Below are 57,671 nucleotides of genomic sequence, written 5' to 3'. Positions count from 1 at the left end.
GGCGCGGCGCCGACGTCGCGGTCACGCGGCTGGAGCAGGAGGCGTTTTGCCTGTCCTGCCATGAGCCGAATGTCGCCAGCGGCGAACAGGCACGCCTTGCGCATCTCAGCAACCGGCCCGGCCTGCGCGTGCAATGTCCCGACTGCCACGTCGGTTCCACCTGGACCGACCGCCTGCGCTTCGTCGCCGCACATGCGCACGACATCGGCGGCTTCCTTGCCCATCTCGACGACACCGCCGAGCGACAGGACGCGCACCGCCTGGATGTCGCCAGCCGGGTATGGACGCAACTGGAAGCCGATGGCTCGGCGCCCTGCCGGCGCTGCCACGATCCGGCGGCGATGGACCGGCGGCGGTTCAGCGCCGAGGCCACGCGGGAAATGCGCAACCCGGCCGAACCGGGCCGTTCCTGCATCACCTGCCACAAAGGCGTGCTGCATCCGGTGCCCATCGTGACCGCGGGCTGGTTTGCCGGATCGCTCACGACCCTGGCGCGTGCCAGCCACCCGGCGGCCGGCAGCCGGGTCATGGCCGTGACGACACGCCGGCTGTTCCTGCAGCGCGAAGCGGCGGAGGCCGGACAGCGCCAGGGCAGCGTGGTCCCGGGCGCCAGCCTCGAGGTTCTGGAGGTCGCCGGTTCCTGGCTGCGGATTCGCCTCGCCGGCTGGCAGCAGGAAGGCGCGGCCCGGGCGATCTATGGCGCCATGGGCCAGCGCATGCTGGCGGCGGCACTGGCCCCGGCGGCGCTCGAGGCGGTGAGCCCCGGCCCGGACGTGACCGACCCGGCCACCGGGCAGGTCTGGCGCCCGGTGACGCTGACCGGCTGGATCGAATCCGATGGCCTGGTCACCTCGCCGGATGCGGTCTGGTCGGTGATGGGGCTGACCTATGCGGCGCTGTGCGCGTCCTGCCACGCCCTGCCACGGCCATCGGTGCATACCCCCAACCAATGGATCGGCACGATGAGCGCGAAGCGCAAGCTGCTGCCGCTCGATGACGATGGCAACCGGTTGTTGTTGCACTTCCTGCAGATGCAGTCCGGCACGCGCGCGCATGATGACCCGCCGCCACCCGGATGACCCCCCGCAACGTTCAAGGAGACACCGAGGATGCGGCAACCGGATGGTGCCGTTGCACACGGCCCTGGCCTGACACGACGTGACCTGTTGGCCGGCACGGCGGCAAGCGAAGCGATCGCGTGGCTGGGCGCGGGGCTCGCCCCCATGACGGCGACGGCAGCGCCGGCGGATGGCGAGGTGCTCACCGGCTCGCACTGGGGCGCCTTCTACGGCAAGGTCGAGAATGGCCGCTTCGTCTCGGCCCGCCCGTGGGAGGGCGACCCCGCGCCGTCCCATCAACTTCCCGGCGTCCAGGACGTGGTCTATTCGCCCAGCCGCATCCGTCACCCGGTGGTGCGGCGGGCGTGGCTGGAGAAAGGTCCGGGCGCCGCGCCGGACTCGCGCGGCACCAACGATTTCGTGCGGATCACCTGGGACCGGGCGCTCGACCTGGTGGCGGGAGAGCTGCGCCGCGTCCAGGAGGAACACGGGCCCTGGGCCGTCTATGGCGGCTCGCTCGGCTGGAAGAGCAGCGGCAAGGCCCATGATTGCGTCGCCTGGCTGCAACGGCTGCTGAACCTCAGCGGCGGCTTCGTCGGTCGCAGCGGATCCTATTCCACCGGCGCCCTGACGGTGATCATGCCGCACGTCGTCGGCTCGCAGGACTACACCGAGCAGCAGACCCCCTACCCGGTGATCCTGCAGCACAGCGACCTGGTGGTCTTCTGGGGCTGCGACCTGCTGAACAACGACCAGATCACGGGCGGCGTCGCCAACCACTCGACCGCCGACTTCATCGCGGCGCTGAAGCAATCCGGCAAGCAGGTGATTTTCCTCGACCCGGTGCGCAACGAGACGAACCGGGCGCTCGGCGGCGAATGGATCGCGGTGCGGCCGCAGACCGACGTGGCGCTGATCCTTGGCATCGCCCATACGCTGCAGGCCGAGGGATTGCATGATCGCCGTTTCCTGCACGACTACACGGTCGGGTCGGAGACGTTCCTGTCGTACCTGACCGGCCGATCCGACGGGGTTGCGAAGACCGCCGCCTGGGCCGCGGCGATCAGCGGCGTGCCCGAACCCGTCATCAAGGATCTGGCCCGCCGCTTCGCGCGCCAGCGGACCTTCCTGATCGGCGGCTGGGCGATCCAGCGGCAGCACCATGGGGAACAGTCGCTGTGGGCCCTGGTGACGCTGGCTGCCATGCTGGGACAGATCGGGCTTCCCGGCGGCGGTTTCAGCCTCGGCTACCATCTGGGCGGCAACGGCGCACCGATGGCAAACGGCGTCACCCTGGGCGGCATCCCGGTCGGAGAGCGCCCGGCCGGCGGCAAGCCGTGGCCGGCCTCGCGCGGCGTCACCACCATTCCCTGCGCCCGCATCGTCGACATGCTGCTGCACCCGAACGAGGAATTCGAGTTCAACGGCCGGCGCGGCATCTACCCCGACATCCGCCTGGCCTACTGGGCGGGCGGCAATCCGTTCGGCCACCACCAGGATCGCAACCGCCAGGTCCGGGCCTGGCGCAAGCTGGAGACCTTCATCGTCCAGGACTTCCAGTGGACCGCCAGCGCCCGCATGGCCGATATCGTGCTGCCGGCCACCACCACGGCGGAGCGCAATGACATCGATGTGCTCGGCGGCAGTCCGGGCACTGCCATCATCGCCCTCAAACAGGTGATCGCGCCGGTCGCGGAAGCGCGCAACGACGTCGACATCCTGCGTGGCGTGGCGGCGCGCCTGGGCCTGGAAGCCGTCTTCACCAACGGCAAGACCGAAATCGAGTGGATCCGCACGCTCTATGGCACCGCCCAGGCGCGGGGCAAGGCGGCGGGCGTGACATTGCCTGATTTCGACACCTTCTGGCGCGACGGCATCGCCACCTTCGGCGTGCCGGAAACATCGCGGCGCTTCGTCCGCTACGCCGCCTTCCGCGAGGATCCGGTGCTGAATCCGCTGGGCACGCCGTCGGGCCTGATCGAAATCACCTCGGCGACGATCGCGAAGATGAACTACGCGGATTGCCCGCCGCATCCCACCTGGCTGGAACCCTACGAACGGGCGGGCGCACCCGGCACGAAATACCCGCTGCACGTCAACACCAAGCATTCCCCCTGGCGGCTGCATTCGCAACTCAACGGCACCTTGCTGCGCCGGTCCTATACCGTCCAGGGCCGGGAGCCGATCCTGATTCACCCAGAGGACGCCGCGCCCCGTGGCATCGCCGAGGGCGATGTCGTGCGCGTGTTCAACGATCGCGGCCAGATCCTGGCCGGCGCGCGCCTGACCGGGGATGTCAGCCGCGGTGTCGTGGTGATCGCCGAAGGCGGCTGGTACGATCCGCTCACGCCGGGTGAACCAGGCACGCTGTGCCGATACGGTGATGTCAACGTGCTGGCGGCGGATATCGCCACCTCGCGACTGGCACAGGCCACCACCGGCCAGTCCATCGTCGCCGAGGTAGAGAAATTCACCGGGAAATTGCCCGACCTGAAAGTGTTCACCGCGCCGGAGACATAGCGCACCACCCGGCGGCGACCTGCCGCCGGGACACGCACCCCACAATGGCCAAAATATGATTTTCAATCGTGGATTTTATTGAATTACGTAAATTCTTGTGCAAAATGCCGGTCACGGACAGCCCCATCCGCATGCGCAGCTTCGGGCCTGTCATCGTGCATGAGGGAAGGTCGATCGCCATGAAGCGCCTCGCATGCCGTCCCCCGCGTACCGCCCTCCCCTCGCCGGCTGCGCCCCCCGGGCGCCGGGCCGCACTGCTGGGGGCCGGTGCCTTCGCCACCGCTGCCTTGCTGGCGGGCCGCGTTGCCGCAGCCCCGTCCCCCGCGATCGGCACGCCCCGCAAGCTGACGCTGTCCTGGTCACCGAGTTCGCTCTGCCACATTGCTGTTCCGGTCGCGGTGAAGGAAGGGTTCTTCATCCGGCACGGCCTTGATGTCGATCTGATCAGCTGGGGCTCGACCACCGATGCGCTGCTGGCATCGCTGTCCACCGGCAAGGCCGATATCGCGGTGGGCATGGTGCTGCGATGGATCAAGCCACTGGAGCAGGGCTTCGACGTCCGGCTGACCGGGGGCACGCATGCCGGCTGCATGCGGATCATGGCGGCACCGTCCGCGCACATCGCCAACCTGGGACATCTGCGGGGCAAGCGCATCGGCATCGGCGACGTCGCCGGCGTGGACAAGAACTTCTTTGCCATTGCCTTGAAGAAGGCCGGGGTGAATCCGGTGACCGACGTGGACTGGCGCACCTTCCCGCCGGACATGCTTGGCGTGGCCATCAGCAAGGGCGAGGTCGATGCGATCAGCACCGGTGACCCGCTGGCCTACAACCTGCGTCGCAGCGCCGGCCTGATCGAGATCGCCTCCAACATGGACGCCGAATACGCCAACCGCGCCTGCTGCGTCATCGCCGCCGGCGGCGCCCTGCTGCGCAACGACCGGCCGGCCGCGGCGGCAGCCACGCTGGCGCTGGTCGAGGCGGCCGACTGGGCCCACCACCATCCGGCCGAGGCCGCCGCCATCTTCGCGCCGTACGCGCCGACGCGGAATCTGGAGGAACTGACCGATACCCTGCGCAGCTACGGCAATCACCGCCATCCGACCGGGCGCGATTTCCGCGGCGACATCATCGCCTACGTCAACGAGCTGAAGGACATCGAGGTGATCAAGCCCAGCGTGAACGCCGAGAGATTCGCCGACCGGATCTGCGTGGACGTGCTCGCGTCCTGAGCTGCCGTGCGGCGCGTCACATCGCTGAACAAACGGCTGCGATCCGACGCGGCAGCCACGGAGGACCAACATGGCGATCAACCTCAAGCCCCCTTCGGTCGCGGCGCGGGAACACCGGCTCGGCACGATCATCGGCTGGGACGGCCGGGCGAGCGATCTTGCCGGCCAGTCACTTGCAGGCCAGTCACTTGCCGGCCAGTCACAACCGGCCCGCGCCGATTGCGCCGCCGGCTGCACCGGCCGCCGGGGCAAGGAAGGGGCCGGGCCAGGACAGCGGCTTTGTGAGCTGGCCGGCCCCTTCACCCAGGCGGCCGGCTGCGGCGAACAGGTGGTCGAGTACCAGGCAACCCATGTGCGCGACGCCGTGCTGATCCACCACGCGCCGATCGGCTGCAGCGCCGGCCACGCCGGCAGCAACGCCTCGTACCGGACCTGCCTGGTCAGGCGCGGCCATCCGCCGACGGATGCGATCAGCCTGTCGACCAACCTGGTCGAACAGGACATGGTCTATGGCGGCGTGGACAAGCTGCGCACCGCCATCCACATGGCCTGGGAACGGCACCGCCCGAACGCGATCTTCGTCGCCACCTCCTGCGCCACCGGCATCATCGGCGACGATGTCGAGAGCGTGACACGCGAATGCGAGGACGCGCTGGGCATCCCCGTCGTCGGGGTGTTCTGCGAAGGCTTCAAGTCCAAGCACTGGAGCTCCGGCTTCGACGCGATCCAGCATGCCATCCTGCGTCAACTGGTACGCCGGAACCCGCCACGCCGGCAGGACGACCTGATCAACGTCTTCGTGCTGTCGGGGGCCGATGTCTACACGCCCATGCTGAAGGCCCTGGACCTGCGCGTGAACCTGGTGGTCAACGTCGCCACCGTGGAGGACCTCGCCCGGCTGTCCGAGGCGGCGGCATCCACCAGCTTCTGCTATTCGCTCGCCAGCTATCTCGGCGCCGCGCTGGAACAGGAATTCGGCGTGCCGGAGATCAAGGCCCCTCCGCCCTACGGCTTCGCCGGCACCGATGCCTGGCTGCGTGCCATCGCCCGGGTGACGCATCGCGAGGAACAGGCCGAACGCTTCATCGCCCGGGAACATGCCCGGGTGCGGCCGCAGGTGGACGCCCTGCGGCGGCGCCTCGCCGGGCTCAAGGGATACGTGGCCATGGGAGAAGGCTTCGCGCACGGCGTCATCGCCGTCCTGCGCGAGCTTGGCGTGGAGGTGGACGGCTCGCTGGTCTACCATCACGACCCGGTCTATGATGCCCCGGACAAGCAGGGCGCGGCCTTCGGGCACCTGCTCGACACCTATGGCGACATCACCCATTTCAGCGTCGCCAACGGCCAGCCCTTCCAGTTGTTCAACCTGCTGCGGCGCGTCTCGCCGGATTTCGTGATCATCCGCCATGGCGGCCTGGCCCCGCTGGCGGCGCGCCTCGGCGTTCCCACCATGCCGCTGGAAGGCGATTCCAGCCTGCCGATCGGCTACCAGGGCATCGTCAATCTCGGCGAGGAGATCCTCTCGGTGCTGGCACAGCGGCGTTTCCACGAGGATCTCGCCGCCCATACGACCCTGCCCTACAAAAGCGCCTGGCTGGCCGAACCGGACCCGTTCGCCCTGGCGCGGCCGGGGGTGGCCGAAGCGGCCCTGCCATGACCCTCCGTCCCCTCCGGCCGCAGGCCACGACCGGGCAGGACGTCATGGAGCATTCCGTTCCGATCGAGCAGGCACGCTATGCCTGCGCGATCGGCGCCATGCAGACCGCGGCGGCGATCCGGCGGGTGATCCCGATCACCCATTGCGGCCCCGGTTGTGCGAACAAGCAGTACCGGGGCCTTGCCTGGACCAATGGCTACCAGGGGGGCGGCTGGGGCGGCGGCGGGGTTGCCCCCAGCACCAACGCGAGTCAGCGCGAGGTGATCTTCGGCGGCGGCGACCGGCTGCAGGAGCTGATCGAAGCAACGCTGGGCGTGCTGGAGGCAGACCTGTTCGTCGTCGTCACCGGCTGCATCCCCGATCTGGTGGGTGACGACGTCGGCTCGGTCGTGCGGGCCTTTCAGAAGCGCAACGTGCCGATCGTCTATGCCGAGACCGGCGGCTTCCGCGGCAACAACTTCATTGGCCACGAGGTGGTGACCCGCGCCATCATCGACCAGTTTGTCGGCGCAACCGGCGTCACGCAGGAACCGGATCTCGTCAATGTCTGGTCGCTGCTGCCGTATCAGAATACGTTCTGGCGCGGCGATCTGACCGAGATCAAGCGCCTGCTTGAAGGTATCGGGCTGCGGGCCAATGTCCTGTTCGGGCCGCCCTCGCGCGGGATCGCCGAATGGCGGTCGATCCCGCGGGCCCGGTTCAACCTGGTGCTTTCGCCCTGGCTGGGCCTTGCCACCGCGCGCCATCTCGAAGCGAAATTCGGCCAGCCCTTCCTGCACATCCCGACGATTCCGATCGGTGCGCGGCAAAGCGGCGCGTTCCTGCGCGAGGTCGGTGCCTTTGCAGGCGTGCCGAGGGAAGATATCGAAGCCTTCATCGCCGCCGAGGAGGAAATCTATTACGAGTACTTGCAGGGATTCGCCGATTTCTATGCGCAGAGCCGCTCGGCCCTGCCATCGAAGGCCGCCGTGGTCGGCGATTCCGCCTATGTGCTGGCACTGACGACCTTCCTGGTCCGCCAGCTTGGGCTGATCCCGGCGCGCCAGATCATCACGGACGCGCCCCCGCAGGAACACCGCGACGCCATTCTCGCGGCATTCCGCGACATCGATCCCGACATCGCCGTGGAAGTCGACTTCGCCGAGGATGGCTATCTCGTGCACCGGCTTCTGCGCGACACCAGCTTTGGCCACAAGCCGCCTCTGCTGTTCGCCACCAGTTGGGAACGGACGATTGCCAGGGAGCTGCGCGGTGCCCTGGTCGAGGTGGGGCTTCCGGCGACCGGCGAAGTGGTGCTGTCGCGGAGCAATGTCGGGTATCGCGGTGCCCTGGCACTGATTGAGCGAACCTACAGCACGATCATGACGGCGGCATCCTGACAGCGTGTTCGGGCGGATCCCTGGAAGGCACGACCGCCCGCAACGCCACCCGGGCCCTCAGCGACGGTACGTTCGCCATCGCCTGCCCCCCGCATCAGTCAACCCGGGAAGCAATGACCGGTGGATTGCAAAACGGGAGCAATCTACGAATATTATTGGCATTATAATTAGATCTCGCCTGAAATCTGATGAGGGGGAATTTCGCCATTTGAAACAGGTCATCAACGAATTTATCCCTTTGACGACGTTTGTATAATTTATGTGTCGAATCATCCAGCTCCACTGCACAAACAAGCGATAGATCCTCTGATTTACACACGATGAAATCGATACTTTTTGATGCAACTTTATTCAAATCCTTATATTCTTTAACAGGATTAAGAATATCCGCTAATCTGACCTGCGCAAAAATCGTGAACTCTGGACCGCACGCTTTATTGAATTCCTTCAAGAAAGCACGTTCATTGTCAGTAAGAAAATTCTCTCTGACTGAATATGGATTTCTTTTATTTTGTGGCAAAGATACTTTCAGGGAACCTAAAATTATAGCCAAAATAAAACATATTACAATAATTACAATTGATAGAATAATATTTCCAAGTATTACATTTGATAATAAATCGCGCATGTGAGCACCTCCCCATGACATGAACTGATCATTCATTTCACCTGCCCCTGAAATGGCGCCGCGTCAGACATCCGCTTTCCCCGGTGCAAGGCGGTGCCGTTCGAGGATCCACAGGACGCCGAGCCCGCCTGCCAGTGCGACGTAACCAAGCAATGCCTCCAGACTCAGGTTGATCCCGGCCATGGGCATCGTCGGCATGCCGCCAAGCTGCGATGACGGCAACCCGCCGCTGACCTGCAGCGAGGTCACGCCCTGGGCGACAAACGAGAACGCCAGCACAAGCAGCAACAGCGCCATGCCGGCGAACAGCCGTCCAACCGGCAGCTTCAGCGACAGCCGCGTCATCGCCACATAAAGCAGGCCGATGCCGATACATCCGGCCATCGCCCCGGCCGCGACGGCGGACCAGTCTTCGGTGCCGCGGCTCAGCGCCGCCACGAACAGCACCGTCTCCGCGCCTTCGCGGAACACGGCCAGGAAGGCGGCGGCGCTGATTCCCAACAGGCTTCCCGTCGAGGCCGCGGCATCCACCTGGGCGGTCAGATAGCCTTGCCACCGCGCGGCATCGCGCCGTGCGAACAGCCAGCAGCTCACATAGGCCAGTACCGCCGCGGCGCTGAGAACCGTCAGCCCCTCCAGGGTCTCGCGTGGGATCCCCAGGACGTTGCGCCCCATCCCGAGCAACGCCGCCACCCCCAGGCTCGCCAGCAGCGCCAGCATCACGCCGCCCCACACCGCGGGCACCTTATCCGCATTGCCGCCACGACGCAGGACCGTGACCAGCGCCGTGATCACCAGCAATGCCTCGATCCCCTCGCGCAGCAGGATCAACCCGGTCTGCCCGGCGATGGCGAGCGGACTGGCCGTGGCATTCCGCGCCGCCACCCGCTGTCCCGCCGCCAGCAATTGCGGCCGCAACGCCAGCCAGGCCTGCCGCACATCCTCGGGCCTGGCCTCGCGGGCCGCCAGGCTGATCAACCGGCCGAAGCCTGCCTCGATCTCCAGCAGGGCCCGCCGGTCAAGGGCGCCAAACTGGTATTCCAGCCCCTTTCGTTCGAAGCCATCGAGATACAGATCGGAAAATCCCTGGCTGGCGGCAAGGCCATCCGATGGGACGTAGCGTGACGTCAGTGCGTCGCCCCGGGCGGCCAATTGCTCGCCCAGAGCCTGGAAATCGAGACGCTGCGCCTGTGCCGGCAGGGCAGCCAGCAGCCCCAGCAGCAGCAGCAGCGCCGGCCAGCGCGGGCACGAAAGCGGACGAGGCAGCAGGGACGCAAGCATCACGGGGGGCTGTCCTGACGATGGCCGATGCCGGCCGAGAGGTGACGGAAGCGCGCGATCTGCCGCCGCAGCGCGGCGATCGCCTGCCGGCGTGCCGGCACCGGCAGCTCGGGGCCGTAACGGCCGGCGAGGTAGCGCGCGCTGATGTCCTGTGCCCAACTGGCGATCCCGGGACAGGCTTCCGCCACCCGGCGCGCATGCGCGGCCGGGCATTCGGCGGCACCGCGCGGATAGCCCAGGCGGGCACAGGCGGCAAGGAAGGGGGCGTACGCCTCCACCAGCGGATCGCGCCGCCGCGGCTTCCAGCCCAGCACCAGCGCCGGCAGGCTGGCCAGGGCCGCCCCCGTCGCCGCCACCACCACCAGCAGCGTGGCATCCACGCGCGTGAAGCCGGTGCGCTCGAACAGATTGACCTGGCGCGCCGGATCGTAATGCACCACCCAGTTGCCCAGCGATTCCAGCCAGCGCAGCACCGCCGGCAGCCAGGCCAGCAGTGCCGGCCAGGACTCCGCCGGATCCGCCGCCGGTGTCGCCGGATGCTCCGCCCGGGAGGGCGGCTGCATCTGCGCGGCCTGGTCCTGCCGGGGCATGGCCGGCGCCGCCGAGCCGCCGGCACGCGGCGCCGACGGCACCGGCAGGCCGATCATGTCGATGGCGTCGGCGCGCACCCAGCCGGCGTCCTCCAGCCAGACCTCGGTCCAGGCATGGGCATGGGAACGCCGGACCATGAGGATACTGGTCAGGGCCAGCGGGGTGCCGCCACGATAGCCGGTGACCAGCCGGGCCGGCACCCCGGCCGCGCGCATCAGCACGGTGAACGCCTCGGCCAGGGGCTGCCCCCCCCCGCGCCTGGTCTCGAACATCAGCGTATCCAGCGCATGGAATCCCTGCACGCGCGGGGCCTGCTCGTCGCGCTGGAAGCCTTGTTCGGCCAGCCAGCGGCGGGCCAGATGCAGGATCGCGCGGTCGCCCCCGGCGCTCGTCCGCAGGGCCTGGCCCAGCGCCACCAGTCGCGGATTTGCCCCTTCCGGCAGATGCAGCGCCCGTTGGCGCGCCGGCGCCTCCAGCGGTGTCTGCATGGCATAGTCGAGGGCGGCATGCAGCGCGTAGCGTTCCTCGCGCTCCACCCGTCGCATGCTGACAAGTTGCAGATCCGGCGTCAGCACCGATTCGGAAACGATGGTCAGGGGCAGATCCAGCGCATAGAGCCAGTGGCCGCCATGCGGCACCAGCCGAAGCGAATAGCTGACCCGGTTTTCAGAGTGCCGCAGCATCCGCGCGATCGCCGCGGCACTGCGGATGCCGGACGTCACCAGGTGCGAGCGCTGGTTCCATCCGGGGGAAAGACTCCAGCGGAGGCCGTCGAAATCGGTGAACACCGGCCCCCGCCAATAGAGGCTGCCGCGCGGCGGAATCAGATCGTCGAAGCGGGCCACCAGCACCATCTCGTTGCCGCCGGAAGGGCCGGTCGGGGCCGGTCCCGTGGCCTGTTCCAGCGTCTCCTGGAACCCCAGGCCGGGCTCTTCTGCGGCGGGGGCGAGCCCGATCGGCATGCCCATCGCGAGGCCCAGATTCCACAACGGGCCGGGAATGCGCGGGAAGGCCAGGAACAGGATGGCCGCCACCGGCAGCGCCGGCAGGGCCAGGCGCAGCATCTGTCCCGGCCGCCCGCCTTGCAGCGCCAGCAACGCCAGCATGACCGTCCCCGCCCCGGCCAGCGCCAGCAGCATGCCGCGGCCGTCGTTCCAGGACGCCAGGCCGCTGGCGCACAGCACCACGCTCGCCGCCATCACCAGCAGGGCATCGCGGGAAGACCGCGTCTCCGTCCATTTCAGGACGATGGCCAGCGTCAGGAAGGACTGCACCGCCTCGCCCGAGACCAGGGAGGGAAAGCCCGCGGCGATGCCGCCGGCACCGGCCAGCAGCAATCCCAGCCGCGCCGCCGTGGCGACGGGGCGCCCGGTCGGCAGCCAGCGGCAGCCCGCCCCCGCCAGCGTCATCGCCGCAACCCACCACGGCAGCGTCAGCAGCCCCGGCAGGGCACAGATCGCCAGCGCCGCCGCCAGCCACAGCGCCTCGCGCCCCCGCACCGGGATGGCCGTCGTCGGCAGGGTCATGCGGGCAACTCCGGCGGCACCGCCTCAAGCTGGTGCAGCGCCAGCGCGCGCAGACAGGTCTGCTGGTGCAGCGGGCCGCTGCCGGGGGGCACCTCCGTCCCCGGCAGCCGCAGGCCGTAACTCTCGCCGCGCAGGGCGCAATCCAGGACCTGGCGGGTGAGCCATGACAGACGCGTCTCGGTGTCACCGGCCAGGGCGTCCCATTCCAGCAGCAGCGCCTGGCCCGTCATGCCGTCGAACTGCCGGGTGAGCAGGGTCTCGCTGCGCGCCAGCGCCTTCCAGGCGATCTGGCCGGGACGATCGCCCGGCACGTACGGGCGCAGCGTGGACAACGTGTCGGGATCGCCGCTGCGCCGTGCCGTCTGGGCCCTTGGCGGCCGGGCCTGCCCCGGCGGGGCGGGACGCGGATAGACCAGCACCGCCGGCAGCAGGCCCGCCCGCAGGCGGGCCCGCATCAATCCCAGCGGCCACAGCGTGACCAGGAACACCGGTGCCGGCGGCAGCCAGCCACGTTGGCCGGCGACACAGCTCAGGCGTGTCTCGCCGGCCTGCAGCAGGGCAGCGCTGCGCCCATGCCAGGGGGTGTCGATCTCGGCGATGATGCGCATGGCCGGAAGCGCCCGGTCATCGGCCGGGCGCAGGCGCAACCGGTATTCCACCACGCCGCCGGCGAAGGTGGGCGCGGCTGGAACGGCTTCCACGCGCAGCCCCGCCAGGGCGGTGCGGCTTTGCCAGGTCGCCGTGGCCAGCACCCCGGCCAGCAGGAAGGCCAGCGCGAAGACCGCGTTGCTGCCGGCATTGATGGCCACCAGCACGCAGACGGGCAGCAGCAACGCGAAGGCGATGCCGCCGGCGGTGGGACGCAGGCGCACACGCGCTGAAGCAGGGGGGCGGCTCATCCGACGGCCACGCTCTCCAGCAGATGCTGGACCGATGAATCGGGCATGCCCAGGCGGTGCGCCACCACCGGCCCCAGCACCGCCTGCACATGGCCGGGAAGCACCTTGTCCTCGCCTTGCAGCAGGGCCCAGGCACGGGCCGCCCGCAGCAGCGCCAGCCCCGCCCGCGTCGACAGCCCGTGCCGCAGCCCGGCGGCGGATCGCGTCGCATCCAGCAGGGACCAGACATAGGCGAGCAATGCCGGGCTGGCATGGATCGTCGCGGCCTGTGCCTGCAGGATTCGCAAACCGGCGACATCGATCGCGGCGCCGATCCTGCGGGCGGCCGGCCGGCGATCGCCGATGCCCAGCAGCGCCAGCTCGGTCTCGCGGTCCGGGTATCCCATGTGGATGCGCATCAGGAAGCGATCCAACTGGGCCTCCGGCAGCGGGAAGGTGCCCGTGGCTTCCTCGGGATTCTGGGTGGCGATGACGAAGAAGGTCTCCGGCAGCGGATGCGTGTGCCCGTCGATCGAGACCTGGCGTTCTTCCATCGCCTCCAGCAGCGCGCTCTGGGATTTCGGCGGCGCCCGGTTGATCTCGTCGGCCAGCAGGACGGAGGTGAAGATCGGACCGGGACGAAAGCTGAAGCGCCCGCTGGCACGATCGTAGATCGAGGTGCCGAGCAGGTCGCCCGGCAACAGGTCGCTGGTGAACTGCACCCGGCAGAATTCCAGGCCGAAGGCGACAGCAAGGGCATGGGCCAGCACGGTCTTGCCGGTGCCCGGGCGATCCTCGATCAGCAGGTGTCCGCCGGCGATCATGCAGGCGGCTGCCAACTCCACTTGCCGCCGTTTGCCGAGCACCACCGTTTCAAGACGGTCGAGCACGGCGGCGATGGTGGTTGGGAGGGGGCCGGAGAGAGGGGCGGACAGCATGCGGGCCTGCGCTTATTGCGAATGATTCTCATTATAAGTTCATGTCGGACCCGGTTTGGCAATGGGAACGGATTGGCCGGCAGCGATGAATCAATTCGTTACATAATGACAGGGAGTGAATTGTTCATGCCGTGATTCGCCATTGACGCGAAATCGAGCATGTGTGACATCTATCTTCATGTTGAGAATGATTCTCAATCGCGAATCCTGGGCGGCCCGGGATTTCATGCCCCGGCCGCAGGCGGGGCGCCGACAGGCGGGAGACCAGGACGGTGTGCGCAGACCCGTTTCTGCGGAGTGGACATGGCGAAGTGCTGCAGCGCGTCACGGAACTCTACAAAGAGCTGATCGAGCATGATGGCTACGGCGAGATCACCCTGCTCGTTCGCATCCTCAAGCGAGGGCAGAAGGAAGTGATCGTCCGTTGCGGAAAGGAGTTCCGCTACGTCGTGAGCTGCGCCCCCTGACCGCGGCCCGGGGCGGGCGCCACGGTGGCGCCGTCCCGGTCGCCGGATGCAGGACCACGCCGCGTGGCGGGGGCCTGCAGGAAGCCGCAAGGCTTCCGTTTGGACTGGCCTGGCCTGGACGAGTTCCCGTGGGGGGAATCATCCAGTTTGTTTCGAAATTGGCACGTCTTGTACGGGACCGGCCGGACGCCGGCTGCCGTGGCGGGTGCCAGGGAAAAACAAGGAAGATTCCTCATGCGTTCTCTCCTCGACATCGCCCGCTCCGGGTTGCGGCCGAACCGTGCCATGCTGCGCAAGGTGAATGCGCTGCGCCGCCGCGCCGGCCAGTCCGGCTTCACCCTGCTGGAACTGCTGGTCGTGGTGGCGATCCTCGCGGCCATCGCCGGCACCGCCACCATCGTGCTGCAGGACACCGACCGCCGCGCCTCCGCCGCCGCCCACGTGGTGATCATGGACGAGCTGAAGAAGGGCGTGAACACCTTCCAGGTGCTGAACGGCGGCCAGTTGCCCAACAACTGGGACAGCCTGCTGCAGACCGAGACCGCGGTCACGGAAGGCGAGACAGCCACTCCCTCCCAGCTGTTGTCGATCATGGACGACGCGCTGCGTGACGGGGGTGACACCAGCACTACCAGCTCGGCCTTCCTGAAGATGATCGGACTGCCGGCCGGTGTCACCGAGGAGCTCAACACTGCCGGCATCACGAAGATGCGGGTGGTCCAAAATGCAGCCGTGACACCGAAGGACGCCAAGGTGGACTGCTCCGACCTTAAGCGCTTGATCAATGACACGCGTGACAGCACTGTCGCTAGCAACATCTACATGGCCCCCAGCAGCCACGGTTGCGGCGCAACCTACACCCTCGCCGATGGTGGGAATGTCGCTGTCTGGGTCGGTGGCCAGAAGCGTATCTTCGGGTCTGAGGCGATCGAGTTGGGCGGCAACGAAGATACCACTACCACCACCTACGGAGGTGTCATCGCGGCGAACGGCACTGCTCCGGGTCAGCGCCTGCTGATGGCAGTTGGCTTTGGTCCCGACACTACAATCTTCAACGGGAAAATCGGCGGGCTGACCACTGTACCGGTTTATCGGCATGTGGCGAAGGATGACTATAACCGCTTTATCGGCCTGATCGAGATCGCCAACACCCCTGAGACAGGAACTACAAGCGGTACCACGACTACCTATGAATGGCAGGCGATCACGCCAAGCCTGGTCGCGGTGGTCGATGGTGCCGGCGACACCAAGGACGAGGAACTGGGCGAGTGGGACGGCACCCGCAGCTCGCTCTGAGCCCGGTCGCCTGACAACTCCCCTGGTCCGGCGCGGGACTCCCGCGCCGGGCCTTCCCTCCGCCGGTTCGTGGACCGCTCCGTGCCCCATGACGTCGATTTCCCTGCCCAGGCCGTGGCCGCGCCGTCCCGCCCGTGGCTTCACCCTGGTGGAATTGCTGGTGACGCTCGCGATCCTGGCCGCGGTCGCCGGCATCGGCTCGCAATTCCTCTATCCGGCCATCGGCAACGCACGCCACGACATCACCCGCGACAGCATGAGGGCGGTGGTCGCCGCGATCCTGCGCTTCAGGCAGGATACCGGCTTCCTGCCCTGCACCGGACCGCTCGAGGCGGATACGAGCAGTTGTGGCAGTCCCTCACCCGCCAATCTTGCACAGATGTTCGTGCAACCTGATACCGGTGCCGGCACGGGCGACGAATGGGCCTGGAACGCCGATACCGGGCGCGGCTGGCGCGGCCCGTATCTGACCGGTTTCGCCCGGCAATATGTCACCGTCAGCAATGTCTATCCGGCTTCGTCGGATGGCAGCGTCGGCAGCGCCACCGTCAACGGCAGCCGTGTGGCGGCGGTCGCGGATTCCTACGTCTCCCGGCCGGTCGGAAGCCTGCTCAAATGGTACGACTCCACAATCAGCGAAAGTGCGGTCACCGGGCGTGGCAATCCGTTGCTGCTGTTCGTTGATCCATCCGACACCTTGCGCGCCAAGGGCTGCGTTGCACCCTGCCTCGTCAGCCTCGGCGAAGATGGGATCTTCGGCCCCGATACGAACGGCAATGACGATGATCTCGTCCTCAATTTCTGATCTTTCACGTCGTGCCCTGCTGGTTGCCGCCTGCTGCATCGCATGGCCCGGTCCCTGCATCGCGGTCGAGGACAGCGCCTATGTGCCGGTGGAGTTCGCCCGCTTCATCGCCGAGCAGCGTGCGCCGGAAGGCCGCGTCATTCCGCTGCGTCCGGACCGCGTGCGCTTCGAGGCGACGGTGATGAGCCAGCCGCGGACGGCGCGCACCGATTACCTGATGGAAGTCCTGCGCTTCCTGCAGGTGGAGCCGATGCCCGAGGTGTCGCGACAGATGTTCCTGCGCGCCGACAACGGCGTGGTGCATGCGGTCTATGTCGGCGATCCGGCGGCGGCCATGATCCGCGAGCGTTTCGCCAATGGCAGCCGGGCGACCTTTTTCGGCCTGCGCGTCTACAGCTACGGCAAGGGGCCGGCGATCCTGCTGGAAGCGGTGGGACCGGCGCCATGATGCGGACAAGGCGGCAGCCCCTGGCCGAGGTCGGCTTCACGCTGATGGAATTGCTGGTGGCCCTGGCCATTCTGTCGGTGGCGGCCTACGCGGCGCTGGACACGGTGGCGCAGGATACCGGACCGACGCGATTCCAGGATACGCGGCAGCGTCTGGAAATGATTCGGACCGCGGTGCTCGGACAGCCGGGGCGCAGCGTCAACGGCGAGCCTGATATCGCCGGATTCGTCGCCGATATCGGCCGGCTGCCGAAGAACCCGCAGGAACTGATAAGTCGGCCGGGTGCTGACACTGCCGACACCAGTGATGACATACCGGAATGGGGTCTTGATGCTGTCAAGACCACTGGCCTGTATGTTGGCTGGCGCGGACCGTACCTGCTGGCATTTCGTGAGGTTACCAGCAAGGAGCGGGCTTTCCGCGATGGATGGGGAAATATCGCAAAAGGCAAGGCACTTGCCTCGAACGGAGAAAATACCAGCCTGTTTGGTTGGCATCGATTCGGATCCGCCACCGATAACCTGTATGTGCAAAGCTATGGCGCGGACGGCAAGGCAAATGAAGTTAATACCTACAATAACCAGGATGCCTTTCTGAAAGATTATCCGCCTTCGGCGAATCCAGACGACCCTACGGGCCTGCCCGACCCCTTGGTGGCCGCAAGTGACTGGCGGGTCGCGCTCGGGCAGTTGCAACTCCGGCTGGTTAACCGCAGTGGCACGAATCTGGCATTCACCGAGTCGAAGATTTGTGCCGCTCTCTATTATGTTTCGAACGGAAAGGTCGAGACGGCTAGCAGCACTCCGACCCCGCTGCCGGCCACGAGTCTTGCCGCGGGTGATGCGGCACTGGTGACCCTGCCTTTCAGCAAAACACCATGGCTGCCGATGGGGCGCGCCGCCCTGCGGCTGTTCCTCACGGCCTCTGACAACACCTGCAACAGCACTCCCATCTTGCTGCCCGGCAGCTACGATCGAATCACGGAAAAACGCTGTTCTACCGACTTTGATAAGGCAACTCCCGGCCTGGCCTGCGGCACCCGCCTGTTGACGTTGTTGCCTCCGGCGATGCCGGCCCAGATCGATTGGGATCTGACATGGCGCTAGCACGCCCCCCGTCCATGGCCACCGCGGAGCGGCCGCGCCTCTCGCTCGCAGCCCTGGCCGGGAAGCTGCTACCAGGTGCCGGCAGCCGGCTGGTGTGCAGCTACGATGGCGTCACCCTGCAGGCGGCCCTGGCCACCCGTAACGGTGGCAGCATCACCTTGTCCGCCACGGCCAGCACGCAGGCCGCTGATCTGGCGCAGGCGGTGGCGGAACTCCGGCGTGCCTGCACCACCGGCGGCACCCAGCCGGTCGTCGCCTGCCTTGCCACGCCGCAGGTGGTGACCGTCTGCCTCGATCTCGGGGTCGATCCCGCCAAACCGCGACCGGCCAGGGAAATGACGGAGCTGGTCCGCTGGGACATGGAATCCGAGGTCGCCACCGCCGCCGCCAACTGGACCGTCACCGACCTGCTGGCGCTGCGTGGCGATCTGCAACGGGACTGCATCGCCGACCTGCACGCCGAGGCGGCGCAGGAAGGGCTGCAAGGCAACGGCACCATCGCCCGCCGTGCCGCCGAGATCGCGGTGGAACGTGGCCTGGTGACCCGCGAGGCGGCCACGGCCGCCGGCCGCGCGCTCTCCCGCCTCGTCACCACCGAGGAGGATCTGATCTGCGCCTGGGCGCCGCAACCGGCCGGCCGCAGCGGCGGCACCGCCGCATGGCTGTGCGCGGCAATCGGGCGCAATGCCCGCGACGAATGGCAGGCGGCCTTCGCCGATGCCCGGCTGCGCCTGGAATGGCTCTATCCGGCCGCCGGCACCGCCACTCTGCCGCTGCTGCGTGCCCAGTCCGGGACGACCCGCGAGGTGCTGGTGGAGATGCAGGGAGCGACCGTCAGCGTGCTGGTCGCCTCCGGCGGTCGCATCCGGGCCCTGCAAAGTGCCTCCGCGCGGGGCGGCGACGGGGCCGCGGTGGCGGCGGAGCTGTGCGAGAAGGTGATCGACCCGCGCACCGGCCGCGTGGCCGTGGCCGGCCCGGCGGCATGGGCCGAGGCGGTGCGGTCGGGGCTGTCCAGCCCGGTCGAGGTCGTGGCGGTATCGGCCGACCCGCTGCCGGGGCTGGCCGCGCACGCTCTGGGCCTGGCCGGGCGCGACCTGCTGGCGCGGCTGCCCGCCACCGATCCGCCGCCGCCGCCCTGGCGGCGCCCGGATGCGCTGCGCTGGGCCGCGGTGGCGCTCACCCTGCTCGCGCTGGCCGGCGTGGAAACCAGCATCCGCCTGAAGATCCATGCCAACCAGCAGCGCCTGGCGCAGCTCGACCGCGAATTCGACGAGATGCTCCAGCGCAACCAGGAGACCCAGAAGCAGATCGACGCGGTGAACCAGAAGAAGCGCGAGCTGGCCACCCTGGAAAAGCAGGTGGACGAGACGCAGATGCAGATCGGGCTGATCCAGGACGTCCTGATGGTGCGGGAAAAGATGATCCCGAGCCTGGTCACCGCCCTGCAGCGCGCCGTCAATGACGATGTCTTCCTGCTCTCGATCAGCGAGACCGAGACCAACAGCAGCATCTTCGAACTGCGCGGCTGGGGGCTGACCGACACCGCCGTGCACCTGTTCACCAGCCGCCTGGCACAATCGGTGGCACGGCTCGGCCTCAATATCGGTCCGCGCGAGGATCTGCGCCGGGGGCGCGACCGGCTGGATGTCGATGGCTACCTGTTCTCGGTGCGGCTGATGCGCACCCAGGTGGCCGCCCCGCCGCCGCCGAAGCCGCCGTCCCCGACCCCGCCACGGCGGCGAAAGACCTGACCGATGCACCTGCCCAGCCTCGCCCATCTCAGCCCCGCTGAACGCAACCGGCTGACTGTCATCGTCATCCTGCTGCTGGTGGGGCTGTTCGTGCCGCTGTTCTACCTGCGCTCCAGCGAGGATCTCCGCTTTGCCGAGAACATGGTGCAGCGCCGGCTCGATCGCATGCAGCGCCGCGGCCAGGATCTGAAGCCGCCGACCGAGAACCTGCAGCCGTTGGACCGCAAGGTAACGGAGCTGCAGCGTCGGCTCGACGAGAGCCGCCGTGCCCTGAGCGAGCAGAAGCGCAACTTCGCCGCGACCGGCGCCGAGGCCCAGCAGTCGATGCGGGTGGAGATCTCGGACCTGGCCGATGCGGTCGGGCTCATCGTGGAGACCCTGACCATCGGCCCGGCCGATTCCGCCCTGCTGAACGGCCGGGCGGTGGCGTCACTGCATGGGCATGGCCCGTTCCACGCCGTGCAGAACCTGCTGCGGGGCATGAAGGATCTGTCCTACCGGGTGGCGGTGATCCGCTTCGCCATGGAAGCAGCGCCTGCGGCCGGCGCGGGCCAGGCCGCGGCGGCCGATGACGGCACCGTCCGCATCACTCTGCAACTCGTGCTGTAGGGGACATCCGTCATGCACGATTCCCGACTGGTGGCGCTGCTGAGCGAAATGGTCTCGCTGGGGGCATCCGATGTGCATGTCTCCGCCGGGTTGCCGACCTGCTTTCGCCTCAATGGCGCGCTGCGCAGCGATCCGGCGCATTGCTGGGACAACGACACCCTGCGCGTCATGGTGCTGTCGATCCTGAGCCCCCGGCAGGCCGGCATGCTGGAAGCCGACCGGCAGGTCGATCTTGGGATCGGTGTCGGCGCCGAACGCTTCCGGGTGAATGTCTACTTCGCGCGCGGCGGTCTGTGCCTGGCGCTGCGCCATCTCGACAACCGGTTCCGCTCGCTGGAAGCACTGGGCCTGCCCGCGCGGCTGCGCGCCCTGGCGGCGCTGCACGATGGGCTGGTGCTGGTCACCGGCGCCACCGGCAGCGGCAAGAGCACCACCCTGGCCGCCCTGCTGGCGGAGGTGAACCGCACCCGCGACTGCCATGTCATCACCATCGAGGACCCGATCGAGTTCGTCCACGAGAACGGCCGCAGCCTGATCCACCAGCGCGAGTTGCTGGCCGACGTGCCGGATTTCCCGAGCGCCGTACGGGCCGCGCTGCGCGAGGACCCGGATGTGCTGCTGGTGGGCGAGATGCGCGACCTGGAGACCATCCGTACCGCGCTGACCGCGGCCGAGACCGGACATCTGGTGTTCTCCACCCTGCACACCAACGATGCCGTGGGTGCCATCGAGCGCGTGGTCGGCAGTTTCCCCGCCGACGAGCAGCCCCTGGCGCGGCAACGGCTGGCGATGACGCTGCGGGCGGTGATCGCGCAGCGCCTGCTGCCGTTGCGCGACGGCAAGGGACGGGTGGCCGCGGTCGAGGTGCTGATGGTCACCTCGGCCGTGGCCAACATGATCGACAAGGGACGCTCCCGGCAGATCTACGGCACCATGCAGACCGGCATGCAGGATGGCATGCAGACGCTGGAGCAATCGCTCGCCATGCTGGTGCAGGGGCGTCGCATCCTGCCGGACATCGCCGAGCGCGCCACCCCGAACCCGGCCGTGCTGGCCGAATTGCTGCGCGGCGGGATCCAGCGGTGATCGCCGAGGAAACCCTGATCGAGGCGGCGCTGGGCGCCGGGCTGATCGACCCGGACCTGCTGCCGTCCCTGCGCCTGCGCGCCCGTCGCGAGCGGGTGCGGCTGCTCGACATGGTCATGCAGTCATGCCGCCTGCCGATCACCGCGCTGTACCACGCCCTGGCGCGCGCCCGGCAGATCCCGTTCCTCTCCGACCAGCAGATCCATCCCGACCTGCTGCTGCTCGGCCGGCTGCCGGCGAACCTGGTGCGCAGCCGCCTGTTCCTGCCCTCGCGCCCGCCGCAGGGGGGGCTGGTGCTGGTGCTGTCCGATCCCGATGACGAGGCGGCGCGCGAAGCGTTGCGCCGGGTGAGCGAGGAGCATTTCACGGAGGCTTTCGCCGATCCCGACACGCTGCGCATCCTGCTGCTGCGCGGCCTGCGCCGCGGCAACGAGCCGGGGGCCGAGCCGGCCGCCAATCCGGTGGCGCTGATGGAGGAGCTGTTCCAGGAAGCCTGGCTGCGCCGCGCCTCCGATATCCACCTGGAGCCACGGCGCGAGGACATGCAGGTGCGGCTGCGGGTCGATGGCCGCCTGCAGCGCTTCCGCCGCCCGCTGACCACCGCCGAGGGCATCGGGTTGCTGAACCGCATCAAGGCGCTGGCGCAGCTCGATATCGCCGAGCACCGCGCGCCGCAGGACGGCAGCTTCAGCTTCCGCCTGGGCGGTCAGGCCAGCGGCGAGTTCGACGTGCGTGTCGCCACTGTGTCCACCCGCTGGGGCGAGCGGGTGACGATGCGCCTGCTCGGCCAGCAGACCGGCGAGTTCCGCCTCGAGGACCTGCAGATGCCGCCGGCCCTCCTGGCCGGCTTCCGCGGCATGCTGGCGCGTCCGCACGGGCTCGTGCTGATCACCGGCCCGACCGGCAGCGGCAAGACCACGACGCTCTATGCGGCGCTGCGCGCGCTCGACCACGAGACCAGCAACATCCTCACCGTCGAGGACCCGGTGGAGCAGGTGATCGACGGTCTGACCCAGGTGGAGGTCGGAGCGAAAGTCAGTTTCGCGCAGGCGCTGCGGTCCTTCCTGCGGCACGACCCGGACATCATCCTGGTCGGCGAGATCCGTGATGGCGAGACCGCCGACATCGCCCTCAAGGCCGGCCTGACCGGCCATCTGGTGTTGGCGACACTGCACACCAACGATGCCGCGGCGGCGCTGACCCGGCTGGTGGACATCGGCTGCGACCGGCATCTGGTCGCCGCCACGGTGGTGGGGGTGGTGGCGCAGCGCCTGGTGCGGCGCCTGTGCCCGCATTGCCGGCGGCGACGGCCGGCCACAGCGGCGGAAGCGGACCGATTGCGTCGCCCCGCCGAGGGGCTCGAACTGCACGAGGCGGTGGGATGTCCCCATTGCCTGGGCAGCGGCTATGCCGGGCGGATCGGCCTGTATGGCGCGGTCAGCCTCGACGCCGCGCTGGCCCGCCAGATTGCCGGGGGCGCCGACGAACACGCGATCCGGGCGGCCAGCGGCGCCATGCCGCTGGCCGAGGATGCCCGCCGCAAGGTGCTGGAAGGCATCACCTCGCTCGACGAAGTGGCCGCGCTGGCCATCGATCCCTAGGCGGAGCGCAGGACACATGCCGAGCTTCTCCTATCTGGCCCTGGACCGTGGCGGACGCGAGCACAGCGGCGTGCTGGAAGCGGATTCACTGCGCGCCGCCGGCATGGAACTGCGCCGGCGCTCGTTGCGGGTGGTGCGCCTGCACGAAGGCGGCGCGCCGCGCGGCCTGCGGGGGATGGCGTGGCAGGTGGCGCGTGAGCTGCTGCCGGCACGGCTGCTGCGCCGCCTGCCGGTGCGCAGCGGCGACCAGATCTTCTTCTTCTACCAACTGGCCCTGATGGTTTCCTCCGGCAGCACCGTGGTGGATGCGTTGAAATCCACGGCCCCGCTCTGCGGCAAGCTCGCGCTGGAGCGGGCCTCGTTGCGGATGGTGGAGGCGATCCACAGCGGGGCCAGCCTGTCCCAGGCGATGCAGCGGGAGGGGCGGTTGTTCCCGCCCCTGGCCGCCGCGCTGGTGGCGGCGGGAGAGGCCAGCGGCGACCTGGCGCTGGTGCTGGAGCGTCTGGCCGACAGCCTTGAGCGCAGCCTGGAGATGAAGCGCAACCTGTTCAGCGCAACGCTGTATCCCTCGATCGTCATGCTCTCGGCGGTGCTGCTCATGTGGGCGCTGCTGCGCTTCGTGGTGCCGGCCTATGCCAAGTTCTTTGCCGGCCGGCGGCAGGCCATGCCGTTCCTGCTCGGCAGGTTCATCGCCTTGTCGGACTGGCTGGAGGTGTATGGCCTCTATCTGGCGGGCGGGCTCGGCCTCGGCCTGTTCCTGATCCTGGCCGCCTACACCACCGCCCGCGGCAAGTTCGTGATCGATGTCGTGCTGCTGCGCCTGCCGCTGGTCGGCTACGCCCTGCGCACCGCCGCCATGGCCCGGTTCAGCCAGACGCTGGCGATGCTGCTGGCCAGCGGCCTGACCATGCTGGAGGGGCTGGAGGTGGTGGCGCGGGTCACCGACAATGCGTCCCTGGCCCGGTCGTTCCGCAAAATGCGCGAGGAAATCGTGCGCGGACGGCCGCTGACCAGCAGCGTGCGACAGGCGAACATCCCGCCTTTGATCTGCCAGATGGTGGGGGTCGGCGAGCGCTCCGGTGAACTGAGCGAGGTGCTGGCGCAGGCGGGACGTTACTATGACCGCCAGTTGACCGCCCGCGTCAAGCTGATGATCACCTGGCTTGAACCGGCGATGATCCTGGTGGTGGGCGGCATGGTCGGCCTGATTTATTTCGCGATCTATCAGGCGATCCTGCGGGCCGCCACGGGTGGGGCAGGAAACATCTGAATGCGACGTCCATCGATCAAATTCCTTGCTTCCCCAGAATTGAGCCAGCGCCCCGTGGAAGACACCCGTTCCGCTCGCACGTGCAGCAACGGCTGGCGCAGCGATGCGGGATATTGTGCCAATGAAGCTGAGTCCTTCCATGCCGGATGGTGCCCTGCCCCGCGTCTGCCTGGCCGGTGCCGGCCGTCGTCGCGGCCGGTCGCGTTGCCTGTCGGCCACGATGCTGCTGCTCGTGGTCCTGCAGGCCACGGCCACCGCAGCGCCACCGCCCGGACAGGCAGTGCCGCCCCTTCCCGCCGACCCCGCCCCGGCGGAGGAACGTCCCGAAGAAGCGGCGGGAGCGCCGGGCCCGCTGCGCAATCCCTTCGCGCCCTCGGCGCGGGTGCTTGGGCTGTCCGGCAAGAGCGCCCTGACCGGCAATGCAGATTTCCGTCCCAATCCCGGCGCGATGCGCCTGCCGAAGCTGAAATTGCGTGGTCTGGTACAGGGAAAATCGAAAGGCGGGATCGTGGCGCTGCTCGAAGTGGAGAAGGTCGGCGTCTATCTGGTGCAAATCGGCGATATCATCGGCCTGCCTGGTGGCAGCAACGAGACGGTGCTCAAGGTACGCGAGATCACCGAACTGAGCCTGATCGTCGAGGTGGGCTCTCTTGGTCAGTTGATCATCATCCGTTGAATCGTCCGTGATGTCATTCCTCTCCTTCCTGCGCGCCGGCATCCTCGCCATCGGGCTGAGCCTGATATCCGTCCCGCTGCCGGCGGCGGCGCCATCGGTCGGCCCTGCCGAGGGCCATGTCTTCGATACGCTGGAATTCAAGGAAGCCAGGATCCTCGATGCGGTCCGGGTCATCGCCGCGCAAAGCGGGATCAACATCGTTGCCACCGAGGCGGCCGGACAACGGGTGATCTCGCTCTATCTCCGCCGGGCCTCGGTGCGCCAGGCGATCGAATCGATGTCGCGGGTCGCCGGTCTCTGGTTCAACCGCAATCGTGCCACCGGCGTGTACACGCTGATGACAGCGCGCGAGTATCAGGACAATCTGATTGTCTTTCGCGAAAACTACACGCGCACCTTCACCTTGCGGCACCAGAATGTCATCGACACCGCGCGTGCGATCAAGGCGCTGTTCGGCGACCGCGTGAAACTGACGATCGGCCAGGATGACGCGCTGCAGGAATTCCAGCGCGCCATCGGCCGCAGCGGCGGGCGCAGCGGCAGCAGCGTCGCCTTCAGCGGCGGGACCGGCAGCACATCGACAGCCACCGCCGTGCAGGGAAGCGCCGGCGGTGGCGGCCAGAGCGGACAGGACAACCTGGCCAACCTCGCCGGTCAACGCAGCGGCAATGGCAATCTGACGCCCGAGCAGATCCGGCTGCTGCAGGAGATGTCACTCGGCGAGGGGGCAGAGGCCATGCCGAAGGTCTCGGAGACCGCCCTGGCCAGCGTGCGCAATCAGGACCCGAGCGTCTATGTCACCGTCAACCGCCTGCACAACATTCTCTACGTCCGCAGCAGCGACGAGGAAGCCATCGATCAGATCGCCCGCGTGGTGGCCGAAAGCGACCGTCCGACGCCGCAGGTCCTGCTGGAGATGAAGGTGCTGGAGCTGAGCATCGGCAAGGGCTTCAATTCGGTGTTCGACATGACGGTGGCCGGTGGTTCGAGCGTGCTGGGGCTGGGAAACTCGACGGGCACGACGACGGGCACGCTGCTGTTTCAGGTCGTCAGCAAGCAACTGACGGCAAACCTGCAGATCCTGGAAAGCCAGAACCGGGTGCATATCCTCGCCACCCCGATGATCATGGCAACCAATTCCACCCCCGCGCAGTTGTTCATCGGCGAGGAGCGGGTGATCGTCACCGGCTTCAGCCAGACCACCACGGTCGGGACGACCGGCGCCACGACCACGTACTTCACGGCCCAGACCGAGCAACGCGACATCGGCACCACGCTGCGCATCGTGCCGCGCATCAACAGCGACCGTACCGTGACGCTGCTGGTGCAGCACGACGATTCCACCGTCAACATCGGTGCCGGATCCTTGCCGGTCACCGACACTGCCGGCAACATCCAGGAGCTGGCGATCGACACCGTCAGCACCTCCAACATCCAGGGTGTGGTCACCGCCCGGGATGGGTTGTCGGTGGCCATGGGCGGACTGATCCGCCGCCAGACCACACGCAACCAGGACCGGGTGCCGATCCTGGCCGACGTACCGCTGCTCGGCTTCTTCTTCAAGCGGATCGACAACGAGGACAGCCGCAAGGAAATCGTCGTCCTCATCACGCCGCATATCTTCTTCACCCCGGCCGAGGCGGAAACCACTTCGCAGGATCGCGTCGCAGCCAATTCGGGCAATTCGATGCTGCCCACCGACGGGTTCGCGGCTTCCAAAACCTATGGCCAGAAGGCCGCCCCCGAGGCACTGATCGCGCTGGCGCGGGCCACCCGCCTGGCCGATTCCGGGCTCAGGCCCGAGAACCTGCAGCTCTCGTTCATGCCGCTGCCTGCCGAGCCGACCGTGCAGCTTCTTGCCGCGGCAACACTGCAGATCGTGCCACGCGCCGCCTGGCGGCAGGGCGGGCTCTATGCCACCGTGGCGACGATACGCAACCTCGCCGGCACCCCGGCAGAGCTTGATCCGCGCCAATTGCTGGGACGCTGGCAGGCCGTCAGCTTCGAACGGCCGACGCTGGCCTCCGGCAACGGGCCGCTTGCCAGTACCACGGGCTATTTCCTGTCGGACCGGCCGTTCGGCGAGGTCATCGCCGCGCTGACCGGTGGCGGAGCCCGAATCCCCCAGCCTTCGTCCAGGACGGGCCTGCAATGACCGGCCTGTCGCTGCGGCCGGTCGCCGCTCTGCTGCTGCTGGGGCTGGCGGCGGGCGGCTGCACGCTGGTTCCCTCCACAAGTGCCACGCCCATTCCCGGCGTGGTCAGTTCCACCAGGGCCGGTGAAATGACGTTGTTCGTCTTCACCGACCAGGACGGCCGCACCGACCTGCCGGAGCGGCGCGGCTATGACCTGCGCTTTCCCCTGGTGGACGCGAGGCAGCCGCCATGAAGCATCTTCCCGCCGGACCGCTGCCGGCGATCGACCCGCCATGTCCGACCTTCACGTTGCCGTCGAACCGGACGGAGATCTGAGAAATGCCACGCTCTGTCTTCGCCACGCGCCCTCCTGGTCGCCTCCGCCGCCGCCTGCTGGCGGGCCTGTGTGGCGTTTCGGTGCTGGTGCTTGGCTACCATTTCGTCTCCAGCCGGTTTGTTCCGGCCTACGGGAACAGGCCCGAGGAAATGGCGCCACTGCGCGGAGCGGACCCGCGTGCCCTGTTGGCCGGCGACCTGACGCATTTCCGCTTCGGCACCCGCAGCTACTCGCAACCGGCCCCGAACCTGCCCTGGCAGTTGGAAGCGGCCTTCAATAACGGCGACGGCGATTTCGCCCGCCGCTTCAAGCCGGCCGACCCCGCCTCCCACGGTGTCGAGGGGTATGGGCTCGGGCCGCTGTACAACAACGTTTCCTGCGAATCCTGCCATTTCCGCGACGGCCCATCGGATCCCTCGCAACCGGGCAACGCACTGGTGCGGATCAGCGTCCCCGGGCAGGACGCGCATGGTGGCCCGAGACCCCACCCGGTCTATGGCGGTCAGTTCGCCGACCGGGCCGTGCCCGGCATGGCTCCGGCCGGACGCGTCGACATAAGCTGGATCGAGCTGCCGGACCGTTATCCGGACGGCCAGCCCTTCAGCCTGCGTCGGCCGCAGATCCGGCTGACGGAACCTGGCTACGGCGAGATCGGAGCGGAGACCATGCTGTCGCTGCGCGTCCCGCCCGGCGTGTTCGGGCTCGGCCTGCTGGAGGCGGTCCCGGACATCACCTTGCGGCGCTGGACGCAGGAGAATGCCCAGTCGGGCGGGGCCGTGCGCGGCCATCCGAATATCGTCTGGGACCCGGCGCAGCGGCGGATGCGCATCGGCCGTTTCGGCTGGAAGGCCGAGGAAAGTTCGGTGCTCAACCAGAGCGCCGGCGCCGCGGTCAACGACATGGGCGTGACCAGCCGCATCCATCCCGCCGAGGCCTGCATGGCCACCATCGATGCCTGCCGCGCCACGCCGCCCTCGGGACCCGCGGGCCAGCCGGAGTTTCGTGATCAGGCGATCGAGGATGTCGCCACGTACGTGCAGTTGCTGGGTGTGCCGGGCCGTGCCGGCATCGATGATCCGCAGGTGCTGCAGGGGGAAGCCCTGTTCCGGGGGATTGGCTGCATTGCCTGCCATCGCACCGACATTCTCACCGGGGATGACCATCCGTTGCGGCGGCTGCGCAACCAGCGAATTCATCCCTACACCGATTTGCTGCTGCACGACATGGGCGAGGGTCTGGCCGATCACCGTCCCAGCTTCGCTGCCTCGGGGCAGGAGTGGCGAACCGCACCGTTGTGGGGGATCGGCCTGCGCCAGCGCGTCAATGGCCACACGTTCTTCCTGCATGACGGTCGTGCGCGCGGCCTCGAGGAGGCGATCCTCTGGCACGGCGGAGAGGCCGCGGGTGCCAGCCAGGCCTTTCGGGCCCTGACCGCCGTGGATCGTGCGGCACTCATTCGTTTCCTCAATTCGCTCTGAGCATGCCCATGTCGCCTGCCGCGTCGATTCCCCTCCAGATCCTGCTGCCGGCACTGGCCGGACTTGGCCTTGCGGTCGGCAGCTTCCTGAATGTCGTCATCCACCGGCTGCCTCTGATGCTCGAACAGCAATGGCTGACCGCGCTGCACGAGGCCGAACCGACGGAAGCGGCGCTGCCAGCCAGGCGCCTGACGCTGTTCTGGCCGCCGTCACAGTGTCCGCATTGCGCGCAGCCGGTGCGGCCATGGCAGAATATCCCGCTGCTCAGTTACCTGCTGCTGCGCGGGCGCTGCGGTCATTGCCGGGCCCCTATTTCCGCGCGCTATCCGATGGTGGAACTGGCGTGCGGCCTGGGCTTCGGCCTGCTGGCGGCCCTTGTGCCGCAATCGCCCGGCACACTGGCACTGGCTTCGGTGCTGACGGCCGCCTTGCTGGCCCTGGCGGTGATCGATCTTGAACAGCGGCTGTTGCCGGATGTCATTGTGTTGCCGCTGCTCTGGCTTGGGCTGCTGGCCAATTTGCACGGCCGCTTCGTGTCATTGCCGGAAGCGGTGCTGGGGGCGGTGGCCGGGTATGGCGTCCTGTGGATGGTGTCGCGCCTCTACCGGTTGCTGCGCGACCGCGACGGCATGGGCGAGGGCGACCTCAAGCTGCTGGCCGCGCTCGGTGCCTGGTTCGGCTGGCAGATGCTCGCACCGATGCTGTTGCTGGCCAGCCTGGGAGCGCTCGTCACCCTGGCGGTCCTGTGGCCAACCGGCCGCGCCGCGCGTTTCGAGCACGTGCCCTTCGGTACTTTCCTCGGCGCGGCCGGCTGGATCTGTCTGCTGATGCAGCTGATCGGGAGATAGGCAGGCGATGTCGATTCCCTACCTCGCCTGCATGTTGACGGTTTCGACCGCCTTCGGCCTGCCACCGCGCGTGCTGCCCGCGATCCAGGCCGTTGAAGGTGGAAAGCCCGGGATGGAAAGCGTCAACAAAAACGACAGCAAAGATCTCGGCGTGATGCAGATAAATACATTATGGGTGCCAGTGTTTTCTGCGAAAATTGGCATGAAACCCGAGGAAATTTATAAAAACCTTGTTGAAAAGCCATGTTTCAACATTGCAATCGCGGGAGCAATAATGAAAATATACATTGATGAAGCCAAAGGCGATATTATTAAAGCAATTGGATATTATCATTCTCATACGCCGGCGCTGAGCGCGCAATATCAACTCCGGGTGGCCAGGGCGGCGGCCCGGCTGTTTGCCGCGATCGCCCCGGCGTCATCTCCTTCCCCTTCCCCTTCCCCTTCCCCTTCCCCTTCCCCGTCATCGTCCCCGGCCATGGTGGCGGCACGCTGAATCGTCCGTTGTCACGGCGTGGTCGGTGCGGCGGACAAGCAGGTTCAAAAACGGAGCACGGAGCGGAGAATGTTGGACGCCAGACGCGGCCTTGCCGACAGGTTGGAGCGGTTTCTCGCCCACCATCACGACAAGTTCCTCATATCCCAATTCATCTTTCTGATCGTCTTTGTTTCGATCATTTTCGTGCCGCCGTTCCTGGGGGAGCCGGCGCTGGAGGACACGCGCTACACCCATTGGGGGTTGTTCGCGAACTACCTGCTATGGAGCTTGTGGTTTCCACTGGTGCTGATTTCGGTGGTGTTCACTGGCCGAAGCTGGTGCGGCATCTTCTGTCCGATGGGGGCGTCCTCGGAATGGGCCAGCCGCTACGGCCTGCACCGCCCGATCCCAAGCTGGATGCGCTGGGAAGGCACGCCGCATGTCAGCTTCCTGATCATCACCATTCTGGGCCAGACGACCGGCGTACGCGAGCATCCGGAAAGCGTGATGCTGCTGTTCGGTGGCATGTTTGCCTGCGCGGTGCTGTTCGGCGTGCTGTTCGCGCAGGGCAAGCGTGCCTGGTGCCGTCATACCTGTCCGGTCGGTTTGCTCCTGGGGCTGTTCTCGCGGCTGGGTGTTGTCCAGTTCTGGCCGAAGCGCCGTGCCCCTGGCGAGAATCGTTATGCTGAACGCGGCATGTGCCCGACAATGATCGACATTAATCGGAAGGATGAATCACGCCACTGCATCGAGTGCTTCAAGTGCGTGCATCCGGAGAGCGGCGGCGGGCAAAAGATGAGCTTCCGTCGCCCCGGCATGGAAATCGAGCAGATTCGCCACTACAACCCAAATGTCATGGAGGTGGCGTTCTTCTTCATCGGCATCGGCACGGCACTCGGTGGATTTCTGTGGCTGGTCCTGGAATCTTATCAGGAGATGCGCCAGAACCTGGGCGTCTGGGCGCTGTCGCATGGCCATTCCTGGATTGGCGGGACGGGTCCATCCTGGCTGATGAGCGTGCATCCGGAACGTGGCGAGGTCTTCAACTGGCTCGATTTCATCCTGATCAGCGGCTACATGCTGGTCTGGGCGGGGGGCACAGCCGTCGTGTTGGGGCTGGCAACACTGGCGTCCGCTTATCTGGCCGGCAGCAAGGCAGCGACCGGCACGCTGTATCAGCGCTTCCTTGAACTTGGCTATCAGTACGCGCCGGTTTGCCTGGTTTCCCTGATCATCGGCCTCGGCTACAACCTGTTCCTGCCCCTTGGATATTTTGGAGACTCCGCGCCAGACATTGCCAAGGAAGTGCTGTTGGCAATGGGGCTGCTCTGGAGCGTCCATCTCGGCAACCGCATTCTGGCCGAGCAGAACGTGAGGGGGTTCCGCCGGGTGATGGCGCTGCTTCCCGGCATTGCAGGCAGTGCCGCAACCGGCTTCGCCTGGTGGATCGCGATTTTTGGCCCCCCTGGAGCAGGCTGACCCGGCTCAGCACAAGGCCGCGCAATCTCGCACCGTAAAAAGGAAAACAATCATGAGATTTTTTCTTCAGATGATGCGATCTTTATTTATATGCTGTCTGATCGTGTTGGCGGCCAGCCAAGGCAATGCGACCCAAATGAAGCTTAACGATGGTCACACCGTCAAGCGAAACGGCATGGTTATTGCTGCAGATTATATTCAGCCGGTCACCCTCGACAGAGGAGCGGCAAGCAGCGAAACCGCTGATATCTATTTCCAGCTATACATCAATGCGATGGCAAACAATCCCTTGGGATTTTTCCGGCAATCCTGGATTCCCTATTTAGGAGTTACGTATAAGCTTTCCAGGCCGGACTCCAATTGGCAGGCCGTTGGCCGCCTGGAACCGGCCATCGCCAATTACGGACCGCATTACGGCGCCAACGTGAAACTCAACGGCGTCGGGACGTACCAGGTTGTTGTTCGGGTCACACCTCCGGAAGAAGGCGTGTACCGGCATATCAGTCGTGAAACCGGCGTGACCTGGTGGGAGCCTTTCGAGATCTCCTGGACCTTTACATACCTGGGGATTGGCAAGCGGGGGGCCATCGGGGGGTCGGGTGGATATTAGGCGCACTTCACCGATTGGCACGGGATCACTGCAATTTCCGACAGTCTTGTTCAAACCAAAGCGCCTCAGCACGTCCCGCCACCGCAGGTCACGATCTACGGCCCCTTCCGGCCCCGGCACCATCTGATCTTTTCAGCCCCGGTCAGCCAGATGCGAGGAGGGGGCGGCGCCCGGATCGAGATTCACATCTCAGCGCCCGCCCCCCTCGCGCCACCCCCCGTGAGCCATCACGGCTGTGGCGGCGGCCGTTCAGGAAATAAATTCCTCCAGCGCTTTCGGCGGGGAATAGCGGAAGCGCACGGGGTCGAACGGCACCGTGAATCCCGCCCGCACCTGCCTGGCCCCGTGCATGCCAGTGACCTCCATGCGCAGCGACCAGGCATCTCCGTTCCCCCCGGAGCGGTCCACCTGCAGCGTCGCCGATAAGCGCCGGCACTCGTGCCCGGACCCGGTCTGCGGCTCCTCGTCACAGGCGCCGGAATTGTCATATCCCGCCGGCAGGTTCCCCGCTTCGACGATGCCCCCCCTGCGCGGCAGCCATACCATGTAGCTCTCGGTTCCTTCACCCATGGCAAAATACCCGGTCTTCTGTATCCAGCCCCAGGTCGCAGGTCCGAACTGCAACACCTGGAAGGCCGCCGCTCCGGTCGGCTCGCCATAGGCGCCGTCCTCCGTCGCCGGCAGCTTCGCCGCCACCGTCCAGCGTCCATTCGCCTGGACGAAGCTGAACAGGCCGATCACCCCTGCGCAGGCATGGCAGTCCTGCGGGCCGTTCCCCGCCAGCAGCACGAACAACTGCGGTCCCGCGGCGGTCTCCACCCGCCAGTTCTGCGCCACCTGCAGGCAGGCCGTGATCCCCGACTGTCCCTGCCGCGGCGGCGTTCGCGCTTTCCAGCACTGCCGCCGCTGGTCGGGGGCGCCGTATTGCCGTGTCAGTGCCGCCACCACGTCACCTGTCGCGGCACCGAGCCCGCCCGGCGCCTGCGCCCCGGCCGGCCACGCACCGATTCCCCCCAGCGCCATCCCGGCCACCAGAACGGCCACTCGCTTCAGTTGCATACCACTCCGATCCGGCTGCAAGCCGGCTTTTTTGAAGGACTTGATGGCATATCATCATAACAACACTCGCGTATTGGTTGTTTTACTGCCACGAAATACAACCCTGGCGCCTGTTGCGCGCATGAGTGTTCCGGTTGGCGGGTGTGACGGGCAGACCCATGTGAAAAAGTTTGTTTCTCATGCAGCACGCGCACGCCGTGCGCCGTGATTGCGTCGTGTTCTGCGGTGCAGGCGGTCCCGGCAATCTTCTGCGGGCCATCGTCCGCTGGCAGACCCCGCAACGTTGCTTGCCGCAGTGACGCAGCGGCCGGAACGCACCGCTCAGGGTCATCGCCTCGTCCGGCAGGCCCGAAAGTCGGATCGCGTCCCCATCCCACCAGATCAGAGACCTGGCCTTGGTGCCCCCGTCAACAGTCCCTCCCCCGCAACCCGAAAAGACCCTGGCGTGAGTGTCGCGGAAGGGGAGTGCCAAATCGTCATGCGATCCTCAGCAATTCGTTACCAATTTTGTTAACGAACCGTTCATCCCTGGATAGGAATTTTTCACGGAGTGCCGCGACGGCTCACATCACACCAGGAACATAAAGCAGGCGAATGCCCCCACGATGACGAAATCCTCTACAGGTCTATGGGCTGCGCTGGCCCGGGTCATCCAGATGACGGAAAGCGTGGGGCTCGACCTGGCGCAAAGCTGGCGCAACCCAGGAACGGCAAATGTCGCACCGTCAGCCGGGCCGGCTTTCACCGGGCCATTGGCGCTCCCGCCGCCTCGCCATCCGAACCACCGCGCCGCCGAGGTGCAACTCGACGATCTCCTTCACGCGGCCAGACATAGCGGCGGCCGGCTGGTCGCAGGACTGTCCGACCAGGAAATCATCCAGATCATGAAGCTGGCCGATAAAATCGGCGACCCGGAACGGCTGAAGACACTCCGCCTGCTGCTGCGCCCGCGGCTGGCAACACTTCGGCCGCCTCGACCGCTGCTCTTCGAACGGCTGCTGTTTCTTCCGTTGGACCCTGTCATCGTCGAGCGGAAGAAGTGGTCGCCCGGCGCCCCGTTCCGTATCCCACGCTCGGCCATGCGCCCGATCAGCCGGGCGGTCCGCCGCAATTTGCCCACCACCGTGCTTCTGGACATGGACGAGGCGCTGGCAGGCCGCACGACCGCCGACCATGCGGCCATCGAGGAATTGGGGCCACCGCTCTGGAAGCATGCGGCCAAGGCGCTCGGACAACAGAACGGCAGCCTGCCGGGGTGGCACCTGTCCGGTCACTCGCTGGCCGAGGGAGGCTTCATCTGCCATGGCTGCGCCAGGTTGTGGCAGTATGTTGCCACTGCCGTACCTGAAGCCATGGCGTGACCCGTTACCCGAGCTTGCCCATCTGGCTGGCCGGGGCGGTGTTGGTCGGTTCCGAGGCCGGCGGAGCAGCGCGGGGGCGCTCAGCCGGCGGCAGGGTCAGGGCGCGCCAAGGGCCGAGGAAGACAGTGCATCGGCGCAGAAGCGCGCGCAGTCCACCACGTCGTGCCAGTCGAAGCGTTCCGCCGCCGCCGCCATCGCCCCCACCAGGGCCAGCTTCGCCGCCGCCGCCAGCACCGTCCCCTGATGCTCCGCGCCGATCCGGCTGACATCCAGCATGGCATCCTCCGGGTCGAGGTCGCGGTCGGCCAGATCCGTGACGAAATCCTGCAGGCCGGGGAAAGCCGCCGTCGCCGCTGCCATGGCAGCCTGGATGTCCTCCGCGCGCGGGTCACGGCCGCCGGCGAAGGCAGCGGCCAGCCGACGGCAGGCATCGATGCCCCGCTGCGGGTCGTAGACAGGTGCGACGTATGTGTAGTCTGCCGCGTCGGGTGAGGCCATGCGGGTGCTCCTTCAGTGTCAGGCTGAAGCACTTTGCACGGCGGAACGACCGCCGGAAGATGAGCAGGTGACAACCCTGCCCCCCGCACGCGGGCAAAAACACGCCCCGGGTGCCCGACCGGTGCCAACCGGGATCGGGGCGACGTGCAGACCAACTCCGGGGGGGGACAGCCTGGCCGTTCGAGGGTGAACAGCGTCCGCTCCAGCCGGCCAGGCGCGGGCAACGCCCCGGTGAGGCCGTTCTGGCGGGAGCAGGCGGCAAGCCGGCGCAGCTCAGTGCGATGCGCCAGGGGCCGGCGAGGGCGCCGCGGCGTAATTGCCGGACTCCGCGCCGTCGGATCCAGGCACGAAGTGCCTGAGCAGGTGCGTGCCCACGGACGTGCCGTCGGTAATCCAGGGTGACCTGTGCCCCGCCGGGTCTGCCGCGTTGAACAACACCAGGCCGCCCCCGATCGCAACCGAGTCGAAATCCCATCCGAGTGCGTGGACGTTCTCGCCGGAGCTCATGTCCTTCAGCATGCAGGTCCCGGCGGCCGTGCCATCGGTGACCCAGGCCCCCCGGCCATGCACGCCGTCATCGGCCGAGAACATCGTCTTGCCAGAGCCGTTGGACACGAATCCCATCGGCTCGCTGCCGGCGGTCCCCGGCCGGAGGTCCACCACCATGTGGGTTCCCGCGGAGGTGCCGTCGCTCACCCAGGGCTCGTAGCCATGGGTTCCGTCATCGGCGACGAACACGGCCCGACCGTTCTCACCGCTTCCCTCAGCCTTGGGATTAAAGGGATATTTCAACTCGGGGGCGTTCTCCTTGATCACGTGCGTGCCCGCGGACGTGCCGTCGGTGATCCAGGGCTGGACGATCCGGTGTTCGTACCAGTGCTGCGCTGGGCTGTCCTTACCCCAGAACAGGGCACGACCGTCACCGGTCGACTCAAGCCGCGGCAATTCCGCACCCATGTCGGGATTGATGCGCTTCACCGCTGTGGTGCCGGAGGCGGTTCCGTTCATCGCCCAGAGTTCGATGCCCCGGCTGAAGTCCCAGGCCGCGAACACCGCGGTTCCGTTGCCGAGAGCGACGATCTCGTCGGAAACGCTGTCATGTCCGCCGGGATTGATGTCCTTGACCATCCGCGTCCCGGACGTCGTGCCGTCCGTGTCGGTGGCCCAGAGTTCCCAGCCATGCGTTCCATCGTTCGCCGAAAACAGCGCAAAGGACCGATGCGGCCCCGTGTTCGGCCCCTGACGGCCCGGGCCGGAATGATTGGACGTGCACATCGCTTCCCGCCTGCCCGCGAACGCGGGCAGGCCCCCTTGCCATTCGATCCGATCCGGCCAAATGGCGCGCTACAATTTTCCAATCATTTCAAATCAAATATTGTGATATAAACTTGCTTATTCGCATAATATTTGTACTGCATTTGTAGTTTATTGAACATGGAAAATCAAAAATCCCCCCCGGCGCAAATCAGGCTGACTTTCAGCCGCATCTTCGCCCCTTGCGGACCCGCCCCGCCCTGCCCGCCCTCGGGCGCCCCCCTTGTGCGAACCGGCCCCGCTGCGACACAGTTGCCACAGGGAGAACGATCGCATGCCCGGCGCACCCAACGGCATCCGGCGAGGCCATTCGCTTGCATCCGCCCCGGCCGAGGCGGCGGCCGAACTGCACGCGGCGCTGGCGCAGCCCGAGACCGGGCTCGCCGTGTTCTTCTGCTCGCCCGACTACGACCTCGACGCGCTGGCGCGCGAGATCGACGCCCGCTTCCAGGGCATCGACATCATCGGTTGCACCACCGCGGGGGAAATCACCCCGGTCGGCTATGTCGAAGGCGGCATCACCGGGTTCAGCCTCGCCGCCAGCGAATGCCGCGCCGTCAGCGAGCGCATCGACGCACTCTCGCGCTTCCAGCCCGGCCAGGGCCACGCGGCGGCGCAGACCCTGCTGCGGCGCCTCGCCGGCAGCGCCGCCGGGGCGCAGATGCCGCACGGCTTCGCCATGCTGCTGATCGACGGCATGTCGGCCAGCGAGGAACTGGTGCTCAGCTCGATCCAGGGCGGGCTGTCGGCCATGCCGATCTTCGGCGCCTCGGCCGGCGACGGGCTGCGGCTGCGCCACACCCATGTCTACCATCGCGGCCGCTTCCACGAGGATGCGGCGCTGCTGACGCTCGCGCGGCTGCGCCGGCCGATCCGGCTGTTCCGCGCCCAGCATTTCACCGCGACCCCGGTGCGGCTGGTGGTCACCGGCGCCGATCCGGCGCGCCGCCTGGTCACGGAAATCAACGCCGAGCCCGCCGCCCGCGAATACGCGCGCCTGATCGGCCTGCCGCCCGACGAGCTGACCCCGGCGGTGTTCGCCGAGCATCCGCTGATGGTGCGGGCGGGCGGGGATTTCTACATCCGCTCGATCCGGCGCGCGAACCCCGATGGCAGCCTGGCCTTCTTCTGCGCCATCGACGAAGGCGTGGTGCTGCGCCTCGCCACGCAGGAAGACGCGCTGACGCAGTTGCGCGCGCTGTTCGAGACGATCCATGCCGAGATCGGCCCGCCGGAGCTGGTGATCGGCTTCGACTGCGTCCTGCGCACGCTGCAGGCGGAAAAGCGGCAACTGCGCCAGGAAATGGGAAAGCTGTTTGCCCGCAACAACGTGATCGGCTTCAGCTCCTATGGCGAGCAGTTCGCCGCCATGCATGTCAACCAGACCTTCACCGGCCTCGCGCTGGGGCCTGCCCCGTAGAAACCAGCGCCCCGGCAGCGCCCGGATCAGCAACGAAGCACCGCACCGACCGCGACGCTTGACGCGCCGCTTTGCTTTTGTTGCTGGTTCATAACGAATTCCGGATCATCATGATCCGCGGTCCGTTCACCCGAACTTTCCACCCATAAAGATCAGCACAAATTTGAAAATAATACTGTGAAAAAGACAGCAAAGCGTGATTTTATGATGTAATTATTGTTCGCATCTGCAAGTTTATAATGGTCAGGAAATTGCAGCACGGCTTTGAACGGATCAAATGGCAAGGGGGCCTGCCCGCGTTCGCGGGCAGGCAGGAAACGATGTGCACGTCTCCTGATTCCACCTCAGACAAGCATGGGCCGGGCACGGAGACGCATCCGGCCTTGGCGCTGTTCATGGTCAACTATGACACGAACGTTCCGTGGGGCCATGGACGGCACGATACCGAACTCTGGGCCACTGACGGCACGACGGCCGGGACCCGGTTGGTCAAGGATATCAATCCCGGTGTATCGAGCCCCAGGTACGTCAGCAAGATCGTCGATCTCGGCACCGGAACCGCGCTGTTCGTCATGTACCAAGGGGCGGGCCGCAGCGAACTCTGGGCCACTGACGGCACGACGGCCGGGACCCGGATGGTCAGGAACGTCAATCCCAGTACCAGCGAGGCCTCTCTCAGCAGCACGCTCGGCGACTCTGGCGACAATATCGTCCCCCTCGACAACGGAACCGCGCTTGTGGAGGTCTGGCACTGCAACGGCACCGAGCTCTGGGCGACGAACGGAACCGCCTGCGGCACCCATCCGGTGAAGATCATCAATCAGTACCCGTTTCCGAAATCGGCGCATCTCGCGCCGGTCAGCGGCGGGCGTGCCCTGTTCTGGAACCAGGAGGGCGGCCACGACGCCAGGCCCTGGATCACCGACGGCACCGCAGCCGGCACGCACGTGGTGGTCCAGGCCCCCGACTACATCCCCCATCCCATCGAGGAGAATCGCCCGCCGGGGGTCCGCCCGACCATTGATTTCGGCGGGGATTCCGACTTCATCCCGCTCGGCAACGGGACAGCCCTGTTCTGGATGACCGACGGCGTGCATGGCTGGGAACCATGGGCCTCGGACAGAACGACGGCGGGCGCCCACATGCTGGCCGACATCTGGCCGGGAACCGTCGGCAGCTTACCGATGAGCTTCCAGCTTGTCGGCTCCAGGACCCTGTTCTGGGCCGATGACCCCACTGACGGCTTCACACCCTGGGTGAGCGATGGCACCGGGGCCGGGACGCACAGGCTGGCGGACATTGCCCGCACCTCGGACTTCATCACCCCGGATTTTATCCCGATCGGGAACGGGCTTGTGCTGTTCAACGGGGAAGAACCGACGGGGAAGGTGCAAACCTGGGTCAGCGACGGCACCTCCGCGGGCACGCACCTGCTCAAGGGCACCCAGTCGGGAGCCAGCGTCCCTTACAACGACACCGCGGTGCCCTCGCTTGCCCCCGGCGCATTGCACTGAAAGGCGCGCCAGTCCCCGGCCGCCCCGATCACGGGCGGATGGCCGCCGCCGCAGCCGATCCACAGCGCATCCGCCCCGCCGCTTGCCATCGGGCTGGCCGGGGTCGCGGCCTCCGTGCAGACGGACGGCAAGGGCAGTCCAAAGTCGAGGGCGGGCGTGACGAAACCGATCGGGGCCGGCGCGCCGGCGGCATCGGGCGATCCGGGCGGGGAAGCCAGGACATCATCCCAGGCACCGGACGCGCCCGGCACCGTGATCCTGACGGCGAGCGAGATGTTGTTGCCTTCGTTGCTTTCCCTCACCTGATTGTTGGCGTCCGCGATCACGCCGATCCAATAGGTCCCCGCCGCCAGGTTGCCCGGCAAGGTGATGGTGATGCTGTCCGGCATGTAGTAGTAGCTCAGCAATAACGGCTCGTTCACCGTCGCGATCAGGGTGTCGGAGGCCGAGATCGTGCTGTTGGTGGACAGGTAGATCTTCGAGGTGGCTGCCGCCGCGCTGCCGGTGCCCAGATTGCCGAGGTGGTAGGACAGGGTGGTGCTCGCGCCTGCCGTCACCGACGTGCTGCCCAGACGGAGCGTATCCGCCACGAGATCCGGCACAGGGGACCGCCCGATGGAGATCCCCGATATGCAGCCCGGGAGTTGCGAGAGGGGGATCAATGCCGGCGGGGTGTTGCCGGGTCCCCAGGGATTGTCCAGCTTCACCATGGCGGTGCCATTCACCATGGTGACACTGTCGAACATGTAGGCATGGCTGTTCACAAGATTGAACGGCAGGTTGCCGGAAGCGGGCGTGCCCATGACGATCAGGTCGCCGGCGGCCTGATCATCCAGCAGCAGTTGCAGGGTCACGTTTGCCGGCGAAATGAGGTCCGCACTGCAGCCGGTCAACACCTTCATGGCGATCTCCGGGCGGCCACCCCGGTTGAGGACATCGTAGCCGCTGGCGACATTGCCGGCGCCGTACAGCGACGCGTAGGCGGTTTCCAGTACCTGCACCCAAATTTCTTTTTGATTATTGACGACGCATTGCGCAGGGCCGTGATTGACGCCGTTCGCGGCAAACAAATTATTGTTGACGATTACCGATCTTGGCACAAGACTGGTTGTTGTGGCGGTGGGCATCCCACCATTTTCATCAACGTAGAGCGTCACCGTTTCGGTGCCGTCGCCGTTGACCTGGATCATGTTCCTGATCTGGTCGGGATGCAGCAGCGCCAGTTCGCCGATGGCCGCAAGCAGGAAGCAGTCGCCGATCCCACCCTGGTGGATATCACCGAGGCTGATCGCGTTGGCATCGCCCGGCTCCTGCAGGTAGAGCGCGTACGACAAGGCCGCCGCACTCACGAAGTCGGAGGGCGCACCCGCCCACGATGCGCCGGCCGTTATTGCGACCGGATCACATGGATCATGGTCCCTGCGCATCCCACTCCCCGCGAACTGACGACCACGTCAACGACGTTTCCGTAAAGGAATAAACATGCGACACCTCCACCTCCCTTGCCGCGCGGGATCGCGCGCTGGCACGGAGACGATGGCGGCATGGAACGGCAGAAGAATATCTACAGATAAATAGACACGAACTCATGCAGTTGTATAGTATAAATAATTATAGTTTCGCATCAACTCTGGATATGCGTTGCCAAATGCGATCGTATGCGGCTCGCGGCGCCCCCGCCCCTTGTGCGACCCGGCCCGGATGCGACAGATTTCCCACGGGGAGAATGATCGCATGCCAGGGACCGTGACCGGCCCCCTCGATATCGCGCAGCGCCTGGCCGCGCTGGAGGCCGAGAACCACAAGCTGCGTCGCATCAACCAGGTGCTGATGGACCGGGTCGAGCGCGACATGGACGCACCGCCCGGCAACGCCTTCTCGCTGTTCCAGGCCGCGACCGCGCTGGAAAGCCGCGTGGGCCAGCGCACCGCGGAGCTGTCGGCGCTGACGCAGACGCTGCTGCACGAGATCGCCGAGCGCCACGCCATGGAAGCGGCGCTGCGCAAGGCCAAGGCGGAAGCCGAGCAGGCCAATCTCGGCAAGACGCGTTTCCTCGCCGCGGCCAGCCACGACCTGCACCAGCCGCTGAATGCGGCGCGGCTGTTCCTCGGCGCGCTCGCCGAGCAGGTGTCGGCGGGGCAGCCCGCCTGGCTGGTCGAGCGCAGCGTCGCGGCGCTGGATGCGGTGGACGACCTGCTCTCGACGCTGCTCGACATCGCACGCCTCGATGGCGGGGCGTGGCCGGTGGAGCCGGCGTCCTTCCCGGTGGCGCCGCTGCTGGCGCGGCTGGCGCAGGAATACCGCCCGCAGGCGCAGCAGGCCGGGCTGCGCCTGCGGCTGGTGCAGGGCTCCGCCGTGCTGCACACCGATCGCCGCCTGCTGGAGCGGGTGTTGCGCAACCTGATCGGCAACGCCATCCGCTACACCGGCCGGGGCAGCGTACTGATCGGCTGCCGTCGCCGCGGCGCCTGCGCCAGCCTGGAGGTGATCGACACCGGCATCGGCATCCCCGAAGCGGACCAGCAGCTCATCTTCGAGGAATTCCGTCGTCTTGATGGCGCGCCCCGCCCGGCCGAGCGCGGCTTCGGCCTGGGGCTGGCCATCGTCGAGCGCATCGCGCGGCTGCTCGGCCTTGGCATCGAGGTCAGTTCCCGTCCGGGCCATGGCTCGCGCTTCGCCGTGCGGGTGCCGCTGGGCGATGCGGCGGCGGTGCCGCGGGAGGCGCCGCCGCCGCCCATGGTGGCCACGGGCTTTCCCGGCCGGCTGGCCGTGGTGGTCGAGAACGACGAGGGGGTGCGCCAGGCCATGACCGCGCTGCTGCGGGGCTGGGGCTGCATCGTGGTGACCGCGGCCTCGGCGGAGGCGGCGATCGGCCGGCTGGAGGAACTGGACCAGGGGCCGGATGTGATCCTGGCCGATTACCACCTCGATGGCGGTGGCCTCGGCACCGAGGCGATCGCGACGCTGCGGCGGCGCTATGGGGATGGGGTGCCGGCGCTGGTCGTCTCCGGCGACCGCGGCGAGGCGATGCGGGCGGATGTGCGCGACCTGGGCCTGGGGTTCCTCGCCAAGCCGGTGGCGCCGGCCCGGCTGCGGGCGATGCTGGCGCATCTGCTGCCGCCGTAACCCGCCGCGCAGCGCACCTGGGGTGCAGGGGTCCCCTGACCCCTGCCGGGTCAAGGGCAGAGCCCTTGCCTTGGGGCGTTGCCCCAAACCCCACCAGGAGGCTTTGCCTCCTGGACCTCCACCAAGGGCCGAAGGCCCTTGGATCCCATTCACGAAACCAGGTTGCGGAACCGCACGATCGCCTGGGCGCGGCTGAACACGCCGAGCTTGCGCAGCACCGCGGTCACATGCGCCTTCACCGTCATCTCGCTGATCGCCAGCTCATGCGCGATCTGCTTGTTGGACTTGCCCTGCACGATCAGTTCCAGCACCGCGATCTGGCGCGGCGTCAGTTCGCTCCCGGACGGCTCGACGGCGGGCTCGTCGGTGGCCAGGCCCGGCGGCAGGTAGATGCCGCCGGCGAAGACCACGCGCAGCGCGGTGGCGATCTGCTCCTTCGGCGCGGATTTCGGGATGAAGCCGGCGGCGCCGCAGGTGATCGCCTGCCGCACCGTGGCGCCGTCCTCGCGCGCCGAGATCACCACCACCGGCGTCTGCGGCACCCGCCGGCGCAACGCCACCAGATGCGCCATCCCGTCCGCGCCGGGCATGAACAGGTCAAGCAGGATCAGGTCCAGGTCATCCCCGGCGGCCTCGGTGGCCCGCGCCAGGCCCTCGGCATCCGTCGCCTCCAGGCAGGTGAAGCCGCCCCCCTCGCCTTCCAGCAGGCAGGCGATGACGTTGCGGATCGCTTCGCGGAACAGCGGATGGTCATCGGCGATCAGGACCCTGGTCATTGGCACGCTCCCCTTCGCCGCGCGGTCCGGACATGCTCCCGGCTCGCGCGCGACGTCTCCCTGCGACGGCAGTATCGCCCCGGGGCGGGCGATCTCCAAACGGGCCGGCGCGCCCGCCCCCCTCACAGGTCATGTTCGAACCGCGTGATGCGGAAGGTAATGTCGCGATGGTCCAGCCTGCACAAATCGGCGTATTCCTGGCACATCTCCCGATAGCTCCGCTGTTTTGCGTTGCGGTTTTTCTCGCTTTCGACCTGATCCAGGCCGATCTTCCGGCACAGGTAATCAATATAATCCAGCTCGCTTTTCCCACCCGACGGGTATTCGAAGCTGTAATACACCGGAAGCCTAGCCCCCGACGCATTGAACACCCTGTCACCCGGAAAACGGAACCTGTCCAGCAGGTAACGCTCGCAGTCCTTCATGCCGCGCCCGCGCCCGCAGGGTGATCTTTCCGTGTAAAGACCCTGCAGATGGGCGATTTCGTCCCCCTGCTCACGCAGTCTCTCCTCAAGGCAATCGAACACGGCCTTCTCTGAATGAAAGCCCCCCTGCTGCGAGCTGCACGTCACCAGGAACAGGTGATCCCCGCCATCCAGAGGGGTGTAGTGCAGGACAGCCACATTCTTCCCCGCGACTTTCTTTCCCCGTTCCAGCATCATCCTTCGATAATCGATCGCCATCTTCGAATAGATGTTGTCTTCGTTCCACGGGATATAGCGCAGCACAAGTGATGCCCCTGCCCCGTCCATTGCTTTTGCCCCCATGCCAAAGGCAGGGTTTTATCCGCGCTGAATGACGCGATCATGACCGGACCAGGGAATTTTGCTACAGGTGTAACCCGGCTTTTCAGCCCCGCCGGCCGAGGGCGGTCATGCCTCGGCCAGCATCGCCGCCAGCACGTCCCGCAGCCGGCGCGTATCCACGGGCTTGTGCAGCAGCCGCATGGCGCTCGCCCGGGCGCGCGCGGCGACCCCGGCATCGGTGTCGCCGGTCAGCAGGACCCCGGGCAGGCCGGGCGCCCGCCAATGCGCGCGCAGCCGGGCCATGGCCGCGTCGCCGGTCTCCTCGCCCAGCCGGTAATCCATCACCACCGCGTCGGGGCAGCGCAGCGCCATGGCCTCCGCCACCGACCCGGCCACCTGCACGAGCCAGTCGCTGCCCCAGCTTTCCACCATCAGTTCGAACGACTCCCGCACCAGCGGGTCGTCGTCGACGACCAGGATAGCCGGCGGCCGCGCGCGCCGTACTGCCGCCGGGGGCTGGACCGGGCGCTCGGGCAAGGCCGGCACCACGGCCGGCGGGGCGGCAGCGGCGGCGAGCGGCACCGTGACCGTGAAGGCGGTGCCCTGCCCCGGCGTCGAGTCCACCCCGACCGGGCAATCCAGCAGGGCGGACAGGCGCCGCACAATGGACAGTCCAAGCCCCATCCCGACCCTGCGCTCGCGCGCGGGATTGGCGAGCTGGCGGAATTCCTCCCAGATCAGGTCGAGCTGCCCGGGCGGGATGCCGATGCCCTGGTCGCGCACCGAGACCACGACGGCGCCCCCGGCCTGGGCGCAGCCGAGCGTGACCTCGCCGCGCTCGCTGTAGCGCACCGCGTTCTCGACCAGGTTGGCCAGCAGCCGGCGCAGCATGTCCGGGTCGGTGCGCACCATCGCCGGGGCGCAGGCAACGACGCGCAGCGCCAGCCCCTTCGCCTGCGCCGGCTGCGCGTAGCCGGCGGCGACGTCCTCGAGCAGCTCGCCGATCGGGAAATCCCGTGGCCGCGGCACGACCAGGTCGAGATCAAGCCGCGAGAGGTCGAGCATGCCGTTGAGCACGCGGCTCAACACGTCCAGGCCGTGGCAGAGGCGTTCGCGCGCGGCGGCGCCTTCGGGCCGCACATGCGGCTCCAGCGCCGCGGCCAGCAGGTACAGCGACTGGATCGGCTGGCGCAGGTCGTGGCTGGCGGCGGCGAGGAATTTCGATTTCGCCCGGTCCTGCTGCTCGGCGCGGTCCTTCGCCGCCGCCAGCGCCGCGGCGTCGCGCCGGCGCTGGTCGATGTTCTCGCAGATGCCCGACCATTCGATCAGCCGGCCCTGGTCGTCGTGCACCGGCACGGTGCGCGCGCGCAGCCACACCCATTCCCCGGTGGCGACGCTGCGGGCCCGGTACTCGACATCGACCGGCTGCCCGGCCGCGCAGGAGCGGCGCCACGCCGCCGCGACCACCGGGCGGTCATCGGGATGCACGGCCTCGATCCAGCCATGGCCCTGGTACTCGCCCTCCTGCTGGCCGGTAAGGGTGGTCCAGCCCAGGGCATGGGTGATGAAGCCGTCCGGCGTCGCCTGCCACAGCACCGTGCCGATATACTCCGCGAGCAGCCGGTAGCGCCGTTCGCTGAGCGCCAGCACGGCATCGCCGCGCTTGCCTTCGGTGACATCGGACAGCACGCCGCTGATGTGCCGCCGGCCGGCGGAGACCTCGACGCGGCAGACATTGCGCAGCCAGCGCACGCCGCCCTGCGGGGCGGCGGCGCGGTACTCGCATTGCAGGATGTCGCCGTGGCGGGCGGCGTCCAGTTCGGCGAAGAACCCGCGCACCAGCGCGCGATCGTCGGGATGCACCACCGCGAGCACCGCGGCACGGGTCGCCACTGCCCCGGGCGCGCAGCCGTACAGGGCATCGCGCTCCGGCGAGCCGGTGCCGTATTCGTTCGCCGTGTCCCATTCGAAGACGGCGCTGCCCGGGGTGCGCGGCGTGTGCGTCAGCGATGCGTCTCCGGGGACAGCGGCCATTGCGGGCGCACCCTGACTGCCTTCGGTTGACCCACAAGTATCATTGGTATACACCTTGCAGTCTTACAAATATTTACGGAACCTATCTAATCAAAATCCGAAAACAACGTTAGCGGCATCGAATATAGCTTAGAATATACCCTCCGGTTCGTCACGTTTACGTTTGAAAGAAACCGGTCCTGGCGGATTTCCACACGGGGCAAGCCTGCCCCGGGCCGGGCTGCCTGCTCCAGGCGTTGCAGCAGGTGGCAGGAAGAACATATGCAAATTATTATGATTTCTCAACTAAATAGTGATTGCCACGACAAATCATTATCATAAATTCAAGTAATTTTTGCCGTAATTTCGCTTGATCTTCTTAGTATCATAGAATTATAAATTGCCTCAATCGTAAATTATTCGAAATGAATAATTTGCTGCTTGAGGTGAAACCCAATGAACCTTCGGGGGCCGACATCCCGATCACGGCGATGACCAGGGCGGCACGAACAGGCGCCTGCCCCTGCCCGGCATGACCCGGTAGCGCAATCCATGCCGAACCGGGCGGGCCAGCCTCTCCGCGCCGCATGGCGCGCCCCGCTGCGCGCCGCATGGCGCCGCCGCCGTGCCGCCGACACGCCGCCTGCCGGCATCAACCCTCTGCGCGAGCCCATGCCGCGATACGGCCGCCCCCCCGGGAAGCGCCGCATGCTGGCGCGGCTGCTGCCGATCATCGTGCTTGGGCTCGGCATCGGGGGGCTGCTGTCGTGGTTCGTCCTGCACCTGGAAACCGAGCGCCAGGCCGCCAGCTTCCGCGGGATCGCCGAGCAGCACATCATTTCCATCCACGCCGGCGTGGACACGGCGATCAGCGGCCTCACCCTGCTCACCGGGCATTTCGAGACGATCGAGGCCGCGGTGACGGGCCGCGACCGGTTCCGCCGCATGGTCGCGCCGACCCTGCGCGAGGCCCCGTTCATCCAGGCGCTGGAGTGGATGCCCCGGGTCGGCCGCGACGCGCGCGCGGCCTTCGAGGATCTGGCCAGGGCCGAAGGGCCCGCGGACTTCACCATCACCGAACTCGATCCGGCCAGCGGGGCGCGCCGGCCCGCCGGGGACCGCGAGGACTTCTTCCCGGTGCTCTATGCCGAGCCGCAGGCGTCGAACAGCCGGGCGATCGGCTTCGATCCGGCATCGAGCCCGGTGCGCCGGCTGGCCCTGGAGGCGGCCCGCGACAGCGGCGAGCCCCGGGCGAGCAGCCGCATCTCCCTGGTGCAGGAAACCGCCGACCAGTTCGGCATCCTGGTCGTGGCCCCGGTCTACCGCCCTCCCCCGGACGACACCGTCGCGGCCCGGCGGCAGGCCCTGCGCGGCTATGTGTGCGGCGTGTTCCGCATCGGCGACCTGATCGAGAAAAGCCGCGACCACCTGAACGACACCCACGCCGGCGCCCACGCCGCGCTGGCCGACATCCACCTGTTCGACCTCTCCGCGCCGGAGGGCAACCGCCTGCTCCACCCCAAGGCCGCGGAGATCGCGCCCGCCACGCTGACCGCGGGGCTGCACGCGGCCGCAACCTTCACCGTCGGCGGCCGCACCTGGATGGTGGTGGCAACCCCGGGTCCCGCGCTCCGCCCCGCATCGCTGCCGCCCGCGGTGCTGGTCACTTTCCTCGGTGCCGTCCTGGTGACCTGCGTGCTGTGCTACCACCAGAGCCTGATCCTCGACCACACCGAGCACGTCAGGCGCTTCGCCCAGGCGATGCGCCAGGCGCGCGACAAGGGCACGCAGGAAATGGCGGCGCTGCACCGGCGCCTGGAATACGCCCTGGCCGCGACCGGGGAAGGCGTCTGGGACTACGACGTGGCGCGCGGAGCGGTCTCGCACAATGCCCGCTGGGCCGAGCTGCTGGGGCTCGGCGACACCCTGCTGGAACACCCCGCCACCCTGCCCTGCTCCATGGTCCACGTGCAGGATCGCACCGACGTGCTGGCGCGGCTGCGCGCGGCGGTGAGCACCACGTCCTGCTTCCACAGCGAACATCGCGTGATCCGGGCGGACGGGCGGGAAATCTGGGTGCTCGACCGCGGCGACATCGTCGAGCGCGACGCCACGGGCAAGCCGCTGCGCATGGTGGGCAGCCTCGCCGACATCACCGAGCGCAAGCTGCTGGAGATCGAGCTGCAGGACAACCAGCAGCGCCTGCAGGAGCGCGAGCACCACCTGCGCACCATCCTCAACCACATGCCCGCGCTGATCGCCTATTACGACCGGGAAGAACGCAACCGCTTCGCCAACCGGCCCTACCTCGACTGGTTCGGCCTGCGCGAGGAGCAGGCGCTCGGGCGCAGCATCCTCGAGCTGTTCGGCGAGGAGCGCTACCGGATGCATGCCGTGCGCATCGCCGCCGTGCTGGGCGGGGACACGCAGGTGTTCGAGCGCGACCTGGCCTCCCCCGGCGGACAGGGCTTCCGCCATGCCCTGGTCCACTACATCCCGGATCTGCGCGAAGGCGTGGTCCACGGCTTCTACGTGCTGGCGCTCGACATCACCGAGCTCAAGCGGACCGAGCAGGCCCTGCGCGCCTCCAAGGAGGAAGCCGAGCAGGCCAACCGCGCCAAGTCGCAGTTCCTGGCGACGATGAGCCACGAGATCCGCACCCCGATCAATGGCGTGATCGGCCTGGCGGAGCTGCTGCGCGGCACCGCGCTCGATGCGCGCCAGCTTGTCTGGGTGGACCGGCTGCAGGGCTCGGCCGACCACCTGCTGCGGCTGGTCGACGACATCCTCGATTTCTCGCGCCTCGACGGCGGCAGCATGGTGTTCGAGAGCATTCCCTTCCACCCGGCCGCGCTCGCGGAGGAAACCTGCCGGATGCTGGAGGCGGGAGCGGCCGCGAAGGGGCTCGACTGGCGGGTATGCCTGCCGGCGGTGCCGCCGCCGGCGGTGCTGGGCGATCCGGGCCGGCTGCGCCAGATCCTGCTCAACCTGCTCGGCAACGCCATCAAGTTCACCGCCGCGGGCGGCGTCACCCTCACCCTGGAACACGCCGCCACGGCGGAGGGGGCGGTAGCGCTGGCCTTCACGGTGCGCGACACCGGCATCGGCATCCCGCGGCAGGCGCAGGCCCGGCTGTTCCGGGAATTCTCGCAGGGCGACAGTTCGATCTCCCGCCGCTTCGGCGGCACCGGGCTGGGGCTTGCCATCTGCGCGCGCCTGGTGGCGCAGATGGACGGTGACATCACGGTGGAAAGCGAGGACGGCCCGGGCAGCGTGTTCCGCTTCTCCGTCCGCCTGCCGCCCGCCCCGGACAAGGCCCCCGCCCGGGTGGCGGCGCCGGCGCCGCAGACGGTGGCGCGGCTGCGCATCCTGCTCGCCGAGGACGACCCGACCAACCGGCTGGTCATCACCGCGATGCTGCAGCGGCTCGGGCACGATGCCGGCGTGGCGGAGAACGGCGCGCGCGCGGTGGAGGCGGTGCGGGCCGGCGGCTTCGACCTGGTGCTGATGGACATGATGATGCCCGGCATGGACGGGCTCGCGGCCACGCGGGCGATCCGGGCGCTGGAAGGCCCCGCCGCCGGCATCGTGGTGATCGCCCTGACCGCCAATGCGCTGCCGGATGACCGGCAACGCTGCCTGGCCGCCGGGATGGATGATTTCCTGGCCAAGCCACTGCGCCTCGCCGCGCTGCGGGCGATGCTGGCCCGGCACGCGCCACCCCGGGGCGACGGACCGGCGGCGGCCGAGGAAAGCCCGCCGCCGCCCGCCGCGCCGGAAGGTGCCCCCGCCTTCGACCCGCACCCGGTGCGGCAGATGATCGCGGAGCTGGGGCAGGATACCTACGAGACGATCCGCACCCAGTTCCTCGCCGAGGTGGAACGCCGCCTGAGCGCGATGACGGAGCTGCTTGCCCGCGACGACCGGGCGGTGCTGCTGCGCGAGGCGCATTCGCTGAAAAGCGGGGCCGCGGCCTTCGGGCTGGTCGCGCTGGCGCGGGTCGCGGCGGAGATGGAGCATGGCGCTCTCGCCGACGCGCCGGAGGCCCTGACGGCGCGGCTCGCGCGGCTGCATGGGCTGGCCGATGCGGCGGCGCTGGCCGGCTTGCTGGCGGGCCAGCCGGCGTAGCGCGTCACAACGTTGCATAGCGCCGGAAGAATCCGGCGCGGCGAGGCCGTGACGGGACCCATTCAGTCAAATTTAAATTCACATATCCGTAATCCATTCATAGTACATTGGCTTAATGATATAATATCAAATTATCTCGTTTATGTGATTTCAGAGAGCTGCATTATATATTTTGATTATTGGATCATATGATATGCAGCATTTGCTCATTTAACGACATGAGCCATGCATGGGCAATGTGTTGATCAGCAACATATCTTACCATGCAAATCAAGAATGCCGATAATTACGGCATATATTTATGCAGAAATGCACGTTCAAAATGCACGGAGCCCTTATATGACGGATATACACGCCTCCTTTGCATATTCTTCGGATGCCAACGATGCCGGCGCGACCGGCTGTGACAATGGCATCAAGGTGATCAACGGCGGGCCTGGCGACGATGTTCTGACCAGCAGCCCCGGGGATGACCGCCTGACGGGTGGCCCCGGTAATGATACGTTCGTATTCAATTACGGCGACGGCAACGACACGATCACCGATTTCACACCAGGCGAAGACACGTTCCTGCTGGCCGGACGCAACGGCTTTGCCATCCCCGGCCTCAACTTCGTGCAGGAGGGCCAGGACGTGGTCCTGTGCCTCTCCGCCCGGCAATCGATCCGGTTCATCAACGTCAATCTCCACGACCTCCTGCCGGACAACAGCACCGAGTGTGACACCAGCGGTGGTGGCGGCGGTGGTGGTGGCGGTGGCGGCGGTGGCCATGGCGAAGGTGGCGGCCAGGGCAGCGGTGGCGGCTGGGGCGGCGGTCATGGCGAAGGCGGTGGCCAGGGCAGCGGCGGCGGCTGGGGCAGCGGCCATGGCGAAGGTGGCGGCCAGGGTGGCGGCGGCGGCTGGGGCGGCGGTCACGGCGAAGGTGGTGGCCAGGGCAGCGGCGGTGGCGGTGGCGGTGGCCATGGCGAAGGCGGTGGCCAGGGCAGCGGTGGCGGCGGCTGGGGTGGCGGTCATGGCCAAGGTAGCGGCCAGGGCGGCGGCGGCGGCGGCGGCACCAGCAACACCGTCAATGTCGCTGTCAATGTTGGCATCGACATCAATATCGCCAACGGCAGCGGCGGTGGCAGCGGCGGTGGCAGCGGCAGCGGCAGCGGCAGCGGCAGCGGCAGCGGCAGCGGCAGCGGCAGCGGTGGTGGTGACAGCGGTGGTGGCTCCGGCAGCGGCTGCCTGACCCCCGTGCCGCATCCAACGACGCCGCCGAGCATCATCCAGGGCTGCTAGCGCCCCCTCTGGTCGCACGGGGGTCCGCGTCGGACAGGACAAGCTGCGCAGGCGAGGACCCAGGGCATTTTCCGGGCGCCGCAGCAACTGGAAAATGCCCCCTTCGCCCCGCCCCGCGGCGGATGCGCCCGTCCCCCGGGACCGGGCGCAAACCGCTCCGCGCATCCGCATCCCGGATCGGGCGTAGAAAGCCGGGCAGCAAATCCAACAATGAGGCGAAGGCAAATGCGGTTTTCCCCTGCGGCAGGCCCTGGCCGGAAACGGAGGAAGGCAGCAGCGGCACCATAATTTCCCCGCAATAAATACCAAGACGATTTCCCGTGAAATTGCAATATAATATGCACATCTGAAAATATTCCACAGTATTTACGATTTTCCCGGACCCGCCCCGGATCAGGCCGCGCGCACGCCGGTGATGAAGGTGTTCACCTGCCCGGCCAGCCGCTCGGCGTTCTTCGAGAGCGTGCTGGCCACCTCCAGCACCTGCTGCGAGGCCGCCCCGGTCTCTGTCGCGGCGGAGCTGACGCCGGAGATGTTGCGGGTCACGTCGTCGGTGCCGTGCGCCGCCTGCTGGACGCTGCGGGCGATCTCGGCGGTGGCGGTGCCCTGTTCCTTCACCGCCACCGCGATCGTCCCGGTGATGGTGTTGACCTGGCCGATCGTGCGCACGATGCCGTCGATCGCGGCCACCGCGTCCTGCGTCGCTGCCTGGATGCGGGCGATCTGCGCGCCGATCTCCCCGGTCGCCCGCGCCGTCTGGGTCGCCAGGCTCTTGACCTCGGTGGCGACCACCGCGAAGCCGCGCCCGGCCTCCCCGGCACGCGCCGCCTCGATGGTGGCGTTCAGCGCCAGCAGGTTGGTCTGCCCGGCGATGGTGGTGATCAGCCCGACCACGTCACCGATCTTCTGCGCCGCCTCGGCCAGGGCCCGCACCGTCGCATCGCTGCGCCGCGCCTCCTCCACCGCCTGGTGCGTGATCGCGGTGGATTGCTCGACCTGGCGGGTGATCTCGCCGATCGAGGCGGAAAGCTGCTCTGTGGCCGAGGCGACGGTCTGCACGCTGGCGGATGCCTCGTTGGCGGCGCCGGCGACGATGCCGGCCTGGCCGCTGGTCTGCTTCGCCGTCGGGACTATCCGGAATTTCGTGTGCGAGATGACGTTGCACACGTTCAGGCCAGAGCCCGGGTGAACCGTTCGCCGAAAAGGATGGCGAACTGGGCCTTGGCCATGCACCATTCACGCGCTGGCATGGTCCACTCTTTCTCCGCCCGGTTCAAGACCAGAAAGAGCAGCTTCAATGCAGCGTCGTCATTCGGAAAATGTCCTCTCGCCCGCACCGCCCGCCGAAGTTTGGCATTGAGAGATTCGATAGCATTGGTCGTATAGAGAATGCGTCGAACCTCGCTCGGGAAGGCGTAGAAGGGGATCACCTCACTCCAGGCGCGGCGCCAACTCTGGCCAATGGCCGGGTATTTCTGGCCCCATGGCCCTTCTTCAAAAGCCGTCAATGCCGCTTCTGCCGCGGTGGCGTCTACTGCTCGGTAGATTTCCTTGAGGGCACCGGCGACCGCCTTGCGATCTTTGTAAGAGACGAAATCCAGGCTCTGGCGCAGCAGATGAACAATACAGGTCTGAACGGTGGTCTGGGGAAAGACCGCGAGGATGGCTTCGGGGAAGCCCTTCAATCCATCAACTACGGCAACCAGGATGTCTTCCACGCCACGATTGCGCAGCTCGTTCATCACCCGCAGCCAGAATTTCGCTCCCTCGTTCTGTTCGAGCCATAGACCAAGGACTTCCTTGGTGCCGTCGGCTCGCACGCCAAGTGCCACATGGACGGCCTTGTTGCGGACCATGCCTTCGTCCCGGATCTTCACCCGCAGGGCATCGAAGAAAACCAGCGGGTAGACCGGCTCCAGCGGTCGGGCCTGCCAGGTGGTGATCTCGTCCAAAACGGCATCAGTCACCGCACTGATCAGATCCGGCGAGACATCGATGCCATAAAGCTCACGAAGATGGCCGACAATCTCCCGCGTGCTCATGCCACGCGCATACATGGAAATGATCTTGTCGTCGAAGCCAGGAAATCGTCTCTGATACTTCGCAATCAGCTGGGGATCGAAAGTCGACTGCCGGTCCCGCGGGATCTCCAGGGTCAGCTTCCCCGTGTCGGTGATCACCGTCTTTCGTCCATAGCCATTGCGGCTGTTCCCGGTCTCGTCGCCAGCCAGATGGTGATCCATCTCCGCGTTCAGCACCCGCTCCGCCAGCGCCTTCTTCAGCTCGTCAAGCAGGCCTTTCGGGTCAAAGGCCGTCTTCGGGTCAGCTCCCGCCAGCAGTTGGTCGAGCACCGCGTCCGGGATACGCGGCTCCTTGCGTCGGGCCATGAGGGATTCTCCTTCCTTCCCATCATGTCATCCCGCACACGAAATTTCCGACAGTCTCTCGCCGTCTGCGTCATCTGCCCGGCGGTCGCGGTCATCTCGGTCGCCGAGCTGGAGAGGTGCCCCACCAGTTCCGCTGCCTGCTGCTCGAAATTCCGCACCAGCGCCTCGATCTGGGCCGCCCGCCGCTCCCGCCTGGCCCGGCTGGCTTCCTGCTCGGCGGCGAGGCGGTCGGCGGTCTGCATGCTCTCCTTGAACACCTGCACGGTGCGCGCCATCTCGCCCACCTCGTCGCGCTGCTCCAGCGAGGGAATCGCCACCGACAGGTCCCGGTCAGCCAGCGCACGCATCGTCCGTGTCAGGGCGCTGACCGGCCCGGTGATGCTGCGCGCGATGATGACCGCCAGCCCCACCCCGCTCAGCACGGAGACCAGCCCGAGCCACATCGCCAGCCGGATGGCCCCCTGCAGGCTGTCCGTCGATTGCGATGCCAATTGTTTCGCCGCACGCAGATAGTCCTGCGACAGCGGCTCGCCGAGGGCGCGGACCCGGTTGCCCGCGGCGATCACTCCGGCCGCGACCGCCTTGCCCTCGCTGCTGGCGAGCACCTCGTTCCGCCCGCCAAGCCGCCGCAGCTCGGCGGCCCTGGTGGCATAGGTGGTCACCTGGGCATCGAGCTCCCGCACCATCTCCAGCCGGCGGGGATCGGTCGTAGCCTGGGCCAGCTCGGCCAGTTGCTGGTGCGTCCTGGCGAAGGCATTTTCCGCATTCGACCAGGCCCTGTCATCGCCGCCGGCCAGCGCCACCCACACCCCGAGCCGTCCTTCCAGCAGGCTGCCCTGGGCGCGCTCGTTCAGGGCCTCGTTGTCCTTGAGCCGGATGACATCCCGCAGGACCTGCAGGCTGGCATCGGTGGAATACACCCATTCGCCGCTGATGCCGGAAAGGAACAAAACAAGAAGACCGAACCCGATCATCAGCCGGGAGGCAATCTTCAGATTGGCGATCCACAAAGTCATCTGCATGACACCATTTCAAAAGGTCATGGCTTCGTCACATATCATTGCCGAAATACCCACAAAAAGCAAAAATACAAAAAATATAGCGCCGAACATTTATATATTCTGCATCTAATTATTACGAGTTCCCGCAATTTCCCCTGCGGCATCCGCCGGCGCGGCGCCCCGCGCGCACGCCGCCCGGGCCCCTCAGGCCGGCGGCATAAGACCAATTGGTCATGGTCGGAATGCCGCCTGCTGCGACACACTCCGCGCCAAGCATCCGGAGGCCCGTCGCGGCAACCGGCGCCCGAACCACGCGGCCGGACCACCGGACCGCCAACACGCGAGGAGACGGAAAGAATGGTCGAGAAGACCCTGGCCGAGGTCGCGCGGCACATCGCGCTGCGCCCACACTACGACAACTGGATCGGCGGGCGCTGGCAGGCGGCGGTGCAGGGCCGGAGCTTCGAGAACCTGTCGCCGATCAACGGCCGACTGATCAGCACGCATGCGCGATCGACGGCCGAGGACGTGGAGCTGGCACTCGACGCCGCCCACGCCGCGCGCGACGCCTGGGGCCGCACCAGCCCCGCCGAGCGCGCCCGCGTGCTGAACCGCATCGCCGACCGCATGGAGGAAAAGCTCGAGCTGCTGGCGACGGTGGAAACCATCGACAACGGCAAGCCGATCCGCGAGACCAAGGCCGCCGACCTGCCGCTCGCCATCGACCATTTCCGCTACTTCGCCGCCTGCATCCGCGCCCAGGAAGGCAGCCTCGCCGAGATCGACCACGACACCATCGCCTATCATTTCCACGAGCCGCTCGGCGTGGTCGGCCAGATCATCCCGTGGAACTTCCCGCTGCTGATGGCCGCCTGGAAGCTCGCCCCGGCGATCGCCGCCGGCAACTGCGTGGTGCTGAAGCCCGCCGAGCAGACCCCGCTCGCCGTGCTGGTGCTGATGGAGGCGATCGCCGACATCCTGCCGCCCGGCGTGATCAACGTCGTCACCGGCTACGGCGTGGAAGCCGGCAAGCCGCTGGCAACCAGCCCCCGCATCGCCAAGGTGGCCTTCACCGGCGAGACCTCGACCGGACGGCTGATCATGCAATACGCCGCCGAGAACATCATCCCGGTCACGCTGGAACTCGGCGGCAAGTCGCCCAACATCTTCTTCGCCGACGTGATGGCCGAGGATGACGACTTCCTCGACAAGGCGCTTGAAGGCTTCAGCATGTTCGCGCTGAACCAGGGCGAGGTCTGCACCTGCCCCTCACGCGCGCTGGTCCACGAAAGCATCTACGACCGCTTCATCGAACGCGCCCTGCACCGCGTCGCCAAGGTGGTCCAGGGCAACCCGCTCGACGACGGCACCATGATCGGCGCCCAGGCCAGTTCCGAGCAACTGATCAAGATCCTCTCCTACATCGACCTCGGCCGCAAGGAAGGCGCGAAGCTGCTGGCGGGCGGCGAGCGGGCCCGGCCCGGCGGCGACCTCGACGGCGGCTACTACGTGACCCCGACCGTGTTCGAGGGCCATAACCGCATGCGCATCTTCCAGGAGGAAATCTTCGGCCCGGTGCTGTCGGTGACGACCTTCCGCGACGAGGAAGAAGCCCTGGCGATCGCCAACGACTCCCCCTACGGCCTGGGCGCGGGGCTGTGGTCACGCAACGGCAACCGCGCCTACCGCTTCGGCCGCGCCATCCAGGCCGGACGGGTCTGGACCAATTGCTACCACCTCTATCCCGCGCACGCCGCCTTCGGCGGCTACAAGCAGTCCGGGATCGGGCGCGAAACCCACAGGATGATGCTGGATCACTACCAGCAGACCAAGAACCTGCTGGTGAGCTACAGCCCGAAGGCGCTGGGATTCTTTTAAGTAAGGCAAGGCCAGGGCTCTGCCCTGGACCCGGCAGGGGCCACAAGGCCCCTGCACCCCATCAGCGCTGCGCGGCACAGAGTCATGGGTTCCAAGGGCGAAGCCCTTGGTGGAGGTCCAGGAGGCGAAGCCTCCTGGTAGGGCGCGGGGCAACGCCCCGCCATCGGCTCAGGCCGCGCGCACGCCGGTGATGAAGCTGTTCACCTGCCCGGCCAGCCGCTCGGCGTTCTTCGAAAGTGTGCCAGCCACGTTCAGCACCTGTTGCGACGCCACCCCGGTTTCCGCCGCGGCGGAGCTGACGCCGGTGATGTTGTGGGTCACCTCGTCGGTGCCCTGGGCCACCTGCTGGACACTGCGGGCGATCTCGGCGGTGGCGGAGCCTTGTTCCTTCACCGCCGCCGCGATCGCACCGGTGATGTCGTTGACCTGCCCGATCGTGCGCACGATGCCGCCGATCGTGGCCACCGCGTCCTGCGTCGCCGCCTGGATGCGGGTGATCTGTGCGCCGATCTCGCCGGTGGCTTTCGCCGTCTCGGTCGCCAGGCTCTTGACCTCGGTGGCGACCACCGCGAAGCCCTTGCCGGCGTCCCCGGCGCGTGCCGCCTCGATGGTGGCGTTCAGCGCCAGCAGGTTGGTCTGTCCGGCGATCGTGGTGATCAGCCCGACCACGTCGCCGATCTTCTGCGCCGCCTCCGACAGCGCCCGCACCGTCGCATCGCTGCGCCGCGCCTCTTCCACAGCCTGATGCGCGATCGTGGCGGATTGCTCGACCTGACGGGTGATGCTGCCGATCGAGGCGGCGAGTTGCTCGGTGGCCGAGGCGACGGTCTGCACGCTGGCCGACGCCTCGTTGGCGGCGCCGGCGACGACGCCCGCCTGGCTGCTGGTCTGCTGCGCCGTCTGCGTCATCTGCCCGGCGGTCGCGGTCATCTCGGTGGCGGAGCTGGAGAGGTGATTCACCAGTTCCGCCGCCTGCCGCTCGAAATCCTGCACCAGCGCCT

46 protein-coding genes (2 of these 46 only partly in view) are annotated in these 57,671 nt (G+C 67.2%); 30 read left to right on the top strand and 16 right to left on the bottom strand.

Annotated elements, in window-relative coordinates:
* From NBY65_RS18940 to NBY65_RS18920, 5 genes are all read left to right on the top strand, one after another.
* Positions 1 to 1,079: the 3' portion of a NapC/NirT family cytochrome c gene (locus NBY65_RS18940; protein WP_162530497.1), read on the top strand. Its footprint begins 121 nt before the window's first position; only the last 1,079 of its 1,200 coding nucleotides appear in the window; the start codon falls outside the window, past its left edge; its stop codon occupies positions 1,077 to 1,079.
* Positions 1,080 to 1,109: 30 nt separating this feature from the next.
* Positions 1,110 to 3,578 (top strand): trimethylamine-N-oxide reductase TorA, encoded by a 2,469-nt coding sequence (gene torA / locus NBY65_RS18935; protein WP_150040291.1) that lies wholly within the window; start codon positions 1,110 to 1,112, stop codon positions 3,576 to 3,578.
* A 179-nt stretch (positions 3,579 to 3,757) separates the two neighbouring features.
* A complete protein-coding gene (locus NBY65_RS18930) occupies positions 3,758 to 4,810 on the top strand; it encodes an ABC transporter substrate-binding protein (RefSeq protein WP_162530498.1) in 1,053 nt (350 codons plus the stop codon).
* 70 nt (positions 4,811 to 4,880) lie between these two features.
* Positions 4,881 to 6,467: a nitrogenase component 1 gene (locus NBY65_RS18925; RefSeq protein WP_150040293.1), complete on the top strand. Its 1,587-nt coding sequence runs from the start codon at positions 4,881 to 4,883 to the stop codon at positions 6,465 to 6,467.
* Positions 6,464 to 7,846: a nitrogenase component 1 gene (locus NBY65_RS18920; RefSeq protein WP_150040294.1), complete on the top strand. Its 1,383-nt coding sequence runs from the start codon at positions 6,464 to 6,466 to the stop codon at positions 7,844 to 7,846. Before NBY65_RS18925 ends, NBY65_RS18920 begins: the two co-directional genes overlap by 4 nt.
* A gap of 94 nt (positions 7,847 to 7,940) precedes the next feature.
* Here the strand turns inward: NBY65_RS18920 and NBY65_RS18915 are convergent, their stop codons facing one another.
* Genes NBY65_RS18915 through NBY65_RS18895 form a run of 5 tightly spaced genes read right to left on the bottom strand, consistent with a single transcriptional unit; the run spans position 7,941 to position 13,688 of the window.
* Positions 7,941 to 8,510, bottom strand: a complete 570-nt coding sequence (locus NBY65_RS18915) for a DUF2726 domain-containing protein (protein ID WP_150040295.1) — start codon at positions 8,508 to 8,510, stop codon at positions 7,941 to 7,943.
* Positions 8,511 to 8,537: 27 nt separating this feature from the next.
* Entirely contained in the window at positions 8,538 to 9,755 is a 1,218-nt protein-coding gene (locus NBY65_RS18910; RefSeq protein WP_239002746.1) for an FTR1 family iron permease, read from the bottom strand.
* Positions 9,755 to 11,872 carry a transglutaminase TgpA family protein gene (locus NBY65_RS18905; protein WP_150040297.1) on the bottom strand — a complete coding sequence of 706 codons (2,118 nt, stop codon included), beginning with the start codon at positions 11,870 to 11,872 and terminating at the stop codon, positions 9,755 to 9,757. Before NBY65_RS18905 ends, NBY65_RS18910 begins: the two co-directional genes overlap by 1 nt.
* Entirely contained in the window at positions 11,869 to 12,771 is a 903-nt protein-coding gene (locus NBY65_RS18900) for a DUF58 domain-containing protein (protein ID WP_150040298.1), read from the bottom strand. The genes NBY65_RS18905 and NBY65_RS18900 overlap by 4 nt, the downstream gene beginning before the upstream one ends.
* Entirely contained in the window at positions 12,768 to 13,688 is a 921-nt protein-coding gene (locus NBY65_RS18895) for an AAA family ATPase (RefSeq protein WP_150040299.1), read from the bottom strand. Before NBY65_RS18895 ends, NBY65_RS18900 begins: the two co-directional genes overlap by 4 nt.
* A 311-nt stretch (positions 13,689 to 13,999) precedes the next feature.
* Here NBY65_RS18895 and NBY65_RS18890 point away from each other — a divergent pair, with 311 nt between their 5' ends.
* From NBY65_RS18890 to NBY65_RS18805, 18 genes are all read left to right on the top strand, one after another.
* On the top strand, positions 14,000 to 14,155 hold the full coding sequence (locus NBY65_RS18890; RefSeq protein ID WP_162530488.1) for a hypothetical protein: 156 nt from the start codon (positions 14,000 to 14,002) through the stop codon (positions 14,153 to 14,155).
* Positions 14,156 to 14,389: 234 nt separating this feature from the next.
* Positions 14,390 to 15,451: a type II secretion system protein gene (locus tag NBY65_RS18885; protein ID WP_150040301.1), complete on the top strand. Its 1,062-nt coding sequence runs from the start codon at positions 14,390 to 14,392 to the stop codon at positions 15,449 to 15,451.
* 88 nt (positions 15,452 to 15,539) lie between these two features.
* On the top strand, positions 15,540 to 16,256 hold the full coding sequence (locus NBY65_RS18880) for a prepilin-type N-terminal cleavage/methylation domain-containing protein (protein WP_150040302.1): 717 nt from the start codon (positions 15,540 to 15,542) through the stop codon (positions 16,254 to 16,256).
* Positions 16,234 to 16,704 carry a hypothetical protein gene (locus NBY65_RS18875; protein ID WP_162530500.1) on the top strand — a complete coding sequence of 157 codons (471 nt, stop codon included), beginning with the start codon at positions 16,234 to 16,236 and terminating at the stop codon, positions 16,702 to 16,704. Before NBY65_RS18880 ends, NBY65_RS18875 begins: the two co-directional genes overlap by 23 nt.
* Positions 16,701 to 17,810: a type II secretion system protein gene (locus tag NBY65_RS18870; protein WP_162530501.1), complete on the top strand. Its 1,110-nt coding sequence runs from the start codon at positions 16,701 to 16,703 to the stop codon at positions 17,808 to 17,810. Before NBY65_RS18875 ends, NBY65_RS18870 begins: the two co-directional genes overlap by 4 nt.
* Positions 17,801 to 19,561 (top strand): hypothetical protein, encoded by a 1,761-nt coding sequence (locus NBY65_RS18865; RefSeq protein ID WP_150040304.1) that lies wholly within the window; start codon positions 17,801 to 17,803, stop codon positions 19,559 to 19,561. The genes NBY65_RS18870 and NBY65_RS18865 overlap by 10 nt, the downstream gene beginning before the upstream one ends.
* Positions 19,562 to 19,564: 3 nt before the next feature.
* Positions 19,565 to 20,170 carry a hypothetical protein gene (locus NBY65_RS18860; RefSeq protein WP_150040305.1) on the top strand — a complete coding sequence of 202 codons (606 nt, stop codon included), beginning with the start codon at positions 19,565 to 19,567 and terminating at the stop codon, positions 20,168 to 20,170.
* Between the two features lie 12 nt (positions 20,171 to 20,182).
* Positions 20,183 to 21,256 (top strand): type IV pilus twitching motility protein PilT, encoded by a 1,074-nt coding sequence (locus NBY65_RS18855; protein ID WP_150040306.1) that lies wholly within the window; start codon positions 20,183 to 20,185, stop codon positions 21,254 to 21,256.
* Entirely contained in the window at positions 21,253 to 22,857 is a 1,605-nt protein-coding gene (locus tag NBY65_RS18850) for a GspE/PulE family protein (protein WP_250265701.1), read from the top strand. The genes NBY65_RS18855 and NBY65_RS18850 overlap by 4 nt, the downstream gene beginning before the upstream one ends.
* 16 nt (positions 22,858 to 22,873) lie before the next feature.
* Positions 22,874 to 24,127 (top strand): type II secretion system F family protein, encoded by a 1,254-nt coding sequence (locus NBY65_RS18845; protein WP_162530502.1) that lies wholly within the window; start codon positions 22,874 to 22,876, stop codon positions 24,125 to 24,127.
* A 121-nt stretch (positions 24,128 to 24,248) separates the two neighbouring features.
* Positions 24,249 to 24,803: a pilus assembly protein PilP gene (locus NBY65_RS18840; protein ID WP_150040309.1), complete on the top strand. Its 555-nt coding sequence runs from the start codon at positions 24,249 to 24,251 to the stop codon at positions 24,801 to 24,803.
* Positions 24,804 to 24,813: 10 nt separating this feature from the next.
* Positions 24,814 to 26,958, top strand: coding sequence for a DUF3438 family protein (locus NBY65_RS18835; RefSeq protein ID WP_150040310.1), 2,145 nt, complete (start codon positions 24,814 to 24,816; stop codon positions 26,956 to 26,958).
* Positions 26,955 to 27,191: a hypothetical protein gene (locus NBY65_RS18830; RefSeq protein ID WP_150040311.1), complete on the top strand. Its 237-nt coding sequence runs from the start codon at positions 26,955 to 26,957 to the stop codon at positions 27,189 to 27,191. Before NBY65_RS18835 ends, NBY65_RS18830 begins: the two co-directional genes overlap by 4 nt.
* A gap of 86 nt (positions 27,192 to 27,277) precedes the next feature.
* Positions 27,278 to 28,753 (top strand): di-heme oxidoreductase family protein, encoded by a 1,476-nt coding sequence (locus NBY65_RS18825; RefSeq protein ID WP_150040312.1) that lies wholly within the window; start codon positions 27,278 to 27,280, stop codon positions 28,751 to 28,753.
* Between the two features lie 8 nt (positions 28,754 to 28,761).
* Positions 28,762 to 29,601 carry a prepilin peptidase gene (locus tag NBY65_RS18820; protein ID WP_203330445.1) on the top strand — a complete coding sequence of 280 codons (840 nt, stop codon included), beginning with the start codon at positions 28,762 to 28,764 and terminating at the stop codon, positions 29,599 to 29,601.
* 7 nt (positions 29,602 to 29,608) lie between these two features.
* The gene (locus tag NBY65_RS18815) at positions 29,609 to 30,097 is read left to right on the top strand and encodes a lytic transglycosylase domain-containing protein (protein ID WP_250265700.1); all 489 of its coding nucleotides are present in this window, start codon (positions 29,609 to 29,611) and stop codon (positions 30,095 to 30,097) included.
* 69 nt (positions 30,098 to 30,166) lie between these two features.
* Positions 30,167 to 31,558 carry a 4Fe-4S binding protein gene (locus NBY65_RS18810; protein WP_150040315.1) on the top strand — a complete coding sequence of 464 codons (1,392 nt, stop codon included), beginning with the start codon at positions 30,167 to 30,169 and terminating at the stop codon, positions 31,556 to 31,558.
* A gap of 52 nt (positions 31,559 to 31,610) precedes the next feature.
* Positions 31,611 to 32,168 (top strand): iron transporter, encoded by a 558-nt coding sequence (locus NBY65_RS18805; RefSeq protein WP_150040316.1) that lies wholly within the window; start codon positions 31,611 to 31,613, stop codon positions 32,166 to 32,168.
* A gap of 249 nt (positions 32,169 to 32,417) precedes the next feature.
* Here the strand turns inward: NBY65_RS18805 and NBY65_RS18800 are convergent, their stop codons facing one another.
* On the bottom strand, positions 32,418 to 33,227 hold the full coding sequence (locus NBY65_RS18800; protein WP_150040317.1) for a hypothetical protein: 810 nt from the start codon (positions 33,225 to 33,227) through the stop codon (positions 32,418 to 32,420).
* Positions 33,228 to 33,895: 668 nt separating this feature from the next.
* On the opposite strand from NBY65_RS18800, the gene NBY65_RS18795 reads away from it, so the two are divergent.
* Positions 33,896 to 34,588, top strand: coding sequence for a hypothetical protein (locus NBY65_RS18795; protein ID WP_150040318.1), 693 nt, complete (start codon positions 33,896 to 33,898; stop codon positions 34,586 to 34,588).
* 96 nt (positions 34,589 to 34,684) lie between these two features.
* Here NBY65_RS18795 and NBY65_RS18790 read toward each other — a convergent pair whose 3' ends face one another.
* Both NBY65_RS18790 and NBY65_RS18785 read right to left on the bottom strand, forming a co-directional pair.
* The gene (locus tag NBY65_RS18790) at positions 34,685 to 35,086 is read right to left on the bottom strand and encodes a hypothetical protein (RefSeq protein WP_150040319.1); all 402 of its coding nucleotides are present in this window, start codon (positions 35,084 to 35,086) and stop codon (positions 34,685 to 34,687) included.
* A gap of 273 nt (positions 35,087 to 35,359) precedes the next feature.
* Positions 35,360 to 36,214, bottom strand: a complete 855-nt coding sequence (locus NBY65_RS18785; RefSeq protein ID WP_239002743.1) for an ELWxxDGT repeat protein — start codon at positions 36,212 to 36,214, stop codon at positions 35,360 to 35,362.
* 460 nt (positions 36,215 to 36,674) lie between these two features.
* Between NBY65_RS18785 and NBY65_RS18780 the strand changes: the two genes are divergently transcribed.
* Positions 36,675 to 37,820: an FIST N-terminal domain-containing protein gene (locus NBY65_RS18780; protein ID WP_150040321.1), complete on the top strand. Its 1,146-nt coding sequence runs from the start codon at positions 36,675 to 36,677 to the stop codon at positions 37,818 to 37,820.
* Positions 37,821 to 38,059: 239 nt separating this feature from the next.
* Positions 38,060 to 39,334: a hypothetical protein gene (locus NBY65_RS18775; RefSeq protein ID WP_150040322.1), complete on the top strand. Its 1,275-nt coding sequence runs from the start codon at positions 38,060 to 38,062 to the stop codon at positions 39,332 to 39,334.
* On the opposite strand, the gene NBY65_RS18770 is transcribed toward NBY65_RS18775, so the two are convergent.
* Positions 39,286 to 40,668 carry a C2 family cysteine protease gene (locus NBY65_RS18770; protein WP_250265699.1) on the bottom strand — a complete coding sequence of 461 codons (1,383 nt, stop codon included), beginning with the start codon at positions 40,666 to 40,668 and terminating at the stop codon, positions 39,286 to 39,288. The genes NBY65_RS18775 and NBY65_RS18770 overlap by 49 nt on opposite strands.
* Positions 40,669 to 41,068: 400 nt before the next feature.
* On the opposite strand from NBY65_RS18770, the gene NBY65_RS18765 reads away from it, so the two are divergent.
* On the top strand, positions 41,069 to 42,460 hold the full coding sequence (locus NBY65_RS18765; RefSeq protein WP_150040324.1) for an ATP-binding response regulator: 1,392 nt from the start codon (positions 41,069 to 41,071) through the stop codon (positions 42,458 to 42,460).
* Between the two features lie 149 nt (positions 42,461 to 42,609).
* Here the strand turns inward: NBY65_RS18765 and NBY65_RS18760 are convergent, their stop codons facing one another.
* The 3 genes from NBY65_RS18760 to NBY65_RS18750 form a co-directional block, all read right to left on the bottom strand.
* Positions 42,610 to 43,236 carry a LuxR C-terminal-related transcriptional regulator gene (locus tag NBY65_RS18760; protein ID WP_150045700.1) on the bottom strand — a complete coding sequence of 209 codons (627 nt, stop codon included), beginning with the start codon at positions 43,234 to 43,236 and terminating at the stop codon, positions 42,610 to 42,612.
* A 122-nt stretch (positions 43,237 to 43,358) separates the two neighbouring features.
* Positions 43,359 to 43,964 carry a nucleic acid/nucleotide deaminase domain-containing protein gene (locus tag NBY65_RS18755; protein ID WP_162530916.1) on the bottom strand — a complete coding sequence of 202 codons (606 nt, stop codon included), beginning with the start codon at positions 43,962 to 43,964 and terminating at the stop codon, positions 43,359 to 43,361.
* Between the two features lie 144 nt (positions 43,965 to 44,108).
* Positions 44,109 to 46,016 carry a PAS domain-containing protein gene (locus tag NBY65_RS18750; RefSeq protein WP_150045702.1) on the bottom strand — a complete coding sequence of 636 codons (1,908 nt, stop codon included), beginning with the start codon at positions 46,014 to 46,016 and terminating at the stop codon, positions 44,109 to 44,111.
* A 531-nt stretch (positions 46,017 to 46,547) separates the two neighbouring features.
* Between NBY65_RS18750 and NBY65_RS18745 the strand changes: the two genes are divergently transcribed.
* Complete coding sequence (locus NBY65_RS18745; RefSeq protein ID WP_150045703.1) at positions 46,548 to 50,123, top strand: CHASE domain-containing protein; 3,576 nt, start codon at positions 46,548 to 46,550, stop codon at positions 50,121 to 50,123.
* Between the two features lie 339 nt (positions 50,124 to 50,462).
* Positions 50,463 to 51,404: a calcium-binding protein gene (locus NBY65_RS18740; protein ID WP_203330763.1), complete on the top strand. Its 942-nt coding sequence runs from the start codon at positions 50,463 to 50,465 to the stop codon at positions 51,402 to 51,404.
* A gap of 393 nt (positions 51,405 to 51,797) precedes the next feature.
* Here NBY65_RS18740 and NBY65_RS18735 read toward each other — a convergent pair whose 3' ends face one another.
* Genes NBY65_RS18735 through NBY65_RS18725 form a run of 3 tightly spaced genes read right to left on the bottom strand, consistent with a single transcriptional unit; the run spans position 51,798 to position 54,813 of the window.
* A complete protein-coding gene (locus NBY65_RS18735; protein WP_348539797.1) occupies positions 51,798 to 52,571 on the bottom strand; it encodes a methyl-accepting chemotaxis protein in 774 nt (257 codons plus the stop codon).
* A 2-nt stretch (positions 52,572 to 52,573) separates the two neighbouring features.
* The gene (locus tag NBY65_RS18730) at positions 52,574 to 53,791 is read right to left on the bottom strand and encodes an IS256 family transposase (RefSeq protein WP_250265698.1); all 1,218 of its coding nucleotides are present in this window, start codon (positions 53,789 to 53,791) and stop codon (positions 52,574 to 52,576) included.
* On the bottom strand, positions 53,683 to 54,813 hold the full coding sequence (locus NBY65_RS18725; protein WP_250265697.1) for a HAMP domain-containing protein: 1,131 nt from the start codon (positions 54,811 to 54,813) through the stop codon (positions 53,683 to 53,685). The genes NBY65_RS18730 and NBY65_RS18725 overlap by 109 nt, the downstream gene beginning before the upstream one ends.
* A 336-nt stretch (positions 54,814 to 55,149) precedes the next feature.
* Between NBY65_RS18725 and adh the strand changes: the two genes are divergently transcribed.
* Positions 55,150 to 56,670: an aldehyde dehydrogenase gene (adh, locus tag NBY65_RS18720; RefSeq protein WP_150045550.1), complete on the top strand. Its 1,521-nt coding sequence runs from the start codon at positions 55,150 to 55,152 to the stop codon at positions 56,668 to 56,670.
* Positions 56,671 to 56,838: 168 nt separating this feature from the next.
* Here the strand turns inward: adh and NBY65_RS18715 are convergent, their stop codons facing one another.
* On the bottom strand, positions 56,839 to 57,671 hold the end of the coding sequence (locus NBY65_RS18715; protein WP_150045551.1) for a methyl-accepting chemotaxis protein. Its footprint extends 853 nt past the window's final position; only the last 833 of its 1,686 coding nucleotides appear in the window; the start codon falls outside the window, past its right edge — the gene reads right to left on this strand; its stop codon occupies positions 56,839 to 56,841.

Origin of the sequence: Rhodovastum atsumiense, assembly GCF_937425535.1 — a bacterium.
In the GTDB taxonomy this organism is placed as follows: Bacteria; Pseudomonadota; Alphaproteobacteria; order Acetobacterales; family Acetobacteraceae; genus Rhodovastum; species Rhodovastum atsumiense.
The sequence above is the reverse complement of the archived record's forward strand: the minus strand, read 5'-3'. Positions and strand labels throughout refer to the sequence as shown.

What these genes read in the sequence shown, in the direction of transcription:
- NBY65_RS18880 (WP_150040302.1), top strand. Translation starts at nt 15,540, where the DNA reads ATGACGTCGATTTCCCTGCCCAGGCCGTGGCCGCGCCGTCCCGCCCGT.
- NBY65_RS18730 (WP_250265698.1), bottom strand. Translation starts at nt 53,791, where the DNA reads ATGGCCCGACGCAAGGAGCCGCGTATCCCGGACGCGGTGCTCGACCAA.
- NBY65_RS18925 (WP_150040293.1), top strand. Translation starts at nt 4,881, where the DNA reads ATGGCGATCAACCTCAAGCCCCCTTCGGTCGCGGCGCGGGAACACCGG.
- NBY65_RS18815 (WP_250265700.1), top strand. Translation starts at nt 29,609, where the DNA reads ATGTCGATTCCCTACCTCGCCTGCATGTTGACGGTTTCGACCGCCTTC.
- NBY65_RS18830 (WP_150040311.1), top strand. Translation starts at nt 26,955, where the DNA reads ATGACCGGCCTGTCGCTGCGGCCGGTCGCCGCTCTGCTGCTGCTGGGG.
- NBY65_RS18915 (WP_150040295.1), bottom strand. Translation starts at nt 8,510, where the DNA reads ATGAATGATCAGTTCATGTCATGGGGAGGTGCTCACATGCGCGATTTA.
- NBY65_RS18900 (WP_150040298.1), bottom strand. Translation starts at nt 12,771, where the DNA reads ATGAGCCGCCCCCCTGCTTCAGCGCGTGTGCGCCTGCGTCCCACCGCC.
- NBY65_RS18835 (WP_150040310.1), top strand. Translation starts at nt 24,814, where the DNA reads ATGTCATTCCTCTCCTTCCTGCGCGCCGGCATCCTCGCCATCGGGCTG.
- NBY65_RS18865 (WP_150040304.1), top strand. Translation starts at nt 17,801, where the DNA reads ATGGCGCTAGCACGCCCCCCGTCCATGGCCACCGCGGAGCGGCCGCGC.
- NBY65_RS18855 (WP_150040306.1), top strand. Translation starts at nt 20,183, where the DNA reads ATGCACGATTCCCGACTGGTGGCGCTGCTGAGCGAAATGGTCTCGCTG.
- NBY65_RS18750 (WP_150045702.1), bottom strand. Translation starts at nt 46,016, where the DNA reads ATGGCCGCTGTCCCCGGAGACGCATCGCTGACGCACACGCCGCGCACC.
- NBY65_RS18895 (WP_150040299.1), bottom strand. Translation starts at nt 13,688, where the DNA reads ATGCTGTCCGCCCCTCTCTCCGGCCCCCTCCCAACCACCATCGCCGCC.
- NBY65_RS18820 (WP_203330445.1), top strand. Translation starts at nt 28,762, where the DNA reads ATGTCGCCTGCCGCGTCGATTCCCCTCCAGATCCTGCTGCCGGCACTG.
- NBY65_RS18775 (WP_150040322.1), top strand. Translation starts at nt 38,060, where the DNA reads ATGGTCAGGAAATTGCAGCACGGCTTTGAACGGATCAAATGGCAAGGG.
- NBY65_RS18810 (WP_150040315.1), top strand. Translation starts at nt 30,167, where the DNA reads ATGTTGGACGCCAGACGCGGCCTTGCCGACAGGTTGGAGCGGTTTCTC.
- NBY65_RS18860 (WP_150040305.1), top strand. Translation starts at nt 19,565, where the DNA reads ATGCACCTGCCCAGCCTCGCCCATCTCAGCCCCGCTGAACGCAACCGG.
- NBY65_RS18800 (WP_150040317.1), bottom strand. Translation starts at nt 33,227, where the DNA reads ATGCAACTGAAGCGAGTGGCCGTTCTGGTGGCCGGGATGGCGCTGGGG.
- torA (WP_150040291.1), top strand. Translation starts at nt 1,110, where the DNA reads ATGCGGCAACCGGATGGTGCCGTTGCACACGGCCCTGGCCTGACACGA.
- NBY65_RS18760 (WP_150045700.1), bottom strand. Translation starts at nt 43,236, where the DNA reads ATGACCAGGGTCCTGATCGCCGATGACCATCCGCTGTTCCGCGAAGCG.
- NBY65_RS18780 (WP_150040321.1), top strand. Translation starts at nt 36,675, where the DNA reads ATGCCCGGCGCACCCAACGGCATCCGGCGAGGCCATTCGCTTGCATCC.
- NBY65_RS18790 (WP_150040319.1), bottom strand. Translation starts at nt 35,086, where the DNA reads ATGGCCTCACCCGACGCGGCAGACTACACATACGTCGCACCTGTCTAC.
- NBY65_RS18745 (WP_150045703.1), top strand. Translation starts at nt 46,548, where the DNA reads ATGCCGAACCGGGCGGGCCAGCCTCTCCGCGCCGCATGGCGCGCCCCG.
- NBY65_RS18910 (WP_239002746.1), bottom strand. Translation starts at nt 9,755, where the DNA reads ATGCTTGCGTCCCTGCTGCCTCGTCCGCTTTCGTGCCCGCGCTGGCCG.
- NBY65_RS18870 (WP_162530501.1), top strand. Translation starts at nt 16,701, where the DNA reads ATGATGCGGACAAGGCGGCAGCCCCTGGCCGAGGTCGGCTTCACGCTG.
- NBY65_RS18920 (WP_150040294.1), top strand. Translation starts at nt 6,464, where the DNA reads ATGACCCTCCGTCCCCTCCGGCCGCAGGCCACGACCGGGCAGGACGTC.
- NBY65_RS18905 (WP_150040297.1), bottom strand. Translation starts at nt 11,872, where the DNA reads ATGACCCTGCCGACGACGGCCATCCCGGTGCGGGGGCGCGAGGCGCTG.
- NBY65_RS18725 (WP_250265697.1), bottom strand. Translation starts at nt 54,813, where the DNA reads ATGCAGATGACTTTGTGGATCGCCAATCTGAAGATTGCCTCCCGGCTG.
- NBY65_RS18765 (WP_150040324.1), top strand. Translation starts at nt 41,069, where the DNA reads ATGCCAGGGACCGTGACCGGCCCCCTCGATATCGCGCAGCGCCTGGCC.
- NBY65_RS18805 (WP_150040316.1), top strand. Translation starts at nt 31,611, where the DNA reads ATGAGATTTTTTCTTCAGATGATGCGATCTTTATTTATATGCTGTCTG.
- NBY65_RS18785 (WP_239002743.1), bottom strand. Translation starts at nt 36,214, where the DNA reads ATGGTCAAGGACATCAATCCCGGCGGACATGACAGCGTTTCCGACGAG.
- adh (WP_150045550.1), top strand. Translation starts at nt 55,150, where the DNA reads ATGGTCGAGAAGACCCTGGCCGAGGTCGCGCGGCACATCGCGCTGCGC.
- NBY65_RS18875 (WP_162530500.1), top strand. Translation starts at nt 16,234, where the DNA reads ATGATCTCGTCCTCAATTTCTGATCTTTCACGTCGTGCCCTGCTGGTT.
- NBY65_RS18845 (WP_162530502.1), top strand. Translation starts at nt 22,874, where the DNA reads ATGCCGAGCTTCTCCTATCTGGCCCTGGACCGTGGCGGACGCGAGCAC.
- NBY65_RS18740 (WP_203330763.1), top strand. Translation starts at nt 50,463, where the DNA reads ATGACGGATATACACGCCTCCTTTGCATATTCTTCGGATGCCAACGAT.
- NBY65_RS18885 (WP_150040301.1), top strand. Translation starts at nt 14,390, where the DNA reads ATGCGTTCTCTCCTCGACATCGCCCGCTCCGGGTTGCGGCCGAACCGT.
- NBY65_RS18930 (WP_162530498.1), top strand. Translation starts at nt 3,758, where the DNA reads ATGAAGCGCCTCGCATGCCGTCCCCCGCGTACCGCCCTCCCCTCGCCG.
- NBY65_RS18840 (WP_150040309.1), top strand. Translation starts at nt 24,249, where the DNA reads ATGAAGCTGAGTCCTTCCATGCCGGATGGTGCCCTGCCCCGCGTCTGC.
- NBY65_RS18825 (WP_150040312.1), top strand. Translation starts at nt 27,278, where the DNA reads ATGCCACGCTCTGTCTTCGCCACGCGCCCTCCTGGTCGCCTCCGCCGC.